The 57,275-nt window shown below is 73.2% G+C and carries 49 protein-coding genes and 1 pseudogene (2 of these 50 cut by a window edge); 37 read left to right on the top strand and 13 right to left on the bottom strand.

Translation table 11 applies throughout. The features are described from left to right. A protein-coding gene (locus ABZY13_RS18075) for a trypsin-like peptidase domain-containing protein (RefSeq protein WP_356631746.1) crosses the window boundary here: on the top strand, window positions 1-77 show its final stretch. Its footprint begins 1,036 nt before the window's first position; only the last 77 of its 1,113 coding nucleotides appear in the window; its start codon lies off the left edge, out of view; the stop codon is at window positions 75-77. A 49-nt stretch (window positions 78-126) separates the two neighbouring features. On the opposite strand, the gene ABZY13_RS18080 is transcribed toward ABZY13_RS18075, so the two are convergent. Beyond that, entirely contained in the window at window positions 127-339 is a 213-nt protein-coding gene (locus tag ABZY13_RS18080) for a hypothetical protein (RefSeq protein ID WP_356631748.1), read from the bottom strand. Window positions 340-570: 231 nt separating this feature from the next. Here ABZY13_RS18080 and ABZY13_RS18085 point away from each other — a divergent pair, with 231 nt between their 5' ends. Continuing rightward, entirely contained in the window at window positions 571-1,788 is a 1,218-nt protein-coding gene (locus tag ABZY13_RS18085) for a bifunctional adenosylcobinamide kinase/adenosylcobinamide-phosphate guanylyltransferase (protein WP_356631750.1), read from the top strand. Window positions 1,789-2,044: 256 nt separating this feature from the next. Here the strand turns inward: ABZY13_RS18085 and ABZY13_RS18090 are convergent, their stop codons facing one another. After that, on the bottom strand, window positions 2,045-3,103 hold the full coding sequence (locus ABZY13_RS18090; RefSeq protein WP_356631752.1) for a class I SAM-dependent methyltransferase: 1,059 nt from the start codon (window positions 3,101-3,103) through the stop codon (window positions 2,045-2,047). Between the two features lie 148 nt (window positions 3,104-3,251). Between ABZY13_RS18090 and cobT the strand changes: the two genes are divergently transcribed. Further along, entirely contained in the window at window positions 3,252-4,454 is a 1,203-nt protein-coding gene (gene cobT / locus ABZY13_RS18095; protein WP_356631754.1) for a nicotinate-nucleotide--dimethylbenzimidazole phosphoribosyltransferase, read from the top strand. Here the strand turns inward: cobT and ABZY13_RS18100 are convergent. Further along, on the bottom strand, window positions 4,451-5,191 hold the full coding sequence (locus ABZY13_RS18100) for a hypothetical protein (protein WP_356631756.1): 741 nt from the start codon (window positions 5,189-5,191) through the stop codon (window positions 4,451-4,453). The genes cobT and ABZY13_RS18100 overlap by 4 nt on opposite strands. 62 nt (window positions 5,192-5,253) lie before the next feature. Here ABZY13_RS18100 and ABZY13_RS18105 point away from each other — a divergent pair, with 62 nt between their 5' ends. From ABZY13_RS18105 to ABZY13_RS18140, 8 genes are all read left to right on the top strand, one after another. Next, window positions 5,254-6,045 (top strand): adenosylcobinamide-GDP ribazoletransferase, encoded by a 792-nt coding sequence (locus ABZY13_RS18105; RefSeq protein WP_356631758.1) that lies wholly within the window; start codon window positions 5,254-5,256, stop codon window positions 6,043-6,045. A 264-nt stretch (window positions 6,046-6,309) separates the two neighbouring features. Next, window positions 6,310-7,839, top strand: a complete 1,530-nt coding sequence (locus ABZY13_RS18110) for a leucyl aminopeptidase (protein ID WP_356631760.1) — start codon at window positions 6,310-6,312, stop codon at window positions 7,837-7,839. Between the two features lie 287 nt (window positions 7,840-8,126). Beyond that, a complete protein-coding gene (lpdA, locus tag ABZY13_RS18115) occupies window positions 8,127-9,515 on the top strand; it encodes a dihydrolipoyl dehydrogenase (RefSeq protein ID WP_356631762.1) in 1,389 nt (462 codons plus the stop codon). Window positions 9,516-9,574: 59 nt separating this feature from the next. Continuing rightward, entirely contained in the window at window positions 9,575-11,419 is a 1,845-nt protein-coding gene (gene sucB, locus ABZY13_RS18120) for a 2-oxoglutarate dehydrogenase, E2 component, dihydrolipoamide succinyltransferase (RefSeq protein WP_356631764.1), read from the top strand. A gap of 300 nt (window positions 11,420-11,719) precedes the next feature. Then, window positions 11,720-12,349 (top strand): GntR family transcriptional regulator, encoded by a 630-nt coding sequence (locus tag ABZY13_RS18125; RefSeq protein WP_356631766.1) that lies wholly within the window; start codon window positions 11,720-11,722, stop codon window positions 12,347-12,349. 263 nt (window positions 12,350-12,612) lie between these two features. Continuing rightward, complete coding sequence (gene aceE, locus ABZY13_RS18130) at window positions 12,613-15,315, top strand: pyruvate dehydrogenase (acetyl-transferring), homodimeric type (protein WP_356631768.1); 2,703 nt, start codon at window positions 12,613-12,615, stop codon at window positions 15,313-15,315. Between the two features lie 189 nt (window positions 15,316-15,504). Continuing rightward, the gene (locus tag ABZY13_RS18135; RefSeq protein WP_356631770.1) at window positions 15,505-16,479 is read left to right on the top strand and encodes a WYL domain-containing protein; all 975 of its coding nucleotides are present in this window, start codon (window positions 15,505-15,507) and stop codon (window positions 16,477-16,479) included. 56 nt (window positions 16,480-16,535) lie between these two features. After that, the gene (locus ABZY13_RS18140) at window positions 16,536-17,054 is read left to right on the top strand and encodes a DUF4240 domain-containing protein (RefSeq protein WP_356631872.1); all 519 of its coding nucleotides are present in this window, start codon (window positions 16,536-16,538) and stop codon (window positions 17,052-17,054) included. A gap of 126 nt (window positions 17,055-17,180) precedes the next feature. Here the strand turns inward: ABZY13_RS18140 and ABZY13_RS18145 are convergent, their stop codons facing one another. Then, window positions 17,181-17,954 carry a peptidoglycan recognition protein gene (locus tag ABZY13_RS18145; protein WP_356631772.1) on the bottom strand — a complete coding sequence of 258 codons (774 nt, stop codon included), beginning with the start codon at window positions 17,952-17,954 and terminating at the stop codon, window positions 17,181-17,183. Between the two features lie 433 nt (window positions 17,955-18,387). Here ABZY13_RS18145 and ABZY13_RS18150 point away from each other — a divergent pair, with 433 nt between their 5' ends. The 3 genes from ABZY13_RS18150 (at window position 18,388) to ABZY13_RS18160 (ending at window position 22,292) form a co-directional block, all read left to right on the top strand. Then, complete coding sequence (locus ABZY13_RS18150; RefSeq protein WP_356631774.1) at window positions 18,388-19,572, top strand: MarP family serine protease; 1,185 nt, start codon at window positions 18,388-18,390, stop codon at window positions 19,570-19,572. Between the two features lie 214 nt (window positions 19,573-19,786). Further along, a complete protein-coding gene (locus ABZY13_RS18155) occupies window positions 19,787-20,686 on the top strand; it encodes a TIGR01777 family oxidoreductase (protein ID WP_356631776.1) in 900 nt (299 codons plus the stop codon). A 217-nt stretch (window positions 20,687-20,903) separates the two neighbouring features. Beyond that, window positions 20,904-22,292 carry an NAD(P)/FAD-dependent oxidoreductase gene (locus ABZY13_RS18160; protein ID WP_356631778.1) on the top strand — a complete coding sequence of 463 codons (1,389 nt, stop codon included), beginning with the start codon at window positions 20,904-20,906 and terminating at the stop codon, window positions 22,290-22,292. A 369-nt stretch (window positions 22,293-22,661) separates the two neighbouring features. Here the strand turns inward: ABZY13_RS18160 and ABZY13_RS18165 are convergent, their stop codons facing one another. After that, window positions 22,662-24,125 carry a regulator gene (locus ABZY13_RS18165; protein ID WP_356631780.1) on the bottom strand — a complete coding sequence of 488 codons (1,464 nt, stop codon included), beginning with the start codon at window positions 24,123-24,125 and terminating at the stop codon, window positions 22,662-22,664. A 243-nt stretch (window positions 24,126-24,368) separates the two neighbouring features. Here ABZY13_RS18165 and lipB point away from each other — a divergent pair, with 243 nt between their 5' ends. From lipB to ABZY13_RS18185, 4 genes are all read left to right on the top strand, one after another. Next, window positions 24,369-25,166, top strand: coding sequence for a lipoyl(octanoyl) transferase LipB (gene lipB / locus ABZY13_RS18170; protein ID WP_356631782.1), 798 nt, complete (start codon window positions 24,369-24,371; stop codon window positions 25,164-25,166). Between the two features lie 122 nt (window positions 25,167-25,288). Then, entirely contained in the window at window positions 25,289-26,254 is a 966-nt protein-coding gene (gene lipA / locus ABZY13_RS18175; protein WP_356631784.1) for a lipoyl synthase, read from the top strand. Window positions 26,255-26,551: 297 nt separating this feature from the next. Beyond that, window positions 26,552-26,761: a hypothetical protein gene (locus ABZY13_RS18180; protein ID WP_356631786.1), complete on the top strand. Its 210-nt coding sequence runs from the start codon at window positions 26,552-26,554 to the stop codon at window positions 26,759-26,761. A 30-nt stretch (window positions 26,762-26,791) separates the two neighbouring features. After that, complete coding sequence (locus ABZY13_RS18185; protein WP_356631788.1) at window positions 26,792-27,493, top strand: DUF4191 domain-containing protein; 702 nt, start codon at window positions 26,792-26,794, stop codon at window positions 27,491-27,493. A gap of 97 nt (window positions 27,494-27,590) precedes the next feature. Here the strand turns inward: ABZY13_RS18185 and ABZY13_RS18190 are convergent, their stop codons facing one another. Beyond that, the gene (locus ABZY13_RS18190) at window positions 27,591-28,058 is read right to left on the bottom strand and encodes an RDD family protein (RefSeq protein ID WP_356631790.1); all 468 of its coding nucleotides are present in this window, start codon (window positions 28,056-28,058) and stop codon (window positions 27,591-27,593) included. A gap of 207 nt (window positions 28,059-28,265) precedes the next feature. Between ABZY13_RS18190 and glnA the strand changes: the two genes are divergently transcribed. The 5 genes from glnA to ABZY13_RS18215 all read left to right on the top strand — a co-directional run bounded on the left by glnA (window position 28,266) and on the right by ABZY13_RS18215 (window position 32,988). Next, window positions 28,266-29,675 carry a type I glutamate--ammonia ligase gene (gene glnA, locus ABZY13_RS18195; RefSeq protein ID WP_356631792.1) on the top strand — a complete coding sequence of 470 codons (1,410 nt, stop codon included), beginning with the start codon at window positions 28,266-28,268 and terminating at the stop codon, window positions 29,673-29,675. Between the two features lie 131 nt (window positions 29,676-29,806). Beyond that, window positions 29,807-30,283 carry a hypothetical protein gene (locus ABZY13_RS18200; RefSeq protein WP_356631794.1) on the top strand — a complete coding sequence of 159 codons (477 nt, stop codon included), beginning with the start codon at window positions 29,807-29,809 and terminating at the stop codon, window positions 30,281-30,283. 127 nt (window positions 30,284-30,410) lie between these two features. Continuing rightward, entirely contained in the window at window positions 30,411-31,430 is a 1,020-nt protein-coding gene (locus tag ABZY13_RS18205; RefSeq protein WP_356631796.1) for an aminoglycoside phosphotransferase family protein, read from the top strand. A 92-nt stretch (window positions 31,431-31,522) separates the two neighbouring features. Further along, window positions 31,523-31,789, top strand: a complete 267-nt coding sequence (locus ABZY13_RS18210) for a hypothetical protein (protein WP_356631798.1) — start codon at window positions 31,523-31,525, stop codon at window positions 31,787-31,789. Window positions 31,790-31,806: 17 nt separating this feature from the next. After that, window positions 31,807-32,988 (top strand): winged helix DNA-binding domain-containing protein, encoded by a 1,182-nt coding sequence (locus tag ABZY13_RS18215; protein WP_356631800.1) that lies wholly within the window; start codon window positions 31,807-31,809, stop codon window positions 32,986-32,988. Between the two features lie 40 nt (window positions 32,989-33,028). On the opposite strand, the gene ABZY13_RS18220 is transcribed toward ABZY13_RS18215, so the two are convergent. Continuing rightward, window positions 33,029-33,316, bottom strand: a complete 288-nt coding sequence (locus ABZY13_RS18220; RefSeq protein WP_356631802.1) for a hypothetical protein — start codon at window positions 33,314-33,316, stop codon at window positions 33,029-33,031. Window positions 33,317-33,720: 404 nt separating this feature from the next. On the opposite strand from ABZY13_RS18220, the gene ABZY13_RS18225 reads away from it, so the two are divergent. The 11 genes and pseudogenes from ABZY13_RS18225 (at window position 33,721) to ABZY13_RS18275 (ending at window position 43,209) form a co-directional block, all read left to right on the top strand. Then, window positions 33,721-34,017, top strand: a complete 297-nt coding sequence (locus ABZY13_RS18225) for a hypothetical protein (protein WP_356631804.1) — start codon at window positions 33,721-33,723, stop codon at window positions 34,015-34,017. A 141-nt stretch (window positions 34,018-34,158) separates the two neighbouring features. After that, window positions 34,159-34,518 carry an ArsC/Spx/MgsR family protein gene (locus ABZY13_RS18230; protein ID WP_356631806.1) on the top strand — a complete coding sequence of 120 codons (360 nt, stop codon included), beginning with the start codon at window positions 34,159-34,161 and terminating at the stop codon, window positions 34,516-34,518. 77 nt (window positions 34,519-34,595) lie between these two features. Then, window positions 34,596-35,345 (top strand): hypothetical protein, encoded by a 750-nt coding sequence (locus ABZY13_RS18235; protein WP_356631808.1) that lies wholly within the window; start codon window positions 34,596-34,598, stop codon window positions 35,343-35,345. 178 nt (window positions 35,346-35,523) lie between these two features. Further along, window positions 35,524-36,046, top strand: a pseudogene (locus ABZY13_RS18240) (hypothetical protein). A gap of 301 nt (window positions 36,047-36,347) precedes the next feature. Continuing rightward, window positions 36,348-37,376 carry a glutamine synthetase gene (gene glnII / locus ABZY13_RS18245; protein ID WP_356631810.1) on the top strand — a complete coding sequence of 343 codons (1,029 nt, stop codon included), beginning with the start codon at window positions 36,348-36,350 and terminating at the stop codon, window positions 37,374-37,376. Window positions 37,377-37,474: 98 nt separating this feature from the next. Beyond that, the gene (locus ABZY13_RS18250) at window positions 37,475-37,597 is read left to right on the top strand and encodes a hypothetical protein (protein ID WP_356631812.1); all 123 of its coding nucleotides are present in this window, start codon (window positions 37,475-37,477) and stop codon (window positions 37,595-37,597) included. 83 nt (window positions 37,598-37,680) lie between these two features. Continuing rightward, a complete protein-coding gene (locus tag ABZY13_RS18255; protein ID WP_356631814.1) occupies window positions 37,681-38,256 on the top strand; it encodes a winged helix-turn-helix domain-containing protein in 576 nt (191 codons plus the stop codon). 241 nt (window positions 38,257-38,497) lie between these two features. Continuing rightward, on the top strand, window positions 38,498-39,544 hold the full coding sequence (locus ABZY13_RS18260) for an NAD-dependent epimerase/dehydratase family protein (protein ID WP_356631816.1): 1,047 nt from the start codon (window positions 38,498-38,500) through the stop codon (window positions 39,542-39,544). A gap of 51 nt (window positions 39,545-39,595) precedes the next feature. Next, complete coding sequence (locus ABZY13_RS18265; RefSeq protein WP_356631818.1) at window positions 39,596-40,870, top strand: sensor histidine kinase; 1,275 nt, start codon at window positions 39,596-39,598, stop codon at window positions 40,868-40,870. Then, window positions 40,855-41,508: a response regulator transcription factor gene (locus ABZY13_RS18270; RefSeq protein WP_356631820.1), complete on the top strand. Its 654-nt coding sequence runs from the start codon at window positions 40,855-40,857 to the stop codon at window positions 41,506-41,508. The genes ABZY13_RS18265 and ABZY13_RS18270 overlap by 16 nt, the downstream gene beginning before the upstream one ends. A 150-nt stretch (window positions 41,509-41,658) precedes the next feature. Then, on the top strand, window positions 41,659-43,209 hold the full coding sequence (locus tag ABZY13_RS18275) for a DUF1996 domain-containing protein (protein ID WP_356631822.1): 1,551 nt from the start codon (window positions 41,659-41,661) through the stop codon (window positions 43,207-43,209). An 86-nt stretch (window positions 43,210-43,295) separates the two neighbouring features. On the opposite strand, the gene ABZY13_RS18280 is transcribed toward ABZY13_RS18275, so the two are convergent. Next, entirely contained in the window at window positions 43,296-43,730 is a 435-nt protein-coding gene (locus tag ABZY13_RS18280) for a hypothetical protein (protein WP_356631824.1), read from the bottom strand. 165 nt (window positions 43,731-43,895) lie between these two features. Here ABZY13_RS18280 and ABZY13_RS18285 point away from each other — a divergent pair, with 165 nt between their 5' ends. From ABZY13_RS18285 to ABZY13_RS18295, 3 genes are all read left to right on the top strand, one after another. Beyond that, window positions 43,896-44,399, top strand: a complete 504-nt coding sequence (locus ABZY13_RS18285) for a tetratricopeptide repeat protein (RefSeq protein WP_356631826.1) — start codon at window positions 43,896-43,898, stop codon at window positions 44,397-44,399. A gap of 119 nt (window positions 44,400-44,518) precedes the next feature. Continuing rightward, window positions 44,519-46,447, top strand: a complete 1,929-nt coding sequence (locus tag ABZY13_RS18290) for a hypothetical protein (RefSeq protein ID WP_356631828.1) — start codon at window positions 44,519-44,521, stop codon at window positions 46,445-46,447. Between the two features lie 73 nt (window positions 46,448-46,520). Continuing rightward, window positions 46,521-47,210 (top strand): TetR/AcrR family transcriptional regulator, encoded by a 690-nt coding sequence (locus ABZY13_RS18295; RefSeq protein ID WP_356631830.1) that lies wholly within the window; start codon window positions 46,521-46,523, stop codon window positions 47,208-47,210. A 46-nt stretch (window positions 47,211-47,256) separates the two neighbouring features. Here the strand turns inward: ABZY13_RS18295 and ABZY13_RS18300 are convergent, their stop codons facing one another. From ABZY13_RS18300 to ABZY13_RS18320, 5 genes are all read right to left on the bottom strand, one after another. Beyond that, window positions 47,257-47,613, bottom strand: a complete 357-nt coding sequence (locus ABZY13_RS18300) for an isomerase (RefSeq protein ID WP_356631832.1) — start codon at window positions 47,611-47,613, stop codon at window positions 47,257-47,259. A 46-nt stretch (window positions 47,614-47,659) separates the two neighbouring features. Then, window positions 47,660-53,059 carry a pullulanase-type alpha-1,6-glucosidase gene (gene pulA / locus ABZY13_RS18305; RefSeq protein ID WP_356631834.1) on the bottom strand — a complete coding sequence of 1,800 codons (5,400 nt, stop codon included), beginning with the start codon at window positions 53,057-53,059 and terminating at the stop codon, window positions 47,660-47,662. Between the two features lie 172 nt (window positions 53,060-53,231). Continuing rightward, a complete protein-coding gene (locus ABZY13_RS18310; RefSeq protein WP_356631836.1) occupies window positions 53,232-54,605 on the bottom strand; it encodes an alpha-amylase family protein in 1,374 nt (457 codons plus the stop codon). A 249-nt stretch (window positions 54,606-54,854) separates the two neighbouring features. Beyond that, entirely contained in the window at window positions 54,855-56,537 is a 1,683-nt protein-coding gene (locus tag ABZY13_RS18315; protein ID WP_356631838.1) for a glycoside hydrolase family 13 protein, read from the bottom strand. Window positions 56,538-56,686: 149 nt separating this feature from the next. Beyond that, window positions 56,687-57,275 carry the 3' portion of a sugar ABC transporter permease gene (locus tag ABZY13_RS18320; protein WP_356631840.1) on the bottom strand. Its footprint extends 320 nt past the window's final position, so 589 of the gene's 909 nt are visible here — the last part of the coding sequence; the start codon falls outside the window, past its right edge; its stop codon occupies window positions 56,687-56,689.

A 57,275-nucleotide genomic window follows, 5' to 3' on the forward strand; every position in this document is an offset into this window, starting at 1 on the left:
CCGGTGACCGGACGCGGGTGACGTTCACCCGCGACGGTGAGGAGCGCACCGTCGACGTGACGCTGGGCGAGCAGTGAGGAGGGGGCAGGCCGGCTTCCTCCCGGCCGGCCCCCTCCCCCCCCCGGCCTACGCCTCTTCGGCGTGCAGGCTCATCGGGCCGTAGATCTCCGTGGCGTCCTCAAACAGCCGCACCTGGTCCGCGCCGCCGGCGAGCAGTTCCTTCCAGTGCTCCCCGAGCCAGGATTCGGCGTCGCCCTGCGTGGTGAACTCCTCGGGCTCCACCGCGGGCGGGACCTCCGTCCCGTCGGCCTTCTCGAATCGCCACGTCCATGCCGCCATGTACGCCTCCCAGATGTGAGCCCGAGCCGAGCGGACCCGGCCATGCGGAACGGGACCGGACCTTGATCCGGCTCCCGCCCCGAGCGTAGGGCCTGTCCGGCGGATCATGCCCCGGACGCGGGGGTTCGCACGCCTCGGGACCGGAGGACCGGGGGCCGGTCCCGGTCCCGATCCGCCGGACGGAGCCCGGCCGGGCGCGCAGGAGCTGCGGGGACGCGGGAAAATCACTGCGTGGAACTGACTCTGCTCGGCACCGGCGCCCCCGCGGGACTGCCCCGCCCCGACTGTCCCTGTGCCGCCTGCGCGCGGGCGCACGGACCCGACGCGCGGGCGGGCGCCTCCGTGCTGGTGGACGGGGCGCTGCTGCTGGACCTGACGCCCGGTGCGGTGTTCGCGGCGGCGCGGGCGGGGCGTTCGCTGGCCGGGGTGCGGCAGGTGCTGCTGTCCCACCCGCACGACGGGCCGCCGGTGGAAGTGCCGGCCGGGCTGCCCGCACCGGGGCGGGTGCCGGACGGGCGGGAGCTGGCCCTGCTGACGGGACACCGGGTGCGGGCGGTCGCGATGGACGCGCCGGGCACCGGATACGCGGTGACCGGCCCCGACGGGCGCCGGCTGCTGTATCTGCCGCCGGGGGGCGCGCCGGCCGGCCTGGAGGAGGGGACCGGCGGGGCACAGCCGTACGACCTGGTCCTCGCGGACGTGGTGGGGCGGCCGGACGCGCTGGCCCGGCTGCGGGCGGTCGGCGCGGCGGGGCCGGCCACGGACGTGGTCGCCGTGCACCTGGACCACGACGTGCCGCCCGGCGCCGAGTTGCGGCGGCGGCTCGCGGCGGCCGGTGCGCGGGCGGTACCGGACGGGACGACGCTGACGGCGGGCGGGTACGAGCACCTGCCCGACGCGCCCGACGTGCCGCGGCGGACCCTGGTGCTGGGGGGCGCCCGGTCGGGCAAGTCGGTGGAGGCCGAGCGGCGTCTGGAGGCGTTCCCCGACGTGCTGTACGTGGCGACGGGGGGCACGCGCGGCGGCGACGGCGAGTGGGCCGCGCGGGTGTCGGCGCACCGGGAGCGCCGGCCGGGGTCGTGGCGCACGAAGGAGACCTGCGATCTGGTGCCGCTGCTGACGGAGGAGGGCCCGCCGCTGCTGATCGACTGTCTGTCGCTGTGGCTGACGGACGCGATGGACTCGGTCGGGGCGTGGGACGACGCGGAGTGGGCCGGGGGCGGCGAACGGGCGCTGCGCGCACGGGTGCGGGAGCTGACGGACGCGGTGCGCGGGGCGCGGCGGATGGTCGTCGCGGTGTCGAACGAGGTGGGCTCGGGGATCGTGCCGGCCACGGCGTCGGGGCGGCGGTACCGGGACGAGCTGGGGCGGCTGAACGCCGCGTTCGCCGGGGAGTGCGAGCAGGTGCTGCTGGTGGTGGCGGGGCAGGCGCTGGTGCTGCGGGGGTAGCCCGTGGGCGGTGCGCGCACACGGCGCACCCCACGGCCGAGACCCGCCGGCAGCACGCCCACGCGGCGCACCCCACGACCGAGACCCGCCGACAGCACGCCCGCACGGCGCACCCCACGACCGAGACCCGCCGGCAGCACGCCCACACGGCGCACCCCACGACCGCGACCCGCCGACAGCACGCCCGCACGGACCCTTGCAGGCGGCCGTCGGCTGCGCCCGCACGGACCCTGCGGGCGGCCCGTCTGCGGTGCCCTTACGCGGCGTCCTTGCGGGCGACGATCCGGTAGGAGTTGGCGAACGGGCCCTCGCGCAGCAGCGGGTACAGCAGCAGGTCCGCCGCCCTGGCGAGGGCGAGCAGTGGGGCCGAGACCCGGTCGAGGACCGTGCGGACCGTGCGCCGCACCTCGCTCGGGGGCGCCGGCCGCCAGGGCTCGTCGGGGTCCGGGACGGCGTGCGCGAGGGCCAGGGCGAGGGCGGCGGACAGGTCCTGGGGGCGGTGGGCCGGGCGGTGCGCGGCGACGAGCACCGTGCAGCCCCGGGACTCCAGCTCCGCGCGGACGTTGGCCAGGGGCAGCAGGTTCGGGTGGCGGGGCTGGGTGTGCGGGAACCACCACTTGCCGAGGATGGCGGCGAACGCGCAGTCCGGGTCGGCCGCTTCGAGCAGCAGGATGCCGCCGGGGCGCAGCGCGGTGAGGGCGGCGTCGAGTTCCGCGCGGGGGTCGGGGGCGTGCTCCAGGCGGTGCAGGACGGTGACGACGTCGTAGCGGGCGCGCAGCCGGGCGGCGAGGCCGGGCGTGGCGAGGTGGCCGACGTGCGCCTCCTCGATCCGGCCGGCCGCACGGGCCTCCAGCACCCTCGGGGTCGGGTCGGAGCCGTCGAAGGCGGTGTAGGGGAAGAACCGCCGGGCCACCGCCGGGAAGTCCGCGCGCCCGGTGCCGACGTCCAGCCAGCTCTCCGGCTCGCCGTACGGCAGCACCACCCGCGCGGTCGTGCGCAGCCGGCGCCGGGAGGGCACGCCGAGGCCGCCCTCGTACCGGTCCCGGTCGTGGAAGGCCACGCCCTCCGGGGTGAGCGGCGGGTTCTGGAAGGCGTGCGCGCAGTCCCGGCACTCGTCGAGGGTGAACCGGCCCGGCTTGTGCTGGAGGAGGTCGGGCGCGGTGAACCGGGTGCGCAGCTGCCGGGAGCCGCACCAGGGGCAGTCCGCGCGGGGCGCCTCATGGAAACGATCGGTGCCCAGGGCGAGTTCGGCCAGGTAGGCGGCGCGGCGCCGGTCGGCCGACGGCAGCGCCGAGGGCACGGGGGATGCGGACATGGGCGGCTCCCGGGCGCAGGAAGGTGGATACGACAATCCGCTGCAAACCGGAACGTATGGGATACCGATCTTGGGTGCAACGACGTCGGCCGGTCGCCGTGACCCGGTGGCGGCCCCCTGTTCGACCGGTGCCGGTACTGTTCGGCGAATGAGCTCGCTGAATCTCGACGACTTCACCGATCTGATCGAGCGCCCCGACGCCGGGGTGCGCCGTGACGCCGAGGCGCACCGGGAGAGCCGGAACGTGCCCCCCGGCGCGCTGGGCCGGCTCGACGAACTGGGTGAGTGGCTGGCCTCGGCGCAGGGCGCGGCGCCGGTCAGGCCGGTCGAACGGCCTCGCGTGGTGCTCTTCGCCGGTGATCACGGCGTCGCCGGGCTGGGCGTCTCGGCGCGCCCCGCGGGCAGCGCGGCCGAGCTGGTGCGCGAGGTCCTGGAGGGCGGCCGTCCGGTGGCGGTGCTCGCGCGGCGGCTGGAGGTGCCGCTGCGGGTGGTGGACATGGCGCTGGACTGCGATCCGTCGACGCTGCCCGAGGACGTCGTACGGCACCGGGTGCGGCGCGGCAGCGGCCGGATCGACGTCGAGGACGCGCTCACCCCCGAGGAGGCCGAGGCGGCGTTCCGGGCCGGGGTCGCGGTGGCCGACGAGGAGGCCGACGCGGGCACGGACCTGGTCGTGCTCGGGGACGTCAGCGTGGGCGGCACGACGGCGGCGGGCGTGCTGATCGCGGCACTGTGCGGGACCGACGCGTCGGTGGTGACCGGGCGGGGCGGGCAGGCGATCGACGACCTGGCGTGGATGCGCAAGTGCGCGGCGATCCGGGACGCGCTGCGGCGGGCCCGGCCGGTGCTCGGCGACCAGCTGGCGCTGCTGGCGGCGGTGGGCGGCGCGGACCTCGCGGCGACGACCGGGTTCCTGCTGCAGAGCGCGGTGCGCAAGACGCCGGTGATCCTGGACGGCGTGGTGTCGGCAGCGTGCGCGCTGGTGGCCCAGCGGGTCGCCTTCCGCGCGCCCGACTGGTGGCTGGCGGGCCACGACAGCGGCGAGCCGGGCCAGGCCAAGGCGCTGGACCGGATGGCCCTGGAGCCGCTGCTGGACCACGGCGTCCGCGTGGGCGAGGGCCTGGGCGCCCTGCTGTCCCTGCCCCTGGTCCGGTCGGCGGCGGCACTGGCGGCGGAGCTGCCGGAGAAGAGGCAGCCGGAGAAGGCGGAGCCGGAGGGGCCGGAGGAGCCGCAGTCGCCGCAGGAGCACGGGTCGCCGGAGCAGCCGGGCCGGGCGGAGGCAGCGGGCGGGCAGGCGCCGGCTCAGGGCGCGCAGGCACAGGAGCGGGCGAGCCGCCCGGAGTCCGTCTAGGCGTCGTCGGGGCGGCCCCCCAGCCAGTCCTGGAGCCGGCGGCGGGGCCCCGCCCAGCGGCGGTCGTGGCGCCGCGCCCGACGCTGGGCGCGCGCCCTCGCCCGCGGGCGGCGGGCGTAGAGCCGCCTGTCCCACGGCGACCCGGGCCGCGCCAGCCGGATCGCCCCGATGAGCGCGACGAGCGGCACGATCACCCCGAAGACCGCCGTCCGGGCCTTGCCCTTGCTCAGCGCGAGCAGCGAGAAGAAGAAGTTCACGGCGACGGTCGACACGACCGACCCCCGGCTCTGCAGCTCGTCCTCGTCGAGGTCGTCCACCCCGAAGGGCGCGAACCCGACGAGGAGCAGCCCCACCAGGGCCGCCGTGAGCACCACGGCCTCGACGCTCTTGCGGCCGGCCTCGGTCCAGTAGACGTCGTCCAGGTGCAGGATCAGCGCGAACTCGTCCAGCACCAGCCCCGCGCCCGCGCCGAAGACGACCGCCGCCAGCGCGGAGCCGAACCCGTGCTGCCCGCCCGCCACCGCGCCGAAGCCGCCCGCCAGGGTGAGGACGACGCCGGGGACGACGTGGTGAATGTGCAGTCCGCCCGGTGTGACGTCGCGGAAGGGGCCCTTCCCCGCGCGGATCATCCGGGTGATCAGGCGGGTGACCAGGAAGGTGACGACGAAGGCCGACAGGGCGAGCAGCAGGGGCAGCTTGCCGGGTTCGACGATGTTGCGCTCGAGCCAGGTCCCCATATGACCCAGTCTGGGCCGATCCGCCGCGAGGTGCGCCCCGACGGTCGCATAAGGTGCCCGCCATGTCCATGATCTCGCGGATGCCGCCGCTGCACGGTCTCCGGTTCGCGTTCGGCACGCTCACCGTGCTGCCGGTGCGGGTCGACCGCTGGGACCGCACGGCCGCCCGGGGCGGGATGCTCTGCGCGCCGCTGGCCGGGCTGGTCGTCGGGGGCGTGGCCGCCGGGGCCGGGCTCCTGCTGCTGTTCCTCGGCGCGGGCCCACTGCTCGCCGCCGTCGCCACGGTCGCCGTGCCCGCCGCGCTGACCCGGGGCCTGCACCTGGACGGGCTGGCCGACACGGCCGACGGGCTGGGCAGCGGCAGGCCCGCCGAGGACGCGCTGCGGATCATGAAGCAGTCGGACATCGGCCCGTTCGGCGTGATCACGCTGGTCCTGGTCCTGGCCGCCCAGACGGCGGCCCTGTGCGAGCTGTACGGCGGCTCCTGGGGCGCGGGCGCGTACGCCGCCGCCGTCTCCGCCGTCGCCGCCCGGACGGCGCTGACCCTGGCCGCCCGCGAGGGCGTGCCGGCCGCCCGGCCCGAGGGTCTGGGGGCGGCCGTGGCCGGGGTCGTCCCGGTGCGCGCCGCCCTGGGCGTCGCCCTCGCGGTGACCGTCGCCGCCGCGGCGTGCGGGGCGCCGTCCGGGCCGTACGGCGTGCTGCGCGCCGTCCTCGCCCTCGCCGCCGCGGCCGGCGCGGCCGAACTGCTGCTGCGGCACTGCACCCGCCGCTTCGGCGGGGTGACCGGCGACGTCTTCGGCGGTCTGGCCGAGACGGCCGCGACCACCGCGCTCGTCGTGCTGACCCTCGGCTGACCCGACGGACGCTCCACCGAGGGCTGCGGAGGGTGCGGGACGGTCGCCGGCGGTCGTCGCCCGCGGAAAATGACCACGACGCCACTCGCAGGTGAACGCCCGGGCGAACGATCGCGCGGGCACCCGGCGTAGGCTCGTGCCCGGGTCTTTCGCCTGTCCGGGCGAAGCCCGCTCCGCCCGAGGAACCTCAAGTCGGCTGTCGGGCCCGGCCGACCCACCCCCTCGGCCAACGAAACTTCACATCGGAAGCGAGAATTCACCACCGTGACTGCTCTCACTCTCAGCACCGCCGCGGCGCCCGGCCTGCGGGCCGACGCGATCGTGATCGGTGTCGCCAAGGGCGACAGGGGCCCGGTCGTCGCACCGGGCGCCGAGTCCGTGACCCAGGCCTACGACGGCGGGCTCGCCGGCGTCCTGGAGACCCTCGGTGCCTCCGGGGCCGAGGGCGAGGTGACGAAGCTCCCGGCGCCGGCCGGCTTCAAGGCGCCGCTCGTGGTGGCGGTGGGCCTGGGCGCACTGCCCGAGCAGGACGCCCCGTTCGGCGCCGAAGCCCTGCGCCGCGCCGCCGGCGTGGCCGCCCGCACCCTGGTCGGCGCCAAGAAGGCCGCGTTCGCACTGCCCGTCGAGGACGCCGCCGCCGTCGGCGCGATCGGCGAGGGCGCGCTGCTCGGCGCGTACTCGTTCGACGCGTACAAGGACACCGCCTCGGCCGGCAAGGACAAGAAGAACGGCAAGGCCCCGCTGGGCGAGGCCGTCGTCCTCGGCGCCAAGCCCCGCGACAAGGCCCACAAGGCCGCCGTCGAGCGCGCCACCGCCGTGTCCGAGGAGCTGAACCGCGCCCGCGACCTCGTCAACACCCCGCCGAACGACCTCAACCCGGAGGCCTTCGCCGCCGTCGCCCAGGCCGCGGCCAAGGAGCACGGCGTCAAGGTGCAGGTGCTCGACGAGAAGGCCCTCACCAAGGGCGGCTACGGCGGCATCCTCGGCGTCGGCTCCGGCTCCGCGTCGGCCCCGCGCCTGGTCAAGCTGTCGTACACCTCGTCCAAGGCGAAGAAGCACCTCGCCCTCGTCGGCAAGGGCATCACCTACGACTCGGGCGGCATCTCGCTCAAGCCGGCCGGGCACAACGAGACGATGAAGTGCGACATGAGCGGCGCCGCCGCCGTGTTCGCCGCCGTCATCGCCGCCGCGCGGCTCGGCCTGGAGGTCAACGTCACCGGCTGGCTGGCGCTGGCCGAGAACATGCCCTCCGGTTCCGCCACCCGCCCCGGCGACGTGCTGCGCATGTACAGCGGCAAGACCGTGGAGGTGCTCAACACCGACGCCGAGGGCCGGCTGGTCCTCGCCGACGCGCTGTGGGCGGCCTCCGAGGAGAAGCCGGACGCCATCGTGGACGTCGCCACGCTCACCGGCGCGATGATGCTGGCGCTGGGCAACCGGACGTTCGGCGTGATGGCCAACGACGACGCGTTCCGCACCGCGGTGTTCGAGGCCGCCGAGGAGGTCGGGGAGCCGGCGTGGCCGATGCCGCTGCCGGAGCACCTGCGCAAGGGCATGGACTCCGCGGTCGCCGACATCGCCAACATGGGCGAGCGGATGGGCGGCGGGCTGGTCGCCGGGCTGTTCCTGCGGGAGTTCGTGGGCGAGGGGATCACCTGGGCGCACCTGGACATCGCGGGGCCCGCGTTCAACGAGGGCGGTCCGTTCGGGTACACCCCGAAGGGTGGTACGGGCACCGGGGTACGGACGCTGGTGCGGCTGGCGGAGCTCACGGCGGCGGGCGACCTGGGGTGAGGTCCGCCCGCTGAGTCCGGCCCTTCCTCCCGCCCGGCGGGCGCGGCGACCCGTCCTCGCCCGCGCCCGCCCGGCGCGGACCGCGCACCGGCACGGCCCGCGCCCCGCGGGCGGAACGTGGGACGTCTCACACACCGGCCCCGCGTCTCCTCCGGGGGCGACAAGTGCGAAGATGGGGCCCGGCAGGACAGGGCCCCACCGAAGGGCCGAAGAACGAGCGGCCGGACACCAGCCGCCTGCCGGTCAGCGAAGACCGGCGTACGGCGCACATGCATGGAGGACGTGACGTGGCGAACGACGCCAGCACCGTTTTCGACCTAGTGATCCTCGGCGGTGGCAGCGGTGGTTACGCCGCGGCCCTGCGCGGGGCGCAGCTGGGTCTGGACGTCGCCCTGATCGAGAAGGACAAGGTCGGCGGCACCTGCCTGCACCGGGGTTGCATCCCCACCAAGGCCCTGCTGCACGCGGGCGAGATCGCCGACCAGGCCCGCGAGAGCGAGCAGTTCGGCGTCAAGGCCACGTTCGAGGGCATCGACGTACCGGCCGTCCACAAGTACAAGGACGACGTGGTCGCGGGCCTGTACAAGGGCCTGCAGGGGCTCATCGCCTCCCGCAAGGTGACGTACATCGAGGGCGCGGGCCGGCTCTCCTCCCCCACCTCGGTGGACGTCAACGGACAGCGCATCCAGGGCCGCCACGTGCTCCTGGCGACCGGCTCCGTGCCGAAGTCGCTGCCGGGCCTGGAGATCGACGGCAACCGCATCATCTCCTCGGACCACGCCCTCGTCCTGGACCGTGTGCCGAAGTCCGCCATCATCCTCGGCGGCGGCGTCATCGGCGTCGAGTTCGCCTCCGCCTGGAAGTCCTTCGGCGCGGACGTGACCATCATCGAGGGGATGAAGCACCTCGTCCCGGCCGAGGACGAGAACAGCTCCAAGCTGCTGGAGCGGGCGTTCCGCAAGCGCGGCATCAAGTTCAACCTCGGCACCTTCTTCCAGAAGGCCGAGTACACGGCCGACGGGGTCAAGGTCACCCTCGCCGACGGCAAGGAGTTCGAGGCCGAGATCCTCCTCGTCGCCGTCGGCCGCGGCCCGGTCTCGCAGGGCCTGGGCTACGAGGAGGCCGGGGTCGCCATGGACCGCGGTCACGTCCTCGTCGACGAGTACATGCGCACCAACGTCCCGACCATCTCCGCGGTCGGCGACCTGGTGCCCACGCTCCAGCTCGCGCACGTCGGCTTCGCCGAGGGCATCCTGGTGGCGGAGCGGCTGGCCGGTCTGAAGGTCGTCCCCATCGACTACGACGGCGTGCCCCGGGTGACGTACTGCCACCCCGAGGTCGCCTCCGTCGGCATCTCCGAGGCCAAGGCCAAGGAGATCTACGGCGCGGACAAGGTCGTCGCCCTGAAGTACAACCTGGCGGGCAACGGCAAGAGCAAGATCCTGAAGACCGCGGGCGAGATCAAGCTCGTCCAGGTCAAGGACGGTGCGGTGGTCGGCGTCCACATGGTCGGCGACCGCATGGGCGAGCAGGTCGGCGAGGCCCAGCTGATCTACAACTGGGAGGCGCTGCCGTCCGAGGTCGCCCAGCTGGTCCACGCCCACCCGACGCAGAACGAGGCGCTCGGCGAGGCGCACCTGGCGCTGGCCGGAAAGCCGCTGCACGCGCACGACTGACGCCCTCGGTCACAAGCGACGACCCAGACTTCCGCAATTCGTTAGGAGCAACCGAAACCATGGCGGTTTCCGTAACCCTTCCGGCGCTCGGCGAGAGCGTCACCGAGGGCACCGTCACCCGCTGGCTGAAGGCCGAGGGTGAGCGCGTCGAGGCCGACGAGCCCCTGCTCGAGGTCTCGACCGACAAGGTCGACACCGAGATCCCCGCGCCGGCCTCCGGTGTCCTCGCCTCCATCAAGGTCGCCGAGGACGAGACGGTCGAGGTCGGCGCCGAGCTGGCCGTGATCGACGACGGCACCGGCGCCCCCGCCGCGGCCCCGGCTCCGGCCGCCGAGGAGGTCGCCCCGCCGGCCCCCGAGCCCGCCCCGGCCGCCCAGCCGTCCACCGAGCAGTCCGCCCCGGCCCCGGCGCCCACCGCCGAGGCCGCCTCCGGCGGCGGTTCCGCCGAGGGCACGGACGTCGTCCTGCCCGCGCTCGGCGAGTCCGTCACCGAGGGCACCGTCACCCGCTGGCTGAAGTCGGTCGGCGACAGCGTCGAGGCCGACGAGCCGCTGCTCGAGGTCTCCACCGACAAGGTCGACACCGAGATCCCCGCCCCCGCCTCCGGCGTGCTGCTGGAGATCACGGTCGGCGAGGACGAGACCGCCGAGGTCGGCGCCAAGCTGGCCGTCATCGGCGCTCCGGGCGCGGCCCCGGCCGCCGCTCCGGCGCCCGCCGCCCCCGAGGCCCCGGCCGCCCCGGCCCCGGCCCCGGAGGCTTCCGCCGCCCCGGAGGCACCCGCCGCCCCGGCCCCCGCCCCGGAGGCTCCCGCCGCTCCGGCTCCGGCCCCCGCCACTGCCGCACCGGCTCCCGCGCCCGCCGCCCCCGCGGCTCCGGCGCAGCCCGCCGCCGCCCCGGCTCCGGCTCCGGCCGCCCCCGCTCCGGTCGCCCCGGCCGCTCCGGCGCCCGCCGCCGCGCAGCCGACCGACGAGGGCGCCTACGTCACCCCGCTGGTGCGCAAGCTCGCCGCCGAGAACGGCGTCGACCTGGGCTCCGTCAAGGGCACCGGCGTCGGCGGCCGGATCCGCAAGCAGGACGTCCTGGCCGCCGCGGAGGCCGCCAAGGCCGCCGCCGCTGCCCCGGCGCCCGCCCCCGCCGCCGCGCCGTCCGCCGCGAAGCAGGCCCCCGTCCTGGAGGCATCTCCGCTGCGCGGCCAGACCGTCAAGATGCCGCGCATCCGCAAGGTCATCGGCGACAACATGGTCAAGGCGCTCACGGAGCAGGCCCAGCTGTCGACGGTCGTCGAGGTCGACGTCACCCGTCTGATGGCGCTGCGCAACCGGGCCAAGGACGCGTTCGCGGCCCGTGAGGGCGTCAAGCTCTCTCCGATGCCTTTCTTCGTCAAGGCGGCGGCCCAGGCCCTGAAGGCCCACCCGGTCGTCAACGCGAAGATCAACGAGGCCGACGGCACGATCACCTACTTCGACACCGAGAACATCGGTATCGCGGTGGACTCCGAGAAGGGCCTGATGACCCCGGTCATCAAGAACGCCGGCGACCTCAACCTGGCCGGCATCGCCAAGGCCACGGCGGAGCTGGCGGGCAAGGTCCGGGCGAACAAGATCACCCCGGACGAGCTGTCCGGCGGGACCTTCACCATCTCCAACACCGGTTCGCGCGGCGCGCTGTTCGACACCATCATCGTGCCGCCGGGCCAGGTCGCCATCCTCGGCATCGGCGCCACGGTCAAGCGCCCGGCCGTCGTCGAGACGGCGGAGGGCACGGCGATCGGCGTCCGCGACATGACGTACCTGACCCTGTCCTACGACCACCGCCTGGTGGACGGCGCCGACGCGGCCCGTTACCTGACGGCGGTCAAGGCGATCCTGGAGGCCGGCGAGTTCGAGGTCGAGCTCGGCCTGTAATCCCGCTCCGCACGCACGCATCGGTGCCCCCGCCCGGAACGCTCCGGGCGGGGGCACCGGCGTCTGGGGCGGGGCCGCGGCGCCGCGGAGCACGGCCGGGGGCCGAGGCGGGACCGCGGGGCACGGCCGGCCCGCGGCCACCGGCCCGGCCCCGGTGCCGCGCGGCGCCACCGGCCGCCACCGGCCGCACACCGGAGGTGTAAGTCTCGTCTCACCTGCGCGAAAGCCCCCTCAAGCGCCTCTCCAGCAGCCCTGGACGGCCGTATTGTCTAAGCCAACGCCTCCCGCTAAGGAGCCCTCATGACCGCGCCCGTCGTCCACTCGCTGCGCGAGCAGATCCGCGAGCACATCCTCGAGGGGATCATCAGCGGACGCTGGCAGCCGGGCGAGCGGATCGTGGAGCGGCGGATCGCCACCGAGCTGGAGGTCAGCCAGACGCCGGTGCGGGAGGCGCTGCGCGAGCTGGAATCGCTGCGGCTGATCGAGTCCGCGCCGAACAAGGGCGTGCGGGTGCGCAATCTGACGGCCGCCGACCTGGAGGAGTCGTACCCCGTCCGGGCCGGCCTGGAGGCGATCGCGGCGGAGCTGGCGGCGGAGCGGCTGGCCCGGGACTGCTCGGCGCTGGAGCCGCACGTCGCGGCGCTGTACGAGGCCGACAGCAGGGCCGACGGCACGGCGCAGGTGCGGCACACGGTGGGCTTCCACCGCGAGATGGTGCGGGCCGCGGGCAACTCCGTGCTGCTGCACACCTGGGAAGGGCTCGGCATCGAGGTGTTCACGGCGCTGTCGATACGGTGGCTCGGCACCGTGCAGCAGTCGTACGCCGAGGAGCACGAGGAACTGGTGCAGGCGTTCCGGCGGCGGGACCCGCGGATCGCGGAGTTGGTGAAGGCCCACGTGCTGGGCTGCGCGCCGCGTCACGAGAGCTGAGCGCGGGTTCGCTCAGACGTCGTCCGACCTGCGAAAACCTTTCGAAAATGCGGCACGCCGTGCCCGCGGCCGAGGCACCGCGTGCCGACTTTCTCGATTTCGAGAGATTTTCCGGCTCCACCCTTTGATCGATCATCGATCAGGGGGTTACAGTCGCCGACGGGCTTCCACAGGAGCCCCGACGCCCTGTCCTGCCAAAGACCAAGGGCACCCCCGAACCCTTACCGATGAGGGAACCCCCTTCGACTGAGGAAGGCGGCGACATGACCGACCCCAACGCCATCCAGCCGAGCGCGCTCGACCAGCTTCCCGACCGCGACCCCGAGGAGACCGCCGAGTGGCGGGCATCCCTGGACGCCGTCGCCCAGGCGGCCGGGCCGCACCGTGCCGCGTACCTGATGCGCCGCACGCTGGAGCGCGCCGAGGGCGCCGGCATCGCGCTGCCGAAGCTCCTCGAGACCGACTACGTCAACACCATCCCCACCGCCGCCGAGCCCGCGATGCCCGGCGACCCGGAGATGGAGGCCAGGATCACCGCCTGGAACCGCTGGAACGCGGCGGCCATGGTGACCCGCGGCAGCAAATACGGCGTCGGCGGCCACATCGCCACCTTCGCCTCGGCCGCCTGGCTGTACGAGACCGGCTTCAACCACTTCTTCAAGGGCAAGGAGGCCGACGGTTCGGGCGACCAGCTCTACATCCAGGGCCACGCCTCCCCCGGCATCTACGCCCGCGCCTTCCTCGACGGCCGGCTGAACGAGACGCACCTCGACAACTTCCGCCGCGAGTCCGGCGGCAACGGCATCCCCTCGTACCCGCACCCGCGCCGGCTGCCCTGGCTGTGGGAGTTCCCGACGGTGTCGATGGGCCTCGGCCCGCTCTCCGCGATCTACCAGGCGCGGTTCAACCGCTACCTGACCAACCGCGGCGTCAAGGACGTCTCCGCCTCGCACGTCTGGGCCTTCCTCGGCGACGGCGAGATGGACGAGCCGGAGTCGACGGCGGCCCTCGCGCTCGCCGCCCGTGAGGAGCTGGACAACCTCACCTTCGTCATCAACTGCAACCTCCAGCGCCTCGACGGCCCGGTCCGCGCCAACTTCAAGATCGTGCAGGAGCTGGAGGCCCAGTTCCGCGGCGCCGGCTGGAACGTGATCAAGACGCTGTGGGGCTCCGCCTGGGACGAGCTGTTCCGGCTGGACACCACGGGCGCGCTGGTACGCCGGCTGCGCCAGGTGCCGGACGCGCAGGTGCAGACGTACCAGACCCGCGACGCCGCCTACATCCGCCAGGACTTCTTCGGCGCCGATCCCGCGCTCGCCGAGATGGCGAAGCTGCTGAGCGACGACAAGATCCTCGACTGCTTCCACTTCTCGCGCGGCGGTCACGAGCCGCGCAAGGTGTACGCCGCGTACAAGGCCGCCGTCGAGCACAAGGGCGCGCCGACCGTGATCCTGGCCCAGACGGTCAAGGGCCACACGCTCGGCGAGGGCTTCGCGTCGAAGAACGCCAACCACCAGATGAAGAAGCTGTCGGTGGACGAGTTCAAGGCGATGCGCGACCGCCTCGGCCTGCCGATCAAGGACAGCGACTTCGTCGACGGCGTGGTGCCCTACGGCCACCCCGGCGCGGACTCCCCCGAGGTGCGCTACCTCCAGGAGCGGCGCGCGGCGCTCGGCGGCCCGGCCCCGGCCCGCCGGGTCCACCCGGTCGCGCCGCTGCCGGCCCCGGCCGAGAAGGCGTTCGCCTCCTTCGACAAGGGCTCCGGCTCGCAGAACGTGGCGACGACGATGGCGTTCGTCCGGCTGATCAAGGACCTGGTCCGCGACAAGGAGACCGGCAGGCGCTGGGTGCCGATCGTCCCCGACGAGGCGCGCACGTTCGGCATGGAGTCGCTGTTCCCGTCGCTGGGCATCTACTCGCCCAAGGGCCAGACGTACGAGCCGGTCGACCGCGACCAGCTGATGTACTACAAGGAGGCCAAGAACGGCCAGATCCTCAACGAGGGGATCACCGAGGCCGGTTCGATGGCCGACTTCATCGCCGCGTCGACGTCGTACGCGACGCACGGCGAGCCGATGATCCCGTTCTACATCTTCTACTCGATGTTCGGCTGGCAGCGCACGGCCGACCAGATGTGGCAGCTCGGCGACCAGCTCGGCCGCGGCTTCCTCATCGGCGCGACGGCGGGCCGCACGACGCTGACGGGCGAGGGCCTGCAGCACGCGGACGGTCACTCGCCGGTGATCGCGGCGACGAACCCGGCCGCGCTGACGTACGACCCGGCGTTCGCGTACGAGGTCGCGGCGATCGTCAAGGAGGGTCTGCGCCGGATGTACGGCGAGGCCGCGCCGGGCGAGGACCAGGACGTCTTCTACTACCTGACCGTCTACAACGAGCCGCTGCCGCAGCCCGCGAAGCCGGCCGTCGCCGGGATCGACGAGGGCATCGTCAAGGGCCTGTACCGCTTCAACACGGCGGAGTCGGCGGGCCTGAGCCCGGCGGCGAACGCCCCGCGGATCCAGCTGCTCGGTTCGGGCACGGCGATCCACTGGGCGCTGAAGGCGCAGCGGATGCTGTCCGAGGAGTGGGGCGTGGCCGCCGACGTGTGGTCCGCGACGTCCTGGGGCGAGCTGCGGCGCGACGCTCTGGAGGCCGACGCGGCGCTGCTGCGCGGCGAGGAGCGGGTGCCGTACGTGCGCCGGGCGCTGCAGGGCGCGCAGGGGCCGGTGCTGGCCGTCTCCGACTACATGCGGCAGGTGCCGGACCAGATCGCGCAGTGGGTCGAGCAGGACTACACGTCGCTGGGCGCGGACGGCTTCGGCCTGTCGGACACGCGCGACGCCGCGCGCCGGCACTTCGGGGTCGACGCGGAGTCGATCGTCGTCGCGGCGCTGGCGCAGCTGGCGCGGCGCGGCGAGGTGAAGGCGACGGCGGTGAAGGAGGCGCGCGAGCGCTACGGGCTGTAGGTCCGGGGTTCGTGTTCCGAGGGGGGTCCGCCGGGCGGGCCCCCCTCGTTCGTGTGCTCTTCGGGGGCGGGTCGTGGGGCAGCGGGGCGCATGCGTTCGGCTGCGGGTTGTGAGGGCCGGTCGCGCAGTTCCCCGCGCCCCTTGGGGGGCGCCGGCCGGGCGCCGGGCGAGGCGGGGCATGATGAGGGGGTGCGGGCTGCTCGGCTGATCAGGATGGTGCTGTTGTTGCAGGCTCGGCACGCCATGACCGCCGCGGAGCTGGCGCGGGAGCTGGAGGTGTCCGAGCGGACCGTCGCGCGGGACGCGCAGGCGCTGTCGGAGGCCGGGGTGCCGGTGTACGCCGATCGGGGGCGGGGCGGGGGCTACCGGCTCGTCGGGGGGTACCGGACGGGGCTCACGGGGCTGCACCGGGGGGAGGCCGAGGCGCTGTTCCTGTCGGGCGTGCCGGGGGCGCTGCGGGAGATGGGGCTGGAGGACGCGGCCTCGGCGGCGCGGCTGAAGGTGTCGGCGGCGCTGACGCCCTCGCTGCGGGACGCGCCGCGGGCGGCGGCCCAGCGGTTCCACCTGGACGCGCCCGCCTGGTTCGCCGAGCCTCGCACGCCCGAGCTGCTGCCCGCCGTCGCCGAAGCTGTCTGGGACGACCGGTGCGTCACCGCCCGCTACCGGCGCGGGGACGGCGAGGTCGAGCGGACCCTGGAGCCGTACGGACTCGTGCTCAAGGCGGGGGTCTGGTACCTGTGCGCGCGGGTCGCGGGCGAGGGGCCGTTCCGGGTGTACCGGATCGAGCGGTTCGCCTCGGCGGAGCCCCTGGGGGAACGGTTCGCACGCGACGCGGACTTCGACCTGCCCGGCTTCTGGGACGCTCAGGCGGAACGGTTCGCGCGTTCCCTCCTGCGCGCCCGGGTCGTCGTACGGCTCACCGCCGACGGCGTGCGCAGGCTGCCGTACGCCGTCGAACCGGTCGCCGCGCGGGACGCCCTCGGGAGCGCCGGGGAGCCGGACGGCCAGGGCCGGGTGACCGTGACGCTGGGCGTCGAGTCGGAGGACGTCGCCCACACCCAGCTCACCGCGCTCGGGCCGGAGGCGGAGGTGCTGGCGCCGGAGTCGCTGCGCCGGCGGTTCGCGGCGGACGCGCGGCGGCTCGCGCGGTTGTACGGCGCATAACGATCCGCCCCACTCCGCGTGCGGGGGCCCCGCCGAGGCAGGATGCTGGACCCGTGATGGACGAGACGGAGTTCTGGGAACTGGTCGACAGCACGCGCGAGGCCGCCGGGGGCGACCCCGAGGAACAGGCCGACCTGCTCGTGGAACGGCTGCTGCGGCTCGACCCGGATCAGGTGCTGGACTTCGCCCGTCACTTCGAGGCGCGCTACAACCGCGCCTACACCTGGGACCTGTGGGGCGCCGCCTGGGTGCTGCTGGACGGGGCCAGCGACGACGCCTTCGACTTCTTCCGCTGCTGGCTGATCGGCCAGGGACGCGAGGTGTACGAGGGCGCGGTGCACGACCCGGACGCGCTCGCCGACCTGCTGGACGACTTCGACGAGGAGATCGACGGCGACGGCGAGGACCTGGGCTACGCGGCCGACGAGGCCTACGAGCAGCTCACCGGCACCGTCGCCCCCGACCTCGGCATCCCGCCCGCCGCGGCGGAGCCGGAGGGCACGCCGGTCGACTTCGAGGACGGGGCGCGGCTGGCCGAGCGCTTCCCGCGGCTGTGGGCCCGCTTCAAGGAGTGAGGCCCGCCGCGCGGATCACGCCGTGGCCCGGCGCCGGCCGCTGTCCGACGGGACGTACGCCTGTGCGGTGCCGGCCCTGTGGGTCGCCGTGGGGGCCCGGGGGCCTGTGCCGCGGACCTGTGGGTCTCAGCTGCGGCCCTGGAGCCGGGCCGCCAGTTCCCGGATCTCCGGCAGGCGGGCGGCCAGGGCGGCGCCGGGGCAGTTGGTCATGTAGCCGTCGCTGTGGCCGGCCACGGCGGGCAGGGCGACGGCGGTGCCGGCCGCGAACCGGCTGTGGCTGTTGCTGGAGACCAGCCGGACCGGGACGCGCGGGTCGGTGCCCGACAGGCCCAGCTTCCAGGCGGCCAGCGCCGCGATGGCGTCGGTCATCGCCTTCGGCACCTCGGCTCCCTCGGTGAAGGTGCCGAGGGCGGCGACGCCGGCCGTGCGGTGGTTGAAGCCCTGGGTGTGGGCGCCGGTGACGGCCCGGTCGGTGCCGCCCGCCCGGCCCTCGTAGACGGTGCCGCAGCGGTCGACGAGGAAGTTGTAGCCGATGTCGTCCCAGTCCCGTGCGCCCGTCTGGCCCGCGTACAGGTGGTGGATGATGCGGGGCGCGTCCGCGCAGTCGTAGCCGTTGGGCGAGTCGGTGTGGTGGACGAAGACGGCGACGACCCGGTCGTCGTAGCGCGGCGGCGGCTGCCGGCCGGGGGGCGGGCCGCCCTGGCTCAGCCAGACCGAGCGCGGCAGGATGCGCGGCCTGGGAGCCGTGTGCCGCGGGGCGGGCTCGGCGGTGAGCGCGCGGGTCGCGGCGCGGTGGGTGACCGTGCGGTCGACGCCGTGCGCGCACAGCGCCAGCACGGCGACCGCGGCGAGCCCGGGCAGGGCGCACAGCAGCGGGACGGCGGCGCTCGGTATGCGCACGGGGCGCCGCCGCGCCCGGGACCGACCGCTGGAGCGGCGGGGAAAGGCACACATGGTCCCACTGTCGACCGGATGTGCTCCGTCCGCGACGTGTGCTGTGCCAGCCGGTGGAACCGTCGTCCCGCTCGCTCCACGGCGTCTTCTCCGGTAAGCGCGTGTTGCCGGTTGCGCACCGGTTGCGGCTTCGCCGTTCGGGCGAGGGAGGCCGAGGCATGCGCGTTCCGGCTCCGGCGTGCGGACGCGACGGGAGGGCGCGCGTTGCCGGTCGTCGGCTCCGGCGTGCGGACGCGGGTGGAGGACGCAATTCCGCCGGTCGCGCGCCGGCTCCCGCTCGGCGCGCGGGCACGGCTGATCTCCGGCCCCTCCGGCGCGTACTCCCGCGTACCTGGGGCACGCGAACGCGTACCGACGGGTCGGACAGAAAGGCGGCTCAGTGGACGTGCTCGACATCCTGCTGGTGCCGGCGATCGTGCTGTACGCCGTTTCCGGCTACCGGCGAGGGCTGGTGGCCGGCTGCGTCTCGCTCGCCGGGTTCGTGGGCGGCGCGCTCGTCGGCGTGTGGCTGCTGCCGTGGACGACGGAGCTGGTGGCGGCGCCGGGCTCGACGGCGGCGGCGGTGACCGCGGTGCTCACGGTGCTGCTCGCGGCGGCGCTGGGGCACGCACTGGCGGGACGCCTCGTACCCCGCCTGCGCCATGAGAAGGCCCCGGGGCCGCTGCGGGTCGCCGGCGGGGTGGGCGGAGCGCTCTCGAACGCGGTGGCCGTGCTGCTGGTGGCGTGGGTGGCGGCGAGCGTGCTGGGCGCGTCGTCGTCGCCGCTGACCTCGGCCGTCCGGGACTCGCGGGTGCTGGGGGCGGTGCGGGGCACGATGCCCGACACCACCCCGGCGTGGTTCGCGCGGGCGACGGCGGCGCTGACGGAGGCGGGCTTTCCGCAGGGGTTCGACCCGTTCGAGGGCCGGTCGGCGGCCGAGGTGGCCAGGCCCTCCGGGGACAGCGTCACGGCGAGCGCGACGGCCGCCGCGCAGCGCAGCACGGTGAGGGTCGAGGGCGTGGCGGGCGACCAGGGGCGCGAGGGCAGCGGGTTCGTGTACGCGCGGGAGCGGGTGCTGACCAACGCCCATGTGGTGGCGGGCATCGACGCGCCGAGCGTGCGGGTGGGCGGGGTCGGGCCGTCGTACGAGGCGCGGGTGGTGCTCTTCGACCCGGACCGGGACGTGGCGGTGCTGTACGTGCCCGGACTGCGCGCCCCGGCGCTGAGCTTCGACGACGGGGCCGGGCACGGCGACGCGGCCGTGGTGGCCGGTTATCCGCGGGGCGGCGGCCTCGACCTCCGCGCGGCGACGGTGGCGGGCCGGGTGCGGGCGACCGGCCAGAACATCTACCGCGACGCGTCGGTCACGCGGGAGATCTGCTCGATCCGCTCCACCGTCCGCCCCGGCAACTCCGGCGGCCCGCTGCTGACCACGCAGGGGCGGGTGTTCGGCGTGGTGTTCGCCCGCTCCACCTCCGACGCGGAGACCGGGTACGTCCTGACGGCCGCCGAGGTCGCCGCCGACGCCGAGCGCGCGGCGGACGCGACGGCGCCCGTGGACACGGGCGAACTGGTGACCACGTGACCGCTGCTCCCCCGACCGCCGCCCCCGTGACCGCTTCCCCCGCACGCCGCCGCCTCCGACGCCGAAACGGGCACCGCCTCCCGACGGCGGCCGAGATCACCGCCGGCCCCCGGCGGGCGGCGGACACGACGACGCCCGTGGACACGGGCGAACCCGCGAGCGACGACCTGACCGCCTCCCCCGCGTCCCGCCGCGCACCGGGACAATGACAGGCATGCAACCTTCCCGAATCGTGGTGGCCGGCGCGTCCGGTCTCATCGGCGGCGCGTTGGCACGGTCCCTGACGGCGGACGGGCACGAGGTGGTGCGCCTGGTGCGCCGGGAGCCGAGAGCGGCGGACGAGGTCCGCTGGGACCCGGAGGGCGAGGGCCTGGACCCGGCCGGCCTCGCCGGGTGCGAGGCGGTGGTGAACCTGGCCGGGGCCGGGGTGGGCGACCGCCGCTGGACCGACGCGTACAAGGCGCGGATCCGCGACAGCCGGGTGCGGGGTACGGCGGCCCTGGCGGGGGCGATCGCCGCGCTGCCGTCGGGGGAACGGCCGCGGGTCTTCGTGTGCGGCAGCGCGGTCGGCTACTACGGGGACACCGGGGACCGTCGGGTCGACGAGGACGCGGGGCCGGGGACGGGGTTCCTGCCGGAGGTGTGCGTGGCGTGGGAGTCCGCCGCGGCGCCGGCCCGTGAGGCGGGGGTGCGGACGGTGTTCGCCCGGACCGGGCTGGTGGTGGCGCGCGAGGGCGGGGCGTGGGGGCGGCTGTTCCCGCTGTTCCGGGCGGGGCTCGGCGGGCGGCTCGGGGACGGGCGGCAGTACTGGCCGTTCATCTCGCTGCACGACGAGGTGGCCGCGCTCCGCCATCTCCTGGACCGCGACGACCTGTCGGGGCCGTTCAACCTCACCGCCCCGCAGCCGCTGACGAACCGTGAGATCACGGCGGCGATGGCGAGGGTACTGCGCCGGCCGGCCCTGTTCACCGTCCCGGCGCCGGTGCTGCGGGCCGTGCTGGGCGAGATGTCCGGCGATGTGCTGGGCAGTCAGCGGGTGCTGCCGCGGCGGCTGCTGGAGTCGGGGTTCGTCTTCGCGTTCCCGGGCATCGAGGAGGCGATCCGGGCGGCGTGAGGCGCTCGGCCCACGCCGCCCGCGCCGCCGTCCTTCCGCCCGCCTCCCGACCGCGCGAGCATCGGCGATCGTATGCGACCGCTGTGCGACCGTTCCCTGCCGACGTGCGACCTCCCGCGACCGCATACCGCCCTAACCTCGAAACGAACTCGGGTATTTCTGGAGCCGGTTGAGGGCATGACGTCTGCACCGGCCGCGCAACCTCGAGGAGGGGCACGTGCTTGAGCCCGCGTTTCAGGCGGACGTCGTCGTCGTGGGAGCCGGGGTCGCCGGACTCGCCGCGGCGCATCGGCTGACGAGTGCAGGAGTCACGACCACGGTGCTGGAGGCCGCGCCCTGTCCGGGCGGGCGGATGGCGACGGAGAAGGTGGACGGCTTCCGGCTCGACCGCATCGGACACCTCCTGTTCACGTCGTATCCCGAACTGGGCCTGACGCCGGGTCTGGACGCGCTCGCCTTGCGGCCGTTCGAGCCGGGCGTCCTGGTGCACGCCGACGGCAGCCGCCGGCTCGCGGGGGTGCCGAGCCCGAGGGCAGGCGGCGGCCGCGGGGTCGGCGCACGAGAGGTCGGCGCACGCGGTGGTAGCGCGAGGGGCGCACTGTACGCAGTACGCGCCCTTGCGAGCGCCCCCAGACCGCCCCGCACGGGGACCGCACCGCTGGGCGGCCCGCTGGACCAGGCCCGGCTCGGCGCGGCGCTGGCCCGGCTGGCCGGGACGCCCGTCCCCCGGCTCCTGTCCCGCCCGGAGCTGCCCGCCGGGCGGTCCCTCGTCACGCGCGGGCTGCCCGCCCGTACGGTGGACGGCTTTCTGCGCCCGCTGCTCGCCGCGCTGCTCGGCGACCCGGAACTGACCACCTCCAGCCGCTGCGCCGACCTCGCGCTGCGGGCGTACGCGGCGGGGCGGATGTGCCTGCCGGAGGGCGGGGCCGAGGCGGTGCCCGAGTTGCTGGCGCGGGCGCTGCCGCCGGGCACGGTGCACACGGGGGTGCGGGTGACGTCGGTGTCGACGACGTCGGTGGCCACGGCGGAGCACGGGGAGTTCCGGTGCCGTGCGGTGCTGCTGGCGACGGACGCGCGGGCCGCCGCCGAGCTGCTGCCGGGGCTGCGGGTGCCCGACTTCCACCCGGTGACAGTGGTCCACCACGCCACGGACGAACCGCCGGCCACGGGCGCGTCGCTGCTGCTGGACGCCGACCGGGGCGGGCCGGTGGCGCACACGGCGGTGATCAGCGCGGTGGACCCGACGCGCGCGCCGGCGGGCCGGGCGCTGGTGTCGTCGACGGTCCTGGGCGCCGCGCCGCCGGACCTGGACACGACGGTACGGACGCATCTGGCGCGGCTGTACGGCACGTCGACCGCACGCTGGGAGACGCTCGCCGTCCACCACTCCCCCGACGCGGTCCCCGCGATGCGCCCGCCCCACGACCTGCGCCGCCCGGTGCGTCTGATGGCGGGCCTCTACGTCTGCGGCGACCACCGCTCCACCAGCACCCTCCAGGGCGCCCTCCACTCGGCCCACCGCGCCGCGCGAGCCGTCCTGACGGACCTGGGCGCGTCGGGCTCCCTCCACCTGGCGGACCCGGCACCGAGGGCACGGGCGGCCTGACCGCCGCCCGGACGGGCCGACGGGCGGCGGCCCGTCCGGGCCGGCCGGACACCGCGGGCCCCCTGCCGACCCGCACCCGGCCGGATGCCACCGCACCGGCCGGGCCGCCGGATCGCCGCCCGCACCGGCCGGACGTCCACGGGCCAGACCCGGCCACACACCACGGCCCCCGCCCTGCCGACCCGCACCCGACCGCATCCGCACGGACCGGCACAGCCCCGGCATCCGCCGACCGAAGCCCGCCGGCCCGCACCTGCCCTGCCCACCGGACCACCTGGCCACCAGCCACCAGCCACCAGCCACCAGCCACCAGCCGACCCTCGCCCTCCCCGGCCCCCGCGCCCCGCCCCGCCAAGGGCACCCCGCCCCTCACCCCAACGCGGCCACCTTCTCCCGGTACATCCGCACCGGCGCCGCGTCCTTGTACGGCTCCAGCCTGCGCTCGAAGTCCCTGACGTACTCCACCGCCCGCACGGACCGCATCTCCGACGCCTGGGCCGCCGCCTCGGCCGCGAGGCGGCAGGCCTGTTCGAGTTCACCGAGACCCAGGCGGGCGGTGGCCAGGACGACGCGGCAGAACAGGCGGCTGCGGGCGTACGCGGGCGCGCGCAGTTGCAGGGAGCGCTCGGCGTGCTGTGCGGCGGCGCGGAACTGCTGCAGGTCCCGGTGGCAGTGGCCGAACTCGTCGGCGAGTTGCGCCTCGTCGAAGAAGCGGGCCCAGTGCGGCACCTCGTCGCCGGGCCGGGCCGCGGCCAGCGCGCGCTCGGCGCGGGCCAGGCTCGCGGTGCACGCCCGCACCTCGCCGAGCACCCCGTGCGCCCGGGCCTCCGCGGCGTGCAGCAGCGCCAGCACCGCGGGGGGCGCGGCGCCGCCGATGCCCTGCTGGGCGACGCGGGCGAGCTGCACCGCCTCCCGGCCGTGCCCGAGGTAGACGGCCTGCCGGCTCATGGTGACCAGCACGTACGCGCCGTACGCCCGGTCGCCGGCCGCCTGGGAGAGCCGCAGCGCCTGGACGAAGTACCGCTGCGCGAGGCCGTGCGCGGCGATGTCGTACGACGTCCAGCCGGCGAGCCGGGTGAGGTCGGCCGCGGCGGCGAACAGGCGCCGGCCGGTCTGCTCGCCGTAGACGCCGCGCAGCATCGGCTCGCACTCGTGTTCCAGATAGCGCACCAAGGCCTGGCGGGCGTGGCCGCCGCCGTAGGCGTCGTCCAGGCTGCGGAACAGCTCGCCGACCGAGCGCAGCGCGGCGAGGTCCCCGGCGGTGACCCGCTGGGCGGCGGAGTGGTCGGCCCGGCCCCGCGGGACGCCGGGCACGAGCGGCGCCGGGGGCCGGGGCGCGCCCGGACGCCCCTGCGCCGGCACCCGTGCGGTCGGCTCGCCGCGCGCGACCCTCTCGTCGGCCCGCCCGATCAGCCAGTCCCGGCTCGGCACCACCAGCCCGGCGGGCGTGAACGCGATCTTGCGCAGCTCGGCGTGGCTGCCCGAGTCCTTGCGCCACAGCCCGCTGACGATGTCCACGGCCTCCTCGGGCCCGGCCGCGAACTCCAGCCCCGCGTACACGGGCGCGCAGGCGTCGAGGCCCAGGTCCTGCGCCGTGAGGCGGCGCCCCAGCCGCCGGGTGAACACCTCGGCGATCAGCGCGGGCGTGGCCCCTCTCGGCTGCTGACCGCGCAGCCACCGGGTGACCGAGGTCTTGTCGTATCTGAGATCGAGTCCGTGCTCCAGGCCCAGCTGGTCGACACGACGAGCCAGACCCGCGTTGGAGAATCCCGCCTCCGCGATGAGCGCGGCGAGCCGGCGGTTGGGAGTGCGCTGCGCGGGTCGTTCCGTCATCTGCGGTGCGATCTCCTGCCTGCGGTCACCCGGCGGCGGACCGCCCGGATCCCGGATTGCCTGTGAGCAGCCCTGATGGCCTCGTGAACGGCGCGAATGTAGCGGAGAGTGAGCGTCCGATCGCACATCTCGACGTGCATTCATCCGATCGTGTGAGGATTGGCCCCGGGGCTGACGCACAGTGCGCAGTCGTACAGTGGCGTAGGCGCCTTTCGCGCCTGACGACCGAGGGAGGCGCTTGCCGTGAGTGAGTTGCGGTTCGTCCGGATGGGATTCGGCGCGGACGCCGTGGAGTACCGGGAGGCGTGGGACGAGCAGCGCCGGGTGCACGCGGCCCGGTTCGCCGACGAGATCCCCGACACCGTCCTGCTGCTGGAACACCCGCCGGTCTACACCGCCGGCCGCCGCACCGCGGACAGCGAGCGCCCCCTGGACGGCACCCCGGTCGTGGACGTCGACCGCGGCGGCAGGATCACCTGGCACGGCCCCGGCCAGCTCGTCGGCTACCCGATCCAGAAGCTGCCCCGCCCGGTGGACGTGGTGGCGCACGTACGGCGTCTGGAGGAGGCCCTGATCCGCGCCTGCGCGGAGTTCGGTCTGGAGACCACCCGGGTGGAGGGCCGCAGCGGCGTCTGGGTCCTCGGCGACCCGGTCGAGCGGCGCCCCGCGCTCGGGGGCCTCTCCCTCGACTTCGACCCCCGCCTCCAGGACGAGGAGTTCGACCCCCGGCTCAACGGCCCCGAGTACGCGCCCTCCAACGCCGGCCAGCGCCGCGAGGACCGCAAGATCGCGGCGATCGGCATCCGGGTCGCCAAGGGCGTCACCATGCACGGCTTCGCGCTGAACGTGAACCCCGACAACGCGTGGTTCGACCGCATCATCCCGTGCGGCATCCGCGACGCGGGCGTCACCTCGCTGGCGAACGAACTCGGCCGCGACGTGACCGTCCACGAGGTGCTGCCGGTCGTCGAGCGGCACCTGCGGGACGTCCTGGAGAACGCGGACCTCAAGCCGCGGCGGATCGAGCCCGCGACCGCCTGAGCCCGCCGCCCGCGGCCGCCCCGGAATGCATCCCCGCATCCCGCGGTTGGCCTGACGGAAAGGCCCGTCGAACACGGGCGTACCCTGGTGTACGCCGAAGAATCGAAGCACAGGGAGCCGATGTGTCCGCAGTCGCACCCGACGGACGCAAGATGCTGCGCCTGGAGGTCCGCAACAGCCAGACCCCCATCGAGCGCAAGCCCGAGTGGATCAAGACCCGGGCGAAAATGGGCCCCGAGTACACCAAGATGCAGAACCTCGTCAAAAGCGAGGGCCTGCACACGGTCTGCCAGGAAGCCGGCTGTCCCAACATCTACGAGTGCTGGGAGGACCGCGAGGCGACCTTCCTCATCGGCGGCGACCAGTGCACCCGGCGCTGCGACTTCTGCCAGATCGACACCGGCAGGCCCGAGGCGCTCGACCGCGACGAGCCCCGCCGCGTCGGCGAGTCCGTGGTCACCATGGACCTGAACTACGCCACCATCACCGGCGTCGCCCGCGACGACCTGGAGGACGGCGGCGCGTGGCTGTACGCCGAGACCGTGCGCCAGATCCACCGGCAGACGGCGGGCCGCGAGGCCGGCCGCACCAAGGTCGAGCTGCTCGCCCCCGACTTCAACGCCGTCCCGGAGCTGCTGCGGGAGGTCTTCGAGTCCCGCCCCGAGGTCTTCGCGCACAACGTCGAGACGGTCCCGCGCATCTTCAAGCGCATCCGCCCCGGCTTCCGCTACGACCGCTCCCTGAAGGTGATCACCGAGGCCCGCGACTTCGGCCTGGTCACCAAGTCGAACCTGATCCTCGGCATGGGCGAGACCCGCGAGGAGGTCAGCGACGCGCTCCGGCAGCTGCACGACGCCGGCTGCGAGCTGATCACCATCACCCAGTACCTGCGCCCCTCCGTGCGCCACCACCCGGTGGAGCGCTGGGTGAAGCCGCAGGAGTTCGTGGAGCTGAAGGAGGAGGCCGAGCAGCTCGGCTTCTCCGGTGTGATGTCCGGCCCGCTGGTGCGCTCCTCGTACCGCGCCGGACGGCTGTACCGGATGGCCGTGGAGAAGCGGGGCGCGTTCGTCGCCACCCAGGCGGTCTGACGGCGGCGGCCTGACGAGCCGTCACTTCCCCGGCGCGCCCCGGGCGGTTGAACGATCCGGGCACCCTGTGAATTCGCGCACAAGACGCTACCCACCAGTAGTGGCCGATACGACGCGGCCCCGACCGTCCTCGCAGCTGGGGACGCCGGTCGGGGCCGCGCCGCCGTTCACGGACCCCGAATCGGGCCTTCATGCCCGTTTGACCGGTCGGTCACGTCCTGGTAACACCAACGAGTGACCCTTGACGCACACCACGTACCTCCGCACCCGGAGCCGTACCGAGGGGGGACCTCCACCATGCAGGCCGCACCCGTCCGCGCCACCGCCATCCCGTCCGTCACCGGCGCCCTGCGCGCCGTCGAGTCGCTGCTGCTCGCCGGCGGCCAGCGCACCGCCCGCCGCAACGCGTGGAACTCCGTGCTGGAGGACCGCCGCCGGGCCAAGGACCGGGTCGAGGCGCAGCGGATCCTGGAGCGGGCGGACGCCGCCCGGACACTGCCGTCGTAGGCGCTCCGGGGTACACGTAGACTTCATTGCATGGCGAGGAAGGAAACCGCAGCGGACGCTGCGAACCCCGGGCGACTGAAGCAGATCGCTCTGACCTACAAGATGACCCGCAAGGCCGACAAGAAGATCGGTCTTGTACTCGCGGCTGTCGGAATCGTCACCTTCGGTGTCTTCCTCGCGATCGGTTTCTTGATCGGGCACCCCATCTATCTCGGCATCCTGGGCCTGCTCGTCGCCTTCCTCGCGACGGCCATCGTCTTCGGGCGCCGGGCCGAGCGGGCGGCCTTCGGGCAGATGGAGGGCCAGCCGGGCGCCGCAGCGGCCGTGCTGGACAACATCGGCCGAGGCTGGACGACCACGCCCGCGGTGGCGATGAACCGCAACCAGGACGTGGTGCACCGGGCCGTCGGCAAGGCCGGCATCGTGCTGGTCGCCGAGGGGAACCCGAACCGGGTCAAGAGCCTGCTCGCGGCCGAGAAGAAGAAGATGAACCGCATCGTGGCGGACGTGCCGGTGCACGACCTGATCGTGGGCAAGGGCGAGGGCACGGTCGAGCTGACGAAGCTGCGCACGACCATGCTGAAGCTGCCGCGGGTGCTGACCGGCCCCCAGGTGACCGCGACCAACGACCGGCTGCGCGCGCTGGGCGACCTGATGAGCAACATGCCGCTGCCGAAGGGCCCGATGCCCAAGGGCATGCGGATGCCGCGGGGCGGACCACGGGCTCGCTGAGGCCGGCGACGAACAGCAACAGGAAAGGGCGCCCGCACCGGGCGCCCTTTCCTGTTTCCTGTTTTCCCGTTGCTGTTCCCGGTCTTTCTTCCTGCGCCTACATCCGGACTTCCACGGTGCCGGCGAGCCGGTCGTGCAGGCCGCGGCCGTCGCGGTCCCAGACGAGGGCGGGGATCGCCAGGCACAGCAGGGCGGTGCGCAGCAGGGCGCGGCCGGGGTGGACCATGCCGGTGGCGAGGGTGACCACGCGCAGTCCGAGGATCCGCTTACCCGGCGTGCAGCCGATGGTGCCGACGGTGAGGACGCTCATCACGAAGAAGATGAGCAGGGTCCAGTTGGAGGTGGCCTGACCGTAGCCGTCAGTGATGAGACCGTATGCGATCAAGAGGCACAGGCCCCAGTCCACGGCCAGTGCGGCGAGCCTGCGTCCCGGCCGGGCGATCGAGTTCGGCCCGTCCTCCGGGAGACCCAGTTGCTGACCGCGGTATCCGACGTCGGCGCCGGCTTCCTCCATGGCCGCGCGGGGTCCGGAGAGCCATGATCCGATTGCTTGCCTCTTGTCCACCCGACCACGGTACTGCGGGCGGGTCCGCCCGAGGCACCCCGGGGTGCGCAAGCGTTACCGTGGAACGGGGCTGGTTAACTTCTGCGAAACAAATGGGTCACGCACGAGAAATGACGCGTCCCTAGGGTCGAGGCAGCGTGTGCCACCGCACTGGCAGCACGAACGAACTACCACCCCGGCAGGACGGTCGGGAGTAGGAGGAGCTGGATGTTCCAGAACGCCGACGAGGCCAAGAAGTTCATCGCGGACGAGGACGTCAAGTTCGTCGACGTCCGCTTCTGCGACCTGCCGGGCGTCATGCAGCACTTCACGATCCCCGCTGCGGCGTTCGACCCGGACGAGGAGCTGGCCTTCGACGGATCCTCGATCCGCGGCTTCCAGGCCATCCACGAGTCCGACATGGCGCTGCGCGCCGACCTGTCGACCGCCCGCGTGGACCCGTTCCGCCGGGACAAGACGGTCAACATCAACTTCTTCATCCACGACCCGATCACCGGCGAGCAGTACTCCCGTGACCCGCGGAACGTGGCGAAGAAGGCCGAGGCCTACCTGGCGTCGACCGGCATCGCCGACACGGCGTTCTTCGGCCCCGAGGCCGAGTTCTACGTCTTCGACAGCGTGCGCTTCAAGACCGCCGAGAACGAGTCGTACTACCACATCGACTCGGAGGCCGGCGCCTGGAACACCGGTGCGCTCGAGGACAACCGCGGTTACAAGGTCCGCTACAAGGGCGGCTACTTCCCGGCCCCGCCGGTCGACCACTTCGCCGACCTGCGCGCCGAGATCTCCCTGGAGCTGGAGAAGGCCGGCCTGCAGGTCGAGCGCCAGCACCACGAGGTGGGCACCGCCGGCCAGGCCGAGATCAACTACAAGTTCAACACGCTGCTCGCCGCGGCCGACGACCTCCAGCTCTTCAAGTACATCGTGAAGAACGTCGCCTGGCGCAACGGCAAGACCGCGACCTTCATGCCGAAGCCGATCTTCGGCGACAACGGCTCGGGCATGCACGTCCACCAGTCGCTGTGGAGCAACGGCGACCCGCTGTTCTACGACGAGCAGGGCTACGCCGGCCTGTCGGACACCGCCCGCTACTACATCGGCGGCATCCTCAAGCACGCCCCGTCGCTGCTGGCCTTCACCAACCCGACGGTGAACTCGTACCACCGCCTGGTCCCGGGCTTCGAGGCCCCGGTGAACCTCGTGTACTCGCAGCGCAACCGCTCCGCGGCCATGCGCATCCCGATCACGGGCTCCAACCCGAAGGCCAAGCGCGTCGAGTTCCGCGCGCCGGACTCCTCCGGCAACCCGTACCTGGCCTTCTCGGCGCTGCTGCTCGCGGGCCTGGACGGCATCAAGAACAAGATCGAGCCGGCCGAGCCGATCGACAAGGACCTCTACGAGCTGGCTCCCGAGGAGCACGCGGGCGTCCCCCAGGTCCCGACCTCCCTCGGCGCGGTCCTCGACTCCCTCGAGGCCGACCACGAGTTCCTCCTCCAGGGCGACGTCTTCACGTCCGACCTGATCGAGACGTGGATCGACTACAAGCGCACGAACGAGATCGCTCCGCTGCAGCTGCGGCCGCACCCGCACGAGTTCGAGCTGTACTTCGACGTCTAAACCGTCTGAACACGCCGCAACACCGCTGCACCGGGATCGCCGCTGCACTGACCGAGCCCCTGCCGCTCCTCACCCGGGCGGCAGGGGCTCGGCCGTGCGCCGGCGGGATTTCCGTCGGCAGAATGAGCTCCATGACCGCAGACCAGCCCGCGACGTTCGCGCTGCCGCGCGGTGCCACGGGCTTCGTCGGGCCGAAGGGCGGGCCGCTGCCGGAAACCGACCTGCGGGCCTTTCGGACGGCGCTGCATGCGGCCGCCCGCGCGGCCGGAGGCCGGGTAGGCGAGATGGAGACCCGGGTGTACCCCCGCACGTTCCACACCGCGTCGGTCGTCGAGGGCACGGGCGAGTGCGTCGTCCTGTGCCACGCCCACCACCCCTGGATTGCCGTCGCCCAGGAACGCCGGGACTGGTACACCGAGGAGTTCCTCGCACCGCCGCCGTGGGCCCGCACCTTTTCCGACCTGGGGTTCGCCGTGCTCGATGGTGCGCAGCTCACTCTGCCGCTCTCGGACGTCGACACCTCGGTCCTCACCCGGGACGAGTGGCGCCGCATTCGCTGCCACCGCATCACCACACTGGGCGGACTGCTCTTCAACTCATGGGACTGACCCCCGGGTTACGCTCGGCCGTGTCCGGGCCGTGTCCGGGCCGTGGAGCCGTCGGAGGGCCCGACGATTCCCGCACGGCGACGGCGTGCCGGGACGAGCAGTCAGGGGGACAGTGGGGGTGGGTCTCGTGGGACAGCGTGAAGGCGACGGGCTTGCGCGGCTGCGGGCGGCGCTGGACGGCGTGGGCGTGGGCTGGGGCGAGGTGGCGGAGTACGAGGAGCTGGGCGGTGGCACGTACAACACCGTGTTCCGGGTGCGCCTGGCCGGCCGGCCGGGGCTGGTGGTGAAGCTCGCGCCGGCTTCCGGCTCCCCCGGGCTGCGGTACGAGCGGGGCATCCTCGCGACCGAGGCCCGGTTCTACGCGCTGGCGGGCGAGGTCGCGGGGGTGGAGACGCCGGCCGCGCTGCCGTCGGCCGGCGGGGACGGCGTATCCCCTGATCACCTGGTGATGACGGAGTGCGCCGGGACCCCCTGGCACGCCCTCGGGGACCGGATCGGCGCCATCGAGCGGGCCCCGCTGCGCAGGGAACTGGGGCGGTGGACGGCCGCCCTGCACACGATCACCGGGGACGCGTTCGGCTACCCCGCCGAGCCGTGGGGGCCGCTGCGCGCGACCTGGCGGGAGGCGTTCCTGGAGATGGTCGGCGCGGTGCTCGACGACGCCGGACGGTTCGGCGTGCCGCTCCCCCGGCCGGCGCGGGAGATCCGGGGGCTGTTCGCCTCGCGCGGCCCGCTGCTGGACGAGGTGACCGTCCCGGTGCTGGTCCACTTCGACCTCTGGGACGGCAACATCCTGGTCGACCGGGGCGACGGCGGGCCGCGCCTGAGCGCGCTGATCGACGCCGAGCGGGCGTTCTGGGGCGATCCGCTGGCCGAGTTCGTGTCCCTGGCGCTCTTCGGCGACATCGAGGAGGACGACGCCTTCCTCGGCGGGTACCGGTCGGGCGGCGGCCCGGCGGTCATCGACGCCGCGGCCCGGGAGCGTCTGGCGCTGTACCGGGCCTATCTGTATCTGATCATGTGGGTGGAGGCGGTCCCCCGCGGATTCGGCGCCGAGCATCGCGACTGGCTGCGTCAGGCGGTCGTCCGGCCGCTCACGGCGGTGCTCGACGCCTGGGCCGTCGAGCACCGGCGGGAAGGCGCGTGAGCGGGCGGCGGCGGCCGATCTGACAGCCCCCCGCCATGGGGACTAGTGTTCTATTCAGGCGTACGGCGACGAGATCTCCGGGGGAAGCGGACATGCCCGAGCGCGAGCACGAGGACGGCCGGGAGCGGGAGTTCGATCTCCGCTGGGCCGATGCCGCCGAGCACAAGGAGCCCTCGGCGCGGGCCCGGATGCTGGCGGCGCGGTGGAAGCACGACCCGCCCGGTCCCGTGCCGTTCCGGCCCGATCCGGAGTCGGTGGCGCACCGGCGGTCGGGGTGGGTGTCGACGGTCGTGGTGCTGGGGTGCGTCGTCGCGGTGATCCTGCTGCTGGGATACGTCAATTTCCGGGCTCCGTACTGAGCGGGCGGGGGCCTTCCATGAGTGAGCCTCGGTACATCGCGGCGGCGGAGCGCCGGGCGCGGCTGGGCGTGCGGCAGCTGCTGGCGCCTTCGGCGCGGGCAGGGCGGCCGGAGGAGGTCGCGGAGGCGCTCGTCGCGCTGCACGGCACCGACCCCGCGAGCGTGTACCTGTCGGTGGGCGCGCGGCTGAAGGACGCGGCGGAGACCGTCGCGGAGACCGGGCGGGCGCTGTACGGCGAGCGGACGCTGGTGCGGATGCACGGGATGCGGCACACCGTGTTCGTCTTCCCGGCCGCGCTGACCGCCGTCGTGCACGCCTCGACGGGCCTCGCGGTCGCCGCACGCGAACGGGCCGCGCTCCTGAAGGACATGGCGAAGGCCGGGGCGCCGGACGCGGTGTGGCTGAAGGAGGTCGAGGAGTCGGCACTGGCGGCGCTGGCCCGGCGCGGCGAGGCGACCGCGAGCGAACTCGCCGAGGACGAGCCGCGGTTGAGGGAGCAGTTCGTCTACGCGGCCGGCAAGAGCTACGAGGGCGTGCACACCGTCTCCACGCGGCTGCTGAAGGTGCTGGGCGTGGAGGGGAAGGTCGTACGCGGGCGTCCGCTCGGATCCTGGACGTCCAGCCAGTTCCGGTGGGCGCCCGCGCCCGAGCATCCGGAGCTGGATGTCGCCGAGGCGCAGGCGTCGCTGCTGCGCCGCTGGCTGGCGGTGGCCGGCCCGGCGACGGAGGCCGACCTAAAGTGGTGGACGGGGTGGCGGGTCACCGAGGTGCGGCGGGCGCTGGCCGCGATCGGGGCCGAGGAGGTGCGGCTGGACGAGGGGCCGGGGTACGTCCTGGAGGGCGACGCCGGGCCGGTGGAGTGCGAGGAACCGTGGGCGGCCCTGCTCCCCGCCCTCGACCCCGCGCCGATGGCCCGACAGCACCGCGACTGGTTCCTCGCCCCCGGGCTCCGGGCGGCCCTGTTCGACCGCAGCGGCAACGTGGGGCCGACCGTGTGGTGGAACGGCCGCGTGGTGGGCGGCTGGGCCCAGCGGGCGGACGGGGAGATCGTCTGGCGGATGCTCGACGGCGAGGGCGCGGGCCGGGATGCGGAGGCGGCGGTCGCCGCCGAGGCTGAGCGGCTGCGCGCCTGGGTCGGCGGGACCAGGATCACGCCGCGGTTCCGGACGCCGCTGGAGCGGGAGTTGGCGACGGGCTGAGACGGGGGCGCCCCCGTGCGGGGGCGCCCGGTGTCCTCGGTCAGCGGGAGTAACGCATCAGGGCCCGGACCATGTGGCACGTCGTGTCCGACGGCGGGTGGATTCCGATCTCTTCCGCGGTGGAGCGGATCGTCTCGTCGCGGGCCTGGTTCGGCACGTAGACGCCCGCGTCGAGCAGGGCTATGGCCAGGCGCATCGCCTTCAGCCGGCGGTTGTGCGTCACGTACCACTCGCGCGGCCTGCCGGGCGGCAGCGGACGCTTCTTCACGGGGGCGTGGGGCAGGTCGAACAACGGCTTCTGCTTCAGGGCGGCAGCGGGCACAGGCATCCTCCTGTCGCGGTCAGGGCACCGCCCGGAAGTCCCGGCGGCACCCTCGAACACTGCTTCCAGTTTAGTGCCCGGCACTGACAATCAGGGGGTCCAGGACGTCCAGCGAAACGCCTGTTCAGCGGCCAACTGTCACGGGGTTGCGCAGGGTTGGAGAGGGGAGTGCGAGGTGGTGCCAAATTCGAACAGAGGGCCTCTGGCGGGTGCCGTCGCCCCGTCAACGTGAACCGGAACAGTCGCCACACACCGGCGACTTCCGCTCTAAACGCTCATAACCTTGGGCAACTCGCTCCAGGGATCGCTTTACAGGGGGGGCGATCAGACCGCGGCGGACCAGGGGCCCGACAGCAGGGCCCGACCGCGTCGAACCGCCGGCCACCGAGCGAGAGACGGACGTCATGAGCATGATCCAGACAGGCAAGCTGCAGCTGAACTCCACGAGCGCCGCGGTGGTGACGGGCGGGGACACCTCGACCTTCACCCAGGTCACCTTTCCCGCGCCCTTCCCCGACAACGCGGCGGTGATCGTCGTGCCGTTCGTCCAGACCTTCAACGGTCCGGAGACCCCGGGCCTGCGCATCGCCGACGTCACGCCCACGGGCTTCAAGATCCGCCTGAACGAACTCGTGGGCGGCGGCAAGGCGATCTCCGACGGCATGCACGCCTCCGAGACCGTCGGCTGGATCGCCACCACCGTCTAGGTGCCGGCCCGGAGGGGAGGGGCACGACTTCGGGGAAGGGGCACGGCGACCTTCCCCGAGCGCTCCGGCACACCTCTTCGCCACCGACAAAGCCCCTGGCCACAAGGGCTGTCGAGGACTCCGTGGCGTACCGTGGGGCGCATGGAGATCTGGATCAACCCGGCATGTTCCAAGTGCCGCAGCGCCGTCAAGCTGCTCGACGCCGAGGGGGCCGAGTACACCGTCCGGCGGTACCTGGAGGACGTGCCGAGCGAGGACGAGATCAGGGACGTGCTGGAGCGGCTCGGGCTGGAGCCGTGGGACATCGCCCGGACCCAGGAGGCCGAGGCCAGGGAACTGGGCGTGAAGGACTGGCCCCGGGACGCCGGCGCGCGCGACCGGTGGGTCAGGGCCCTCGCCGAGCATCCCCGGCTCATCCAGCGGCCCATCATCACCGCGGACGACGGTACGGCCGTCGTCGCCCGCACGGACGACGCCGTACGGGATGCTCTGTCCCGGTAGGCAGGGGAACACCGGGTTCGCAACTGTTTGCCGGGCGGCGGGAGTTGGGGCGGTCACTGCTGTTACCCTCCGCCGCCATGGACTCTGGTGATCATGGAACGGCCCGGACCGTCGTCGTCGGCACGACCTGCGCCCTGCTGCTCGCCGCCCTCGTCGCGGGCGGCGTTCTCCACACCGGCGAGGCGGACGGCGGCTCGCCCGCGGCGGTTCCGTCCGTCACCGCCTCCCCGCCGTCCGGCGCGCCCTCCGACGGACTCTCCGGCACGCCCTCCGCGCTTCCCTCCCTGCTCGCCCGCCCCGCGATCAGACCCGAACAGGCCTTTCCGCAGCGCGGCGTGCGACTGGCGGACGGTTCCCGGTACGACCGGGTCGACCTCGTCACCACCACTGACTGCGCCCGCGCCGTCTCCCCCGGGCTGGCCTCCCTCCTGGACCGGGGCGAGGGCTGCGCCCGGCTCACCGCCGCCCTGTTCACCGACGTGGAACGGCGCTCCCGGGTGACGGTCACCGTGCTGAGCATGCGGCGCGTCGAGGACGCCTCGACGGTGTTCGCCATGGCATCCCTGGACCCGGTGACGTACCGGGTGGTCTCGCTCGATCCGCCGCCCGAGGCCGGGATGCCGACGGTGCCGCCCGGGTCGGCGGGGGTGTTCCGGCGGCTGATGACCGTGCGGTCCGTCGTGTTCGCCAACGGGCAGTGGGGCGACGGCTCGGAGCGCGACGAAGCCGCGATCACCCGGCAGACGGAAGGGCTGCTCCAGTACGTCAACGACGGGGTGGCGGCGTACGAGGAGGGCGGGGGGCACGAGAGTGCCGGGGGAGCCTGAGGGAGCGGGGATCACCGCCCAGGCAGCGCGGGCAAGCAGGCAGCGCGGGCTCGGGAGGTACGGGCGTGCAAGGCGCGTGTGACGCACGTTAGCTCCGCCGCTTCCGTGACCGCCGAGCAACCTCGTTCGGTATCTCGTACATGACGGTGTACGCTCCCCTACCTCCCAGGAGGCGCGCATGTCGCGCAGGAGAACTCTCAGTACGCGGGAAAAGCCGGCGCTGCTGGCCGGCGCGGCGACGGTGGCCGGCAGCGGCGCCTTCGTCATGGCGAGCACCTCGAACGCGGCGCAGTCCGCCGACGACTCCGGCGTCTGCCGGGGCTCGCCACCGCCCTCGGCAACAGCCAGCGGTTCATCGACGGCCAGCGGGCCGCTCCGGACGCGCAGTCCGCGGCGCGGATCGCCAACCGCAAGGCGGTGATCGCCGAGATCGAGCGCAAGCAGGAGGCTTCCGGGTGCGTGGTCGAAGAGGCCGTCGGAGGGACGACGGAGGGGACGGGCGGAGCGGGTGGAGCGGCCGGGGCGGGTGGAGCGGCCGGGGGGGTCGGCTCAGGACTCCCAGACCGGGCAGCCCGCCCCAGCCCGAGCAGCCCGACCAGCCGTCCCAGCCGGCCGCCCTCGGTGACGGCGCCGCCTTCGAACAGGTCCGCGAACCCGGTAAGTTCCTGATCCGCCGGGCCGTGATCGAGAAGGCGGGGTGACGTCCGGCCGCTGAGACCGGTGCGGCGCGACTGCTCGTTCCCGGCTCATTCCCATCGCATACGAGCCGCCGCCCCGCGCCCGTCCGCCGGCGCGCGGGGGCGTCTTCCGCGCGTCCGTGCACCCGGCGGACGCCTCACAGCGTGAAACGCGCCACACGACTACCAGGTAACACGGGGTTCACATTCGGGCAATGACCGGGAAATCGCCTGTTGACAGGCTTCCGGGCACACAACGCGGCGCCTCAGTGCCGCAGCGCCGCAGCACCCGCAAGCCCTGACCCACCCCCGAAGGAAGTGGCCCGTGACCTTCAAGGCTGAGTACATCTGGATCGACGGCACCCAGCCGACCGCCAAGCTCCGCTCCAAGACGAAGATCCTGGCGGACGACGCCAAGGGCGCGGAGCTGCCGATCTGGGGCTTCGACGGGTCCTCCACGAACCAGGCCGAGGGCCACGCCTCGGACCGTGTCCTCAAGCCGGTCTTCTCCTGCCCGGACCCGATCCGCGGCGGCGACGACGTCCTCGTCCTGTGCGAGGTCCTCAACATCGACATGACGCCGCACGAGTCCAACACCCGTGCCGCGCTCACCGAGGTCGCCGAGAAGTTCGCCGCGCAGGAGCCGATCTTCGGCATCGAGCAGGAGTACACCTTCTTCGACGGTTCGCGTCCGCTGGGCTTCCCCGAGGGCGGCTTCCCGGCCCCGCAGGGCGGCTACTACTGCGGCGTCGGCGCCGACGAGATCTTCGGCCGCGAGGTCGTCGAGGCCCACCTCGACAACTGCCTGAAGGCGGGTCTGGGCATCTCCGGCATCAACGCCGAGGTCATGCCGGGCCAGTGGGAGTTCCAGGTCGGCCCGCTGTCGCCGCTGGAGGTCTCCGACCAGCTGTGGGTCGCCCGCTGGCTGCTCTACCGCACCGCCGAGGACTTCGGCATCTCCGCCACCCTCGACCCCAAGCCGGTCAAGGGCGACTGGAACGGCGCCGGCGCGCACACCAACTTCTCCACCAAGGCGATGCGCGAGGGCTACGACGCCATCATCACCGCCTGCGAGTCGCTCGGCGAGGGCTCCAAGCCGCTGGACCACGTCAAGAACTACGGCGCCGGCATCGACGACCGTCTGACGGGCCTGCACGAGACCGCCCCGTGGAACGAGTACTCCTACGGCGTCTCCAACCGCGGCGCCTCGGTCCGCATCCCGTGGCAGGTCGAGAAGGACGGCAAGGGCTACATCGAGGACCGCCGTCCGAACGCCAACGTCGACCCGTACGTGGTGACCCGCCTGCTCGTCGACACCTGCTGCTCCGCGCTGGAGAAGGCCGGCCAGGTCTGATCCGGGCCCCGTACAGCTCCTTCGAAGAGGCGTCCGCCCTTGCGGTGGACGCCTCTTCGGCGTATTCCCGGGGACGAGGATCTGCTTCAATGGGGGGCATGGCCAGTTTCCAGAAGTACGACGCGACGGGTCGCCATGACCTCGAGCCCTTCTGGCCTTCCCGTCAGCACCACGACTTCGACCGGGTGTGTTGCCGCGCGATGACCGCGCCGGCCCTCTGAAGCCGTTCCACCGGCCCCCGGCCTGCGCGACACGACGTACGTCCACATCCGACGCACCTCTCGCGCGAAAGAGCTGACCCGTCATGGCGACCGTCCGTTCCCTGTCCTCCGTACCCGCTCCCGCTTCCGTTCCCGCTGCCGTCCCGGAGACGACGTCCTCCCCGGCGTCCTTCCTGCCGCCCGGGGCCACCTGGTTCCCCGCCCCGCAGCACGCCCTGCCCGCCCTTCCCGGCCGGCCGCCCATGGTCGGTTACCTGGTCCTCGTGCCGGCGGACCAGGCCCCGCCGTTCCGGCCCGTCGCCGTACCCGCACCGGCGCCCGCGCCCGCTCCCCCGGCCGCCCATGACGACGACGGCCTCCCGCACGGCGGCGAACCGCCCGTCCGCATCGACGCCGTGCGCCGCACCGCCGAGGTCGACGGGCGTGAACTCGACCTCACCTACCTGGAGTTCGAGCTGCTCGCCCATCTCGTCGCGCACCCCCACCGGGTGCACACCCGCGACCATCTGGTGAGCACGGTGTGGGGGTACGGCCACGTCGGCGACGGCCGCACGGTCGACGTCCACATCGCGCGCATCCGCCGCAAGCTGGGCGCACAGCACCGCGACACCATCCGCACCGTCCGCCGGGTCGGCTACAAGTACGCCCCGCCGGCCTGACCGCCGCCGACGGCCCGGTCATTCGTCCGACGGGCGGCGGCCCGGTCTCCCAATGACGGCCCGTTCGTCCGCCGACCGCCCGGTCTTCCGGTGACGGCACGGTCATTCGGTGGCGGTCCAGTCATTCGGTGAGGCACGGTCATTCGTCCGGCCGCAGCCCGGTCGTCCGCCGGCCGCCCGTTCGTCTGCTGACGGCAGATCCCCGTTCCCCGGCCCTCCCCCACCGGGCAGAGTCACCCGCATGAGACTTCTGATGCTGGGCGGGACGGAGTTCGCGGGGCGGGCCGTCGTGGAGGCGGCGCTGGCCCGGGGCTGGGACGTGACCGTCTTCCACCGGGGACGGCACCAGGCGCCGCCCGGCGTGCGCGTGCTGCACGGCGACCGCACCGCCCCCGGCGGGCTCGCCGCCCTCGACGAGGCGGGCGGGGCCGGGGACTGGGACGCCGTCGTGGACACCTGGTCGGCCGAGCCGCGCGCGGTGCGGGACACGGCGCGGCTGCTGCGGGACCGGGCCGGACGGTACGCGTACGTGTCGAGCTGCTCGGTGTACGCATGGCCACGCCCCGCCGGGTACGACGAGGACGCTCCGCTGGTGGAGGGCGCGTCCGCCGACGCCGTGGCCACCGACTACGCGCGGGACAAGCTGGGCGGCGAGCTGGGCACCGTGGAGGCCTTCGGGGCGGAGCGTTCGCTGCTGGTGCGGGCGGGGCTGCTCCTCGGGCCGTACGAGAACGTCGGCCGGCTGCCGTGGTGGCTGAACCGGATCGCCCGGGGCGGCCCGGTGCTCGCGCCGGGTCCGCGTGACCTGCCCCTGCAGTTCGTGGACGTCCGCGACCTCGCCGAGTGGACCCTGGACGCGGTCGAGGGCGGGCTGAGCGGACCGTACAACCTCGCCGGACCCCAGGGACACACCACGACCGGCGAGCTGCTGGAGGCCTGCGTGCGGGCGACCGGCGCGGCGGCCGAGCTGCGCTGGACCTCGCCCGAGGCCGTGCTGGCGGCCGGCGTCGAGCCGTGGACGCAGCTGCCGGTCTGGGTGCCGCCGGACAGCGAACTCCACGACGGCGTGCACCGGTTGGACGTCTCCCGCGCCCTCGCGGCGGGACTGCGCTGCCGTCCGGCCGCCGAGACCGTCGCCGACACCTGGAGCTGGCTGTGCGCTCTCGGCGGCCGTGCCCCGCAGCGCCCGGACCGGACCGTGAAGGGCCTGGACCCGGAGCTGGAGGCCGAGATCCTCGCCGCCGGGGACGACGCCACGGACGGGGGTGGGGCTGGCACCACCGTGTGACCGGTGGCCCGGCCCAGTGACCGGTCCCGGCCGCTCGACCAGACTGGCGTCATGACCACGGAGAAGAACAACGGCGGCGCGCCGACGGCCCGCAGGGACACGCGGGCCGCCGCGCTGGCCGCCGTACGGGGGCTTGGCCTGGCGCTGGTGTCGTTGCCGGTGGCGGTGTTCTGTCTGACACTGTCGCTGGTGTCCATCGCGCTGATACCGGTCGGCGTCGGCATCGTCACCACCCCCTGGATCCTGACGGGCGTGCGGGCGTTCGCCAACTGGCGGCGGGTGCTGGCCGCGGAGTGGGCAGGCGTGCGGATCCCGGCGCGGTACCGGCCGGTCCCGCCGGACGCCAACCCGTGGGCGCGCACCTTCACCATGCTGCGCGACCCGGCGACCTGGCGGGACCTGGGCTGGCTGTGGGTGGACACGACGGCCGGGTTCTTCACCGCGCTGCTCCCGGCGATGATGTTCCTCTATCCGCTGGAGGGGTTCGCGATAGCGGCGGGGGTGTGGCGGGTGCTGCCCGACCCGTACTGGTACGGCTTCGTGCCGGTGACCGGACAGGCGAGCGCGCTGGGCGCCGCGGGGCTCGGCGCGGCGGTGCTGATCCTCGCCCACCGGTTCGCGCCCGCCGTATTGACCGGGCACTTCCGGCTCACCCGGGCGGTGCTCGGTTCGCACCAGGGTGAACTGGCCGAGCGGGTCAAGGTCCTGACCGAGACACGGCAGGTCGCCGTCGACTCCTCCGCCGCCGAACTGCGCCGCATAGAACGCGACCTGCACGACGGGGCGCAGGCCCGGCTGGTCGCCATGGGCATGGACCTCGGCACCGTCGAGATGCTGCTCGACAAGGACCCTCAGCAGGCGAAGGCGCTGCTCGCGCAGGCCCGCCGCTCCTCCGCCGAGGCCCTGGCCGAACTGCGCGACCTGGTGCGCGGCATCCATCCCCCGGTCCTCGCCGAACGCGGACTGGGCGATGCGATACGGGCCTTGGCGCTGCGGCTGCCCATCGCCACGGAGGTGACCGTCGACCTGGACGGGCGGGCGCAGGCGCCGGTCGAGTCGGCCGCGTACTTCGCCGTGAGCGAGGTGCTCACCAACGCGGTCAAGCACGCGGACGCCGAGCGGATCTGGATCGACGTGCACCACACGGACGGGCGGCTGCGCATCGGCGTCACCGACGACGGCAGGGGCGGCGCGGTGATCGAGGCGGGCTCCGGGCTGGCCGGGGTGGAGCGGCGGCTGGGTACATTCGACGGCGTCCTCGCCGTCAGCAGCCCGGCCGGCGGCCCCACCATGGTCACCATGGAGATTCCGTGCGCGTTGTCCTAGCCGAAGACCTGTTCCTGCTCCGCGACGGGCTGGTCCGGCTGCTGGAGGCCTACGACTTCGAGATCGCCGCCGCCGTCGAGACCGGCCCCGAACTGGACCGGGCACTGGCCGAGTCGGAGCCGGACGTGGCGGTGGTGGACGTTAGGCTGCCGCCGACGCTCACCGACGAGGGCCTGCAGTGCGCGCTGCGGGCGCGCCGGGCACGCCCGGGCTTTCCGGTGCTGGTGCTGTCCCAGCACGTCGAGCAGCTGTACGCGCGCGAGCTGCTCGCCGACGGCAGCGGCGGGGTCGGCTACCTGCTCAAGGACCGGGTGTTCGACGCGGAGCAGTTCGTGGACGCGGTGCGCCGGGTCGCGGCGGGGGGTACGGCGATGGACCCGCAGGTCATCCAGCAGTTGCTGGCCCGGCGGGCGGCCGACGACCGTCCCCTGGCCCGGCTGACGCCCCGCGAGCGGGAGGTGCTGGAGCTGATGGCGCAGGGGCGGTCCAACGCGGCGATCGCGGCGCAGCTGGTGGTGACGGAGCGGGCGATCGCCAAGCACACCTCCAACATCTTCGCCAAGCTCGGGCTGGAGGTGTCGGACGACGACAACCGCCGCGTCCTGGCCGTACTGGCCTATCTGGACCACGGCCGCTGAATGCCGGGCGAACCCCTGTGGTCACCGCCGAGTTGAGGACCAGTCCCGGCCACGGCTGAACACTGCCGCCCACGGCCGCGTATGGAAGGGAGCCGCTTCACTCCTGTCGGGCGCCTCGATGCTGCCCCGCAAGGAAGTCAGAGGAGTTCCATGGGACGCAACACACGAAAACGCCGTACGCCGCCGGCCACCAAGGTCATTGCCGCATCGGCGGCCCTAGCCCTCGGTGGGGGCGGGCTGATCTGGGCGAACGTCCACGCCTCTGCGCACGAGGAGAACCGCCGGCAGAACGGGATCCGGGCAGCGGCGGCGCAGATCGCCACGATCGACTGCCCCGACGTCGGCCAGCAGCTGTCCGACGTGCCGGACGGGGCCCGGGGCGAGGTCGACGGCGAGCTGGCCACCCTCGACCAGCAGATCACCGAGGCCTACCAGCGCCTCGCGGCGACGCGGGATGCGCAGGCGAGGGACGCGGGTTTCGTCGGGAACACCATCCTGCAGCCGCTGAAGGACCGGCGGCAGGCGATCATCGACCGCATCCAACTGGAGATCAACCGAGCCGGGGGCAGCGCCCCCGAGAACCTGGACGACCTCTCCGGCTGCACCGGCACCCCGGCGGAGCAGCCCCGGACCAACGACGGTCAACAGGACGGCGACGGCCGGCAGGGCGGAGACCAGGGCGGCGGGGACCAGGGTCAGGACGGAGACGGTCGGCAGGACGGCGGGGAGGGCGACGGCCGGGACGGGGACGGTCAGCAGGGCGGCGGCATCGGCGGGCAGGCCGGCAACGGCCCGGTCGCCGACGACTTCGTCGAACTCACCACCGTCGAGCCCAACGTCCAGGCGCCCCCGCGCAGAAGCCGGTCCGCCTCCACCGGACGGTTCGTCACCCGCTGCGGTGTCAACGAGAACGAGAACCACAACACCGACAACGTCATCGTGGCCCCCGGCGTCACCAACGGCGCGCACCACCTGCACGACTACGTCGGCAACCAGGACAACGACGCGTTCTCCGACAACGACGCCTTCGCGAACGCCGAGACCTCGTGCCAGAACCAGGGCGACAAGTCGTCGTACTACTGGCCGGTGCTGCGCGTTCAGGACGGTACGCAGGACTTCGACCAGAACGACGCGGGCGGCGGCGCCGAGGGCAACGTCGGCCGGATCCTGACGGCGAAGCAGGCGGAGATCAAGTTCGTCGGCAGCCCGAGGAGCAAGGTCGTGGCGATGCCGCGGTTCCTGCGCGTCATCACCGGCGACGCCAAGGCGTTCACCAACGGCCCGGCCAACGCCAACGCGCACTGGTCCTGCACGGGCTTCGAGAACCGGGTGCAGCTGACGGACAAGTACCCGATCTGCCCCGAGGGCAGCGACGTGGTCCGCTCGTTCGCCTTCCAGAGCTGCTGGGACGGGCAGAACATCGACAGCGCCAACCACCGCACCCATGTGGCCTTCGCCGACGCGAGCGGGCGCTGCCAGAACGGCTTCGTCGCCATCCCGCAGGTGCGGATGCGGCTGGTGTACGACGTGCCGACGCCGGTCGTGGAGGACGGGCAGGTGACCAACGCCTACGCGGTGGACGGCTTCCCGGAGCAGCTGCACAAGCCGATCACCGATCACGACGACTTCATCAACGTCTTCGACGAGAGCCTGATGAACAAGATGGTCAACTGCATCAACACCGGCCGCAAGTGCCAGTGAGGTCCGGGCGGGAAAGCCGGCGGTGCGCCCCGCACGCACCGCCGGCTCCTCCCTGCCCGCCCACCGTCAGTGGGCCCCGTGCGCCGTCAATGGGACCCGTGCCTCTCGCCCTCCTCGATCGTGCCGCCCAGCGTGGCGCGCAGCGCGGTCATCACCCGCGTCTCCCCCACGGCCACCCACTTGCGGCCGACGAGGTAGTGGCCGCCGTAGTCCTTCGCCTCGTTGATCCACTCCCGCTGGCCGCGGTCGGTGGCGAAGGTGGCGAGCACGAACCGCCCATCGCGGTTCTCGCACAGGGCCTGCCGGATCTCGTCGGCGTCCGTCTGCACGTCCGGCTCGCAGCGCGCCTCGGCGGCCAGGTGCTCCAGACTGCCGGTCGCCGTCGGCGGCACGGCATCCTCACGTCCGGCCCCACCGGAACCGCAGCCCGCGAACACCAGCACCGCCACGACGGCGCCGATCGGCACGACGCCCGTCGGCACGGCTCTCACCGGCACGAGCGCCGGTCGCTTCCACCTCATCCGTTCCTCCTCCTCATCCCTGTCCCCCACCTCGCCGCATCGCCCGGCGGGCACGCACGCCCCCGGATCGGATACGGCTGGGAACGCCCCGGCGCTCAATCCGGGAGCGGTACCGGCGCTCGCATTCCGGTACCGCGGCCCGTACGCCCGTGCGAGGCTGGGCCGGTGAACCAGGACTGGGAAGACCGTGCGACCGCCGCCTGGGCCGCCCTCGACGAGCGCTTCGAGGCCGACCCGGCCGGCTTCCGGGCCGTGATCGACACGCTCGTCGCCGAGCTGCCCGAGCACAGCCCGCTCGGCCCGTTCGAGCGGGCCTGCGCCTGGGACTCGACCGGGCACCCCGAGGAGGCGGTGCCGCTGTACCGGGAGGCGCTGGCCGAAGGGCTCGGCGAGGTGAGCCCGTACCGTGCCCGCCGGGCGCGGATCCAGCTGGCCAGTTCCCTGCGGAACGTCGGCCGGCCCGAGGAGGGCGTCGAGCTGCTGACGCCGGAACTGGACGCTCCGTCCGACGAGTTGGACGACGCGGTGCGGGCCGTGCTCGCCCTGTGCCTGGCCTCCCTGGGCCGCGACCGCGAGGGCCTCGCCCTCGTCCTCGGCGCCCTCGCGCCCCATCTGCCCCGCTACCAGCGATCGATGGCGAACTACGCCCGCGCGCTCGTCGAACCCTGACCCCGGGCCCGGACGGAACCGTCGGGCGGCGGCCCGGACGAAGCGGTCGGGACGGCCGCCCGGAGCCCCGGGACGGCAGGCCCCGGTGACCAACCACCGGCCGGCTCGTTCTGCTCAACGTGCAGTCACAGGAAGCAGCCCCGCGTCACAGGAAAGACGGTTCCTCCCCCGCCGGCCCGGTCGTCGGCGTGGCACAGGCGGAGGCCGCGCTCGTCGAGCACTATCCGCGCCTGGTCCGCCTCGCCTACCTGATGCTGCCCCCGGACCGGGGCCGCGGCCGGCGGGTCCTGACCGCGCACGCCCTCACCCAGCGCGCGCTGCCCCGGGGACGGACGCGGACACCGGTGATCCCGGCCCAGTCCACCGGTCCCGGCGGCGACCCCGGCTACGCCTTCGTGCGGGTGCGGATCGTACGCGCGGCGCTGGAGGCGGACCGGCCCCGCAGGCGGCTTTCACTGCCCCGCCGGTCCACCGTGCCGCCCCTGATGCCGCAGGTGTGGGGGCTCAGCCTCTTCCCGCGTGCGGGCGGCGCCGGCGAGCTGGCCTTGGAGCAGCGGATGGCGGGTCTGTCCACGGAGGGGCGTGCCGCGTTCGTGCTGCGCGGCCTGGAACGGCTTCCGGACGCGGACGTGCTGCGGGTCCTGGCGGCCGCGGGCGCCGTCGACCCGATGCGGGCGCTGGCGGAGGCCGCCGCCGTGCCCGCGCGGTACGCACTGCTGGAGTCCCCCGCGTTCGACCCTTCCTGGCTGCACGCCCGGCCCACCGACCTGATGCGCCGCCGCCGGCATCTGAAGGCGGCGCTCGCCGCGGCGGTGGCGCTGGCCGTGGGCGGGACGCTGTTCGCGCTGCCCGTCGGCGGCTGGGGCGGCGACGGTCCCGTCTCCCCCGCGTCCGCGCAGAACCCGGCCGCCCGCGCCGCCCTCGACCCGGACAGGCTGGTCAGGGTGCCCGCCGCCGCCTGGCGGTCCTCCGCCCGCACCGACTTCTCCGTCTGGCCCGCGCGCGGCGGCCTCACCGGCGACCGCGCCCTGCTGCGCCGCGCCCTCGCCGTCTGGGCCCGCCCCCACGACGCCGTCCAGGTCTCCGCGACCGCCGGCACCCCCACGGGCGGCCCGCCCGGCCCGCCCCAGCTGCTGTACGCCGGGGACGTCGGCACGGCCCGCGTGGTGATCTTCTACGACGGGCTGCGCATCACCCGCTACGCCGAGCCGAACGACGGCACGGCCGGCGCCGCCCTCGACCTCGCCCGCGCCGACGCGGCCGGCCGGGCCGAGGCGGGCGCGGTGGTGCTGGACCGCGCCGACGGCAACGTCCGCTATCTGACGGCGCCCTGGGTGCGGCAGGCCGCCGAGCGGGATCTGCGCAACCCCAACTCCGGCACCATGGACCTCACTCTCACCGACGGCATCACCTCGCCCCTGGCCAGCCCCGCCCTGCGCACCGGCGCCTGCACCTCGTGGAACGTCCTCCAGCTGACCGACGCCTCCGGCGCCCGGCTGCTCACCGACCTCGGGGAGCTGATCCCGGCCCGCCTCACCACCGGCCGTCCCGGCGAGGTGCACGACGCGGCGGGTGCGGAGGCGCTGCGCACCTGGGCGCCGTTCGCCTGCTCGCTGTCGCAGATGCGGGCGCGGGGCGTGCGCTCGGTGAACGCCTGGCAGTACGCCGAGCAGCCGCTGCCCGACGCGAGCGGCATCGCGGCGTGGGTGTGCACCCGGGCGGAGACCTGGCGGGGCGGCGGCGAGCGGGTGCTGGCCCAGTTCCACACGCCGGGCGGACCGGACGGCGCGGTCGCCGCGCAGGCGCGGAGCGTGCCGGCGTGCGGGGCGCGCGATCCCCAAGTGCTCGCGGGCGTGCTGTGGAAGTCGCAGGACGGGTCCTGGTACCTGCTGGCGGCGGGCGGCCGGGACACCGCGACGATCAGCGCGACCGGCGGCGTGGAGCACACCGCGCAGGGCAACCTGCTCGCCGTGCCCGCGCAACCGGGCGCGAAGCCCGGGCTGGAGGGGACCCTGACGGACGGACGGTCGATCGACGCGCTCAAGTAGGCGACTCGGGGCTCGTCACACCGCTGACCGATCCTGACCGTTCGGGGCTGGAATTAATCGGTAAGGTGTTCGCATGTCTACCGGGGTACGCCGCAGGATGGCGGTCGAGGAGCGACGGCAGCAGTTGATCGGCGTCGCCCTGGAACTGTTCAGCCGGCGCTCCCCCGACGACGTCTCCATCGATGAGATAGCCGCCGCCGCGGGCATCTCGCGCCCGCTGGTCTACCACTACTTCCCCGGCAAACTCAGCCTGTACGAAGCCGCGTTGCAGCGGGCGTCGGACGATCTGGCGAGCCGGTTCGTGGAGCCGCGGGAGGGTCCGCTGGGGGCCCGGCTGCTGCGCGTGATGCGCCGCTACTTCGACTTCGTGGACGACCACGGCCCCGGTTTCTCGGCCCTGATGCGCGGCGGCCCCGCGGTCGGCTCGTCCACCGCCAACGCCCTCGTCGACGGCGTACGGCAGACGGCGTACGAACAGATCCTCGTCCACCTGGGCGTCGAGAAGGCGCCCCCGCGGCTGGAGTTGGTCGTCCGGTCCTGGATCTCGCTGGCCGAGTCGACGGCGCTGATCTGGCTGGACGGGCGGAACATCCCCCGCGCCGAGCTGGAGACCCAGCTGGTGCACGACTTCGCGGCGCTCACCGCCGTGAGCGCCGCGCGGGACGAGGAGCTGGCCTCCCTGATGCGCCGGGTCCTCAAGGACGAGCCGGGCCGGGGGCCGTTCGCCGACCTGGCCGCCCGGCTGGTCGCCCTGGCCTCCTGAACGACGAGATCGGAAGACGACGGGGCCCGGATCACCCCGGCACCGCTCAGGCGTCGAACTTCCGGTAGGAGGCGTCGAGTTCGCGCACCTCCGCCGAGGCGTGCAGGGCGACTCCCCCGGCGGGCTTGACGTACTGGCGCAGCAGGTCCAGGACCGCCTCGGTGAGCCGGGCCTTGGTCTCCTCGGTGCGCCCGGTCAGCAGCCCGAGCGAGACGTGCACGATGGCGTGCCCGTCGGCGTCCTCGCCGACCGCGGTGTCCTCGGTCCGCCGGAACTGGGTCTTGCACGCGTGCGGCTTGGCGGCGGCGACCTCGACCACCGCGGCGTGCAGGGCACGCGCGAAGGCCGGGCGGTCGAAGTCGTCCGCCAGCGTGGCGGAGTAGTCGACGGTGATCTGCGGCATGGGTGCTCCTGTTCTGGTAGGCAGGAGCACCCTAACCGCAGTCCCGTCAGCCGGCCGGGGTGAAGACGGCCACAGTGCGGGCCGGGACGGTGAACGTGCCCGAATCCGCCGTGTGGGCCGATTCCTTCACGACCTCGTCCGCGCCGGACGCCTGCACCGGGTGGAGCCGGTAGCGCTCGCCGGACAGCGCCTCGACGCGCTGCTCCTGCCGCTCGGGCGTCGCGTTGAAGACGACGACCAGCTCACCGAGGCGCATGGTGATCACGCCCGGCGTCTCGTCCTTGCCGGACAGCGGGAAGGACAGCGCGTTCTGCACCTGCGCGGCCGTGTCGAGCCGGAAGGCGCTCTCCGTCGTACGGATCCTGAGCAGGTCCCGGTAGGCGGCCGAGGCGCCCTGGATCTGCGGGCAGCCGACGCCGACCGAGGTCAGCAGGGGTTTGGCGTACGGCCACTTGGCGGCGTTGTCGGCGGCCGGCGGCAGACCGCGGCCGAAGCCGTTGCCGTCGGCGCAGTTCCAGTGGATGGCGTTGAACCAGTCGCCGCTGTCGTAGGAGTTGCGGTCCAGCGACTTGGAGCGCAGCAGGTCGGTGCCGGCCTGGGAGAGGGCCGGGCCCTGCGAGAGGGTGGCCGTGGCCATCGCCAGGACCTGCATCCTGGCCCGGTCGGCCGCGCTCACCGAGGACGGCAGCTTGAACGCCAGGGCGTCGAACAGCGACTCGTTGTCGTGGGCGTCGGCGTAGGCGAGGGCGTCACCGGGGGCCTCGGCGTATCCGGCGGGGGCGCCGTTGTAGTCGACCTGGGAGCCCTTGACCTCCTTGCCGCTGGTGTCCGTGAAGGTGTAGTCGGCGAGGTTGCCGGAGAGCCCGACCTTGATCAGGTCCTGGTAGTGCAGCAGTCGTGCCCGCTGCTGGGCCTCGGTGCCGTTGGCCGCCGAGGAGTTGGGCTCGGTGTAGAGGCCGGAGGCGAAGCCCTGGACGCCGGGGTCCTCGTCGAAGGGGCCGCCGCCGCGCACCGCGTCGCGGGCCCGGTCGGAGAAGGTCGCGATGCCCGTGCCGGCCATGTTCTTCTGGGTGGCCTGGGTGAAGCGGGCGTCGTCGGCGACCTCGCCGAAGTTCCAGCCCTCGCCGTAGAGAATGATCTTCTTGCCGTCGACGCCGTCCTTTTCGACGGTGAGGGCGTCGAGGGCCTTGCGGACGGCGAGGATGTTGGCCTTCGGGTGGTGGCCCATCAGGTCGAAGCGGAAGCCGTCGACCTTGTAGTCCTTGGCCCAGGTGACGACGGAGTCCACGACGAGCTTGCCCATCATGGCGTTTTCGGTGGCCGTGTTGGCGCAGCAGGTGCTGTTGGCCACCGAGCCGTCGGCGAGGAGCCGCTGGTAGTAGCCGGGCACGATCCGGTCGAGGACCGAGGTCTCGGCCTGGCCGGCGGCCGCGGTGTGGTTGTAGACGACGTCCATGACGACGCGCAGGCCGTCCTCGTTGAGCGCCTTGACCATCTCGCGGAACTCGACCGTGCGCTCGGTGCCGTCCGGGTCGGTGGCGTAGGAGCCCTCGGGGACCGTGTAGTGGTAGGGGTCGTAGCCCCAGTTGTAGGCGTCCTTGGCGGCGGCCTTCGCCACGCACTCCTGCTGCTTGTCGGAGTCGGCGGCGAAGGAGGCGAGGTCGCAGTCGACGGTGGTCTGGTCGGCCTTCCTCTCGGGGATGGTGGCGATGTCGAACGCGGGCAGCAGGTGGACGTACGACGTCCCGGCCTCGGCCAGCCTGCGCAGGTGCCGCGAGCCGTCGCTGTCCTTGTCGGCGAAGGCGCGGTAGGTGCCGCGGTGCTTCGCCGTGTCGTCCTCGACGGAGAAGTCCCGGATGTGCAGCTCCTGGATCTGGGCGTCCTTGAGCGGCACGGCCTTCGGCTTCTTCAGGGTGTTCCAGCCGCTCGGGGCGAGGGACCGGTCGCGCAGGTCCACGACCAGACTGCGCTCGGAGTCGGCGGTCAGCGCCACCGAGTAGGGGTCGGTCACCTTGTTGACGACGACCTCGCGGACGCTGGGCGCCCACACCTTGACGGCGTAGCGGTACGGCTTGTTCTTCCAGGACGCCGGGCCGGTGACCGACCAGACGCCGGTGGCGGCGTCGCGCTTCATCGGGACGGTGCCGCCCCCGATCTCCAGGGCGACGCTCTGCGCGGTGGGCGCCCAGACGGACAGGGTGGGCCGGCCGTGCCGGAAGGTCGGGCCGAGGTCGGCGTCGGTGGCGTCGTACAGGTCGTCGAGCACGCCGGCGATCTGCACGCCGGTCGCGGTGAGGACGGCGCCGCTAGCGGCCCGCTGGGCGGCGACGAGCTGGCCGCGCAGGGCGGCGCGGACCCGGTCGCGGTCGCGCGGGTCGACCGTCCAGGCGGTGTACTCCTTCAGGTGCGGGAACTTCTCCTTCTGCGCGTCGGTGAGCGTGCCCTTCTTCAGGCGCAGCCAGGTGGCGTCGCCGGTCAGGGTGCCGTTCTCGACCTTGAGGGAGCCGTCGCGGGAGGCGAGGAGCTGGGTGGAGGCGGCGGCGTCGGAGCCGTTCCAGGCGACGGTGTCGCGGTCGATCCAGACGGCCCTGGAGGTGCTCAGGTCGAGCGCGGCGGCGGAGCCGGCCGGCTGCGGGAGCAGGTGGTCCTCCTGGCCGCTGAGCAGCCACACCTCGTGGCCACTGGCCTTGAGGTCGAGGGCCTGGTCGGTGGGCAGGTCCTTCTCGTCGCCCTTGTGGAGGATGTAGCTGAGGCTGGTGGCGCCCTCGGTGAGCGGCACCTCGTAGACCGCGCCGTAGGAGTCGGTGCGCACCGGCATGAGGGGCTTCGACCACTCGGTGGGCTGCGCTGCGCCGGACCACACGTGCAGGCCCCAGCCGTCGTAGTTCCCGTCGGCGCGGTGGTAGTGCAGGACGGCCTTGGTGGTGTCCTGCGCCGGGTACTCGGGCCGTTCGGTGCGCAGGGTCTCCTTGCCCTGCTCGATCCAGACCTCGCCGGTCTTCGTCACGTCGATCGTGCGGTCGGCGGCGACGTCCTTGTTGCCGTGCTTGTCGATGACCAGGAAGCCGACGTCGGTGGCGCCGGGCTTGAGCTTGACGTAGGCGAAGGCGCCGTAGGCGTCGCGGCCGATGAAGGGGTGGCTGTCGGGCCAGTCGGTGGCCTCGCCGTCGGCGAGGTCGCCCCAGGCGTACAGGCCCCAGTCGTCGTAGTTCCCGTCCTCGCGCTTGTAGTGGACGATCGCGTAGTCGCGGGAGGACGCGGTGGGAACCTCCTCGGCGGGCGGGACGCCGGTCGAGGAGGCGGCCAGGGCGCTCGCGGTGCGGCCGGCCGAGTCGACGACGACGGCCTTGTAGCGCAGGGCGGTGCCGGGCGGCACGTCCTCGCCGATGGTGTGGGTGACCTTGTAGGGGGCGTGGTCGGCGGAGCCGAGGGTCTGCCAGGCGCCGTTGCCGGTCTGGGCGGCGAAGACGACCCGGTTGAGCCGGCCGCCGTCGACGTCGGCGGTGATCTCGACGGTGCCGGTGGCTCCGGCATCGGGGGCCTTCAGCGTGACGGTCGGGGCGGCGGTCGCCCTGTCCACGGGGCCGGTGGCCCGCAGGACGACGGCGGAGCCGGCCGGGACGGTGACGGTGACCTTCTTGTCGGCGTCGGAGCGCACCGAGTCGTCGGTGCCGTGGATGCCGCGGAACGTCATGCCGGCGGAGCCGGTGGCGAAGGTGGCCGGCCTGGCGTCGTCCGCGTTGTTGAAGGCGACGACGTACTCGACGCCGGTCCTCGCGTCGGTGCGGGAGAAGGCGTAGACGCCCGCGCCGTCGGCGGCGTACCGCTCCGTCTGGACGCCGTCGGCGAGGGCCGGGTGGGCCTTGCGCAGCTTGGCGAGAGCACTGATCTGCCGGTAGAGCGGCGCACGCGTGTCGTAGGCGTCCTCGGCGTGGGTGCGGTCGGTGCCGAGCTGGTCGTCGTCCAGGTAGTCGGCGGTCTTCGACGCGAACATCGTCTGGCGGGCGTCCTTGTCGCCGCCCGCGCCGGTGAATCCCTGCTCGTCACCGTAGTAGACGACGGGGTTGCCGCGGCTGAGGAACATCAGCTCGTTGGCGAGCCGGGCCCGCTGCAGCAGTTCGGCGTCCGAGGCGTCCGCGTCGTCCTGCTTCAGGAAGGCGCCGAAGCGGCCCATGTCGTGGTTGCCGAGGAAGGTGACCTGCTCGTAGGCGTTGGCCCGGCCGGTCGTGTACTTGTAGTCGTCGCCGAAGACGGCCGCGAGCTTCTTGGCGCTGCCGCCCTGGGAGGCGTAGGCGCGGGCGGCGTCCTGGAAGGGGAAGTCGAGCGTGGAGTCCAGGCGGCCCTCGGTGACGTACGGGGCGGTGACGGAGGTGTCGGCGGAGTAGACCTCGCCGAACATGAAGAAGTCGTCCCGGCCCTTCTTGGCCGCGTAGGCGTCCAGGGCGGTGGCCCACTGGGTCCAGAACTCCATGTTGACGTGCTTCACGGTGTCGATCCGGAAGCCGTCGATGTCGAAGTCCCTGACCCACCTCTTGTAGATCTTCTCCATGCCCTCGACGACCTCGGGACGCTCGGTCCACAGGTCGTCCAGGCCCACGAAGTCGCCGTAGGTGGCGGACTCGCCGGCCCAGGTGGAGTCGCCCCGGTTGTGGTACATCGTCGGGTCGTTGAGCCAGGAGGGGACCTTGACGTCCTTCTCGTCCTCGGCGACGACCGGGGTGCGCGGGAAGGAGCCGGAGTCCACGGCCGGGAAGTCGCGCCCGCCGTCCGCGTAATCGGCGTCGTCGAACGGCTCGCCGTCCTTGGTCAGGTACGGGAACGCGCCCTTGGAGAGGTAGTCGTAGGACTTCTCCTCGTAGTCCACGACGTCGGCGGTGTGGTTGGTGATGACGTCGAAGAAGACCTTCATGCCCTTGGCGTGGGCCTTGTCGATGAGGGTCTCGAGGTCGGCGTTGGAGCCGAAGTGCGGGTCGACCTGGGTGAAGTCGGTGATCCAGTAGCCGTGGTAGCCGGCCGAGGCGCTCGCGCCCTCGCCCTGCACCGGGCGGTTCTTGAAAATGGGGGCGAGCCAGATGGCGGTGGTGCCGAGGCCCTTGATGTAGTCCAGGCGCTGGGTCAGGCCCTTGAGGTCGCCGCCCTGGTAGAAGCCCTTGTCGGTGGGGTCGTGGCCGGTGGCGAGGCGGGAACCGGTCAGGCCGCCCTTGTCGTTGCCGGTGTCGCCGTTGGCGAAGCGGTCCGGCAGGACGAAGTAGAACTGCTCGCGGGTGAGGTCGTGGCGGGCCGGCGCCTTGGCCAGCGAGGCGTCGGACGGCGGCGGGGGCGCGGTCTCGGCGCGTGCGGCGAGCGGCTGGACCACGGCCGCGGCGAGCGCGGCGACGGTGACGGCCGCGACCCGTCTGACATGCGCGGTGCGGCGCTTCGGGCGCGCCGGCCATCTGGGTATCACAGGCGTGGACTCCTTGCGATTACGGCTCAAGAGGGGGCCTGTGCTCAGGCCCCGTGCGCCACGGCTCGGCTCCGTCACCGGGCGTCCGCGTGACCGTACCGGTGGCGAAAGCCTTACTGCAAGAGTTCTGAAACCCTCGGTAAGAACTTCCATCCACCGGTACGGCGTTACGTCAGCAGCTGGACTTGCCGGCGTACACCGCGAGCGCGGTGTTGGCGCCCAGCGTGGCCGTGAGCTGGCCGGAGCCGTTCACGGTCACGGTGGTGTTGTTCTGGACGTTGCAGTAGGTGCCCGCGGGGAGCGAGGTCTGGTAGGTGCGGGTGAGGGAGCCGGACTCGTGGTTGATGGCCACGAAGCCCTTGCTGCCACGGCCGAACGCGATCGCGTCGTTGCCGTTGTCCCACCAGTTGGTCACGGCCTGGCCGCGGGTGGCGTTGCGGAAGCCGACCATCGACATGATCTCCCGCCAGGCGTGCTGGCACTTCCAGCCGTTCTGCCAGCAGGCGCCGACCTGGCCGCCGTTCGGAGGCCCGGCGTCGTGGTCGGTGAACTCGTATCCGGAGTTGATGTCGGGCGCCCCGTAGGGCCAGGCCAGCATGAACACGTTCGCCAGGGTGTAGTTGGCGTTGTCCTTGTAGCTGAGGGTGGATCCGTTGCGCTCGGTGTCGTGGTTGTCGACGAAGACGCCGGAGACGGAGCTGTTCATGTAGCCCCAGCCCTCGCCGTAGTTCTTGAGGTAGGCGAGGTTCTCGTTGTTGAAGACCCGCTTGAGGTCGTAGGCGTAGCGGAACTCCTGGACGTCGCCGTTGCCCGTGTACTCGGTGGGCTGGACGGCCTCTCCGGCGCCGTGGATGACCTCCTGCTTCCAGTAGGCCGACGGGTTGCTCAGCCGGGACTTGATGTTGGCGAGGTCGGCGGCCGGCATGTGCTTGGCCGCGTCGATGCGGAAGCCGTCGACGCCCAGGGAGAGCAGGTCGTTCATGTACTTGGCGATGGCCGAGCGGACGTAGTCCTCACCGGTGTCCAGGTCGGCCAGGCCCACCAGTTCGCAGTTCTGGACGTTGCCGCGGTCACCGTAGTTGGTGATCTGCGCGGTGCAGTTGTCGAAGTCGTAGGAGCTGTACAGCCCCGGGTAGTTGTACTTCGTGTACGACGAGCCGCCGGTGCCGGTGCCGCTGCCCGCGGACATGTGGTTGATGACGGTGTCGACCACGACCTTCACACCGGCCGCGTGACAGGTGTTGACCATGTTCTGGAAGGCGGCCCGGTCGCCCAGCCGACCGGCGATCTTGTAGCTGACCGGCTGGTAGGAGGTCCACCACTGCGAGCCCTGTATGTGCTCGGCGGGCGGGGAGACCTGGACGTAGCCGTAGCCGGCGGGGCCCAGGCGGTTGGTGCACTCCTTCGCCACGGAGGCGAAGTTCCACTCGAACAGGACGGCCGTGACGTCCTTGGTCCCGGGCGGGGAGGCCTGTGCGGTGGATGGGTTCATGACAAGGGCGGCGGCCGCGAGGGCGAGCGCGCCGGAGAGGATTCTGCGTGCCATGTGGGGTTCCTTCTCCGTTGAAGGCTTGGATGAAGGCTCTTGCTGAAAGCTTCAGCAAGCCTTTGTGACGCAGATGTTAAAGGCCCGCCGCCCAAAAGGCAGCGGGCCGTACCAACTTCAAGAAAAAAACTTTCGCGGTGCCGTCAGGCCGCGGACAGACAGGCCGTGGACCGACAGGCCGCGGCCGACAGACCGTGAATCGTCAGGACGGCAGACCGTGGGCCACGAGGCCCGTCAGACCGTGGGGCATCAGGCCGTCGCCCACCACACCGTGGTGTCGCCGGGCACCTTGATCTCGCCGTCCGCCTCCGCCACCTCGTCGCTGGCGATCAGGACGCGCCCGCTGCCCACCGGAGCCGTCACCGACTCGCCGGTGGTGTTCGCCACGCACACGAACTCTCCGCGACGGAAGGCCAGTACGCCCTCGGGCGCCTTGAGCCACTCCACCGAGTCGCCCGCACCGAGGTCGGGCCGCTCCCGCCGCACGGCCAGCGCTGCGCGGTACAGCTCCAGCGTGGAGCCGGGCACGCCCTGCTGCGCCTCGACGCTCAGCTCGCCCCAGCCCTGCGGCTGCGGCAGCCAGCTGCCCCCGCCGCCGAAGCCGTACGACGACCCCTCACGGGTCCACGGGATCGGCACCCGGCAGCCGTCGCGGAAGCCGTCCTGGCCGGCGCCGCGGAAGTACGCCGGGTCCTGGCGCACCTCGTCGGGCAGGTCGACGACGTCCGGCAGGCCCAGTTCCTCGCCCTGGTAGATGTACGCCGAGCCGGGCAGCGCCAGCATCAGCAAAGTGGCGGCGCGGGCGCGGCGCAGGCCCAGCTCGCGGTCGCCGGCGCTGCGGATCTGGGTGCCGAGGCCGGGCGGGTTGGCGAAGCGGGTGGCGTGCCGGGTGACGTCGTGGTTGGACAGCACCCAGGTGGCCGGGGCGCCGACCGGGCGCATCGACTCCAGCGTGCGGTCGATGACGGACCGCAGCTCCTCGGCGTCCCAGTAGGCGCCGAGGTACTGGAAGTTGAACGCCTGGTGCAGCTCGTCGGGGCGCACGTAGTTGGCGGTGCGCTCGACGGTCGGGGTCCACGCCTCGGCGACGAAGATGCGCTCACCCGGGTACTCGTCGAGGATGAGCCGCCACTGCCGGTAGATGTCGTGCACGCCGTCCTGGTCGAAGAACGGCATGACATCGTTGCCCAGCAGCTTCAACTGCTCGTGGGATCCAAGGTCCGGCAGGCCCTCGGCCTTCACCATGCCGTGCGCGACGTCGATGCGGAAGCCGTCGACGCCCATGTCGAGCCAGAAGCGCAGGATGGAGCGGAACTCGTCGCCGACCGCCGGGTGCTCCCAGTTGAAGTCGGGCTGCTCGGGGGCGAACAGGTGCAGGTACCACTCGCCGGGGGTGCCGTCGGGCTCGGTGACCCGGGTCCAGGCCGGCCCGCCGAAGATGGACTCCCAGTCGTTGGGCGGCAGTTCGCCGTTCTCGCCCTTGCCGGGGCGGAAGTGGTAGCGGTCCCTCAGCGGGGAGCCGGGGCCCTCGCGCAGCGCCCGCTTGAACCACTCGTGCTGGTCGGAGGAGTGGTTGGGGACCAGGTCGACGATGATGCGCAGGCCGAGCGCGTGGGCGTCGCGGATCAGCGCGTCGGCGTCCAGCAGCGAGCCGAACATCGGGTCGACGGCGCGGTAGTCGGCCACGTCGTAGCCGGCGTCGGCCTGCGGCGAGGCGTAGAAGGGGCTCAGCCACACGGCGTCCACGCCGAGGGCGCGCAGGTACGGGAGTCGGGAACGTACACCCTCCAGGTCGCCCATGCCGTCGCCGTTGCTGTCGGCGAAGCTGCGCGGATAGACCTGGTAGATCACCGCGTCCCGCCACCAGTCGCGGCGCTTGGCGACGGTGGCGACGGCGGAGTTCGGTGCCGGGTCGGCGGAGTGCTGGCTCATGGCGTCCTATGCGTAAGGAGACGTGGTCGGGTGGGTGCGGTTGCGGGGGCCGTGGTGCAGGCGGCCGCGACGCCCGGCGGGGCGGAAGGGCGTCGCGGCCGCCACCCGCGCCGGTCAGGAGCGCGGGAGCCCTCGGGGCGGCAGGGCGCTCAGCCCTTGGTGCCGCCCGCGGTGAGGCCGGTGACCAGGTTCTTCTGCACGAGGTAGAAGAAGGCGGACACCGGAATGGCGATCAGGACCGCGGTCGCGGCCATGAGGTTGCGCTGCGCGTCGTGCTCGCTGACGAAGCTCTGCAGACCGACGGCGAAGGTGTACTTCTCGTCGTCCAGCATGAAGGTGGAGGCGAACGCGACCTCGCCGAAGGCGGTGATGAAGCTGTAGAACGCGGCCACCGCCAGGCCCGGCCGGGCGAGCGGCAGGATCAGCCGGAAGAAGGTGCCGAACGGGGAGAGCCCGTCGACGCGTCCGGCCTCGTCGATCTCGAACGGGATGGTGTCGAAGTACCCCTTCAGCAGCCACGCGCAGTAGGGCACCGCGGTCGAGCAGTACACCAGGACCAGGCCGAAGTAGGTGTCGATGAGCCGCAGCTCCGACAGGATCTGGAACATCGGCACGATCAGCACGGCGATCGGGAACATCTGGGTGCACAACAGGACCCACATGAACTTCTTGTACCCGGGGAAGCGCATCCGGGAGACCGCGTAGCCGGTGGTCGCGGCGATGCACACGCCGATGACC

Source organism: Streptomyces sp. NPDC006610, assembly GCF_040611575.1.
In the GTDB taxonomy this organism is placed as follows: Bacteria; Actinomycetota; Actinomycetes; order Streptomycetales; family Streptomycetaceae; genus Streptomyces.

Bases quoted from the DNA above. Each gene is read 5' to 3' on its own strand.
- glnA (WP_356631792.1), top strand. From the start codon at position 28,266: ATGTTCCAGAACGCCGACGAGGCCAAGAAGTTCATCGCGGACGAGGAC.
- ABZY13_RS18275 (WP_356631822.1), top strand. From the start codon at position 41,659: ATGGGACGCAACACACGAAAACGCCGTACGCCGCCGGCCACCAAGGTC.
- ABZY13_RS18180 (WP_356631786.1), top strand. From the start codon at position 26,552: ATGCAGGCCGCACCCGTCCGCGCCACCGCCATCCCGTCCGTCACCGGC.
- ABZY13_RS18280 (WP_356631824.1), bottom strand. From the start codon at position 43,730: ATGAGGTGGAAGCGACCGGCGCTCGTGCCGGTGAGAGCCGTGCCGACG.
- ABZY13_RS18220 (WP_356631802.1), bottom strand. From the start codon at position 33,316: ATGCCTGTGCCCGCTGCCGCCCTGAAGCAGAAGCCGTTGTTCGACCTG.
- ABZY13_RS18315 (WP_356631838.1), bottom strand. From the start codon at position 56,537: ATGAGCCAGCACTCCGCCGACCCGGCACCGAACTCCGCCGTCGCCACC.
- ABZY13_RS18295 (WP_356631830.1), top strand. From the start codon at position 46,521: ATGTCTACCGGGGTACGCCGCAGGATGGCGGTCGAGGAGCGACGGCAG.
- sucB (WP_356631764.1), top strand. From the start codon at position 9,575: ATGGCGGTTTCCGTAACCCTTCCGGCGCTCGGCGAGAGCGTCACCGAG.
- ABZY13_RS18200 (WP_356631794.1), top strand. From the start codon at position 29,807: ATGACCGCAGACCAGCCCGCGACGTTCGCGCTGCCGCGCGGTGCCACG.
- ABZY13_RS18125 (WP_356631766.1), top strand. From the start codon at position 11,720: ATGACCGCGCCCGTCGTCCACTCGCTGCGCGAGCAGATCCGCGAGCAC.
- ABZY13_RS18300 (WP_356631832.1), bottom strand. From the start codon at position 47,613: ATGCCGCAGATCACCGTCGACTACTCCGCCACGCTGGCGGACGACTTC.
- ABZY13_RS18140 (WP_356631872.1), top strand. From the start codon at position 16,536: ATGGACGAGACGGAGTTCTGGGAACTGGTCGACAGCACGCGCGAGGCC.
- ABZY13_RS18260 (WP_356631816.1), top strand. From the start codon at position 38,498: ATGAGACTTCTGATGCTGGGCGGGACGGAGTTCGCGGGGCGGGCCGTC.
- ABZY13_RS18185 (WP_356631788.1), top strand. From the start codon at position 26,792: ATGGCGAGGAAGGAAACCGCAGCGGACGCTGCGAACCCCGGGCGACTG.
- ABZY13_RS18310 (WP_356631836.1), bottom strand. From the start codon at position 54,605: ATGGCACGCAGAATCCTCTCCGGCGCGCTCGCCCTCGCGGCCGCCGCC.
- ABZY13_RS18230 (WP_356631806.1), top strand. From the start codon at position 34,159: ATGGAGATCTGGATCAACCCGGCATGTTCCAAGTGCCGCAGCGCCGTC.
- ABZY13_RS18215 (WP_356631800.1), top strand. From the start codon at position 31,807: ATGAGTGAGCCTCGGTACATCGCGGCGGCGGAGCGCCGGGCGCGGCTG.
- ABZY13_RS18105 (WP_356631758.1), top strand. From the start codon at position 5,254: ATGTCCATGATCTCGCGGATGCCGCCGCTGCACGGTCTCCGGTTCGCG.
- ABZY13_RS18165 (WP_356631780.1), bottom strand. From the start codon at position 24,125: ATGACGGAACGACCCGCGCAGCGCACTCCCAACCGCCGGCTCGCCGCG.
- aceE (WP_356631768.1), top strand. From the start codon at position 12,613: ATGACCGACCCCAACGCCATCCAGCCGAGCGCGCTCGACCAGCTTCCC.
- ABZY13_RS18210 (WP_356631798.1), top strand. From the start codon at position 31,523: ATGCCCGAGCGCGAGCACGAGGACGGCCGGGAGCGGGAGTTCGATCTC.
- ABZY13_RS18235 (WP_356631808.1), top strand. From the start codon at position 34,596: ATGGACTCTGGTGATCATGGAACGGCCCGGACCGTCGTCGTCGGCACG.
- ABZY13_RS18080 (WP_356631748.1), bottom strand. From the start codon at position 339: ATGGCGGCATGGACGTGGCGATTCGAGAAGGCCGACGGGACGGAGGTC.
- ABZY13_RS18155 (WP_356631776.1), top strand. From the start codon at position 19,787: ATGCAACCTTCCCGAATCGTGGTGGCCGGCGCGTCCGGTCTCATCGGC.
- cobT (WP_356631754.1), top strand. From the start codon at position 3,252: ATGAGCTCGCTGAATCTCGACGACTTCACCGATCTGATCGAGCGCCCC.
- ABZY13_RS18100 (WP_356631756.1), bottom strand. From the start codon at position 5,191: ATGGGGACCTGGCTCGAGCGCAACATCGTCGAACCCGGCAAGCTGCCC.
- ABZY13_RS18250 (WP_356631812.1), top strand. From the start codon at position 37,475: ATGGCCAGTTTCCAGAAGTACGACGCGACGGGTCGCCATGACCTCGAG.
- ABZY13_RS18225 (WP_356631804.1), top strand. From the start codon at position 33,721: ATGATCCAGACAGGCAAGCTGCAGCTGAACTCCACGAGCGCCGCGGTG.
- ABZY13_RS18255 (WP_356631814.1), top strand. From the start codon at position 37,681: ATGGCGACCGTCCGTTCCCTGTCCTCCGTACCCGCTCCCGCTTCCGTT.
- ABZY13_RS18265 (WP_356631818.1), top strand. From the start codon at position 39,596: ATGACCACGGAGAAGAACAACGGCGGCGCGCCGACGGCCCGCAGGGAC.
- ABZY13_RS18090 (WP_356631752.1), bottom strand. From the start codon at position 3,103: ATGTCCGCATCCCCCGTGCCCTCGGCGCTGCCGTCGGCCGACCGGCGC.